This is a genomic window from Actinocorallia herbida, from assembly GCF_003751225.1.
GTDB classification, from domain to species: domain Bacteria; phylum Actinomycetota; class Actinomycetes; order Streptosporangiales; family Streptosporangiaceae; genus Actinocorallia; species Actinocorallia herbida.
This window is the reverse complement of record NZ_RJKE01000001.1, coordinates 5,044,365-5,102,035: the sequence shown is the minus strand read 5'-3', so window position 1 is coordinate 5,102,035 and position 57,671 is coordinate 5,044,365. Positions and strand designations below refer to the sequence as shown.

General features: G+C 72.2%; 41 protein-coding genes and 1 pseudogene (2 of these 42 cut by a window edge). 28 read left to right on the top strand and 14 right to left on the bottom strand.

Translation table 11 applies throughout. The features are described 5' to 3' along the window. Nucleotides 1–6,734, bottom strand: partial view of a Tc toxin subunit A-related protein gene (locus EDD29_RS23260; RefSeq protein ID WP_148086061.1) — the 5' portion only. 6,106 nt of this gene lie to the left of the window's left edge; 6,734 of the gene's 12,840 nt are visible here — the first part of the coding sequence; its start codon is at nt 6,732–6,734; the stop codon falls past the left edge of the window. 414 nt (nt 6,735–7,148) lie between these two features. Between EDD29_RS23260 and EDD29_RS23255 the strand changes: the two genes are divergently transcribed. After that, complete coding sequence (locus tag EDD29_RS23255; RefSeq protein ID WP_123666443.1) at nt 7,149–8,219, top strand: hypothetical protein; 1,071 nt, start codon at nt 7,149–7,151, stop codon at nt 8,217–8,219. 104 nt (nt 8,220–8,323) lie between these two features. On the opposite strand, the gene EDD29_RS23250 is transcribed toward EDD29_RS23255, so the two are convergent. Beyond that, on the bottom strand, nt 8,324–9,058 hold the full coding sequence (locus tag EDD29_RS23250; protein ID WP_123666442.1) for an alpha/beta fold hydrolase: 735 nt from the start codon (nt 9,056–9,058) through the stop codon (nt 8,324–8,326). Nucleotides 9,059–9,139: 81 nt separating this feature from the next. Here EDD29_RS23250 and EDD29_RS23245 point away from each other — a divergent pair, with 81 nt between their 5' ends. Then, nucleotides 9,140–10,114 carry a helix-turn-helix transcriptional regulator gene (locus EDD29_RS23245; RefSeq protein WP_123666441.1) on the top strand — a complete coding sequence of 325 codons (975 nt, stop codon included), beginning with the start codon at nt 9,140–9,142 and terminating at the stop codon, nt 10,112–10,114. Here the strand turns inward: EDD29_RS23245 and EDD29_RS48150 are convergent. After that, nucleotides 9,998–10,237 (bottom strand): DUF397 domain-containing protein, encoded by a 240-nt coding sequence (locus tag EDD29_RS48150; protein ID WP_123666440.1) that lies wholly within the window; start codon nt 10,235–10,237, stop codon nt 9,998–10,000. The genes EDD29_RS23245 and EDD29_RS48150 overlap by 117 nt on opposite strands. 241 nt (nt 10,238–10,478) lie before the next feature. Between EDD29_RS48150 and EDD29_RS23235 the strand changes: the two genes are divergently transcribed. Then, nucleotides 10,479–11,426 (top strand): NAD(P)-dependent alcohol dehydrogenase, encoded by a 948-nt coding sequence (locus tag EDD29_RS23235; protein WP_211359855.1) that lies wholly within the window; start codon nt 10,479–10,481, stop codon nt 11,424–11,426. A gap of 420 nt (nt 11,427–11,846) precedes the next feature. Here EDD29_RS23235 and EDD29_RS23230 read toward each other — a convergent pair whose 3' ends face one another. Further along, entirely contained in the window at nt 11,847–12,578 is a 732-nt protein-coding gene (locus EDD29_RS23230; RefSeq protein ID WP_123670637.1) for a DUF7873 family protein, read from the bottom strand. 103 nt (nt 12,579–12,681) lie between these two features. Between EDD29_RS23230 and EDD29_RS23225 the strand changes: the two genes are divergently transcribed. Beyond that, on the top strand, nt 12,682–13,461 hold the full coding sequence (locus EDD29_RS23225; protein WP_211359854.1) for a Mut7-C RNAse domain-containing protein: 780 nt from the start codon (nt 12,682–12,684) through the stop codon (nt 13,459–13,461). A gap of 265 nt (nt 13,462–13,726) precedes the next feature. Here EDD29_RS23225 and EDD29_RS23215 read toward each other — a convergent pair whose 3' ends face one another. Together EDD29_RS23215 and EDD29_RS23210 are read right to left on the bottom strand one after the other, a co-directional pair. Further along, entirely contained in the window at nt 13,727–14,143 is a 417-nt protein-coding gene (locus EDD29_RS23215; RefSeq protein ID WP_211359853.1) for a hypothetical protein, read from the bottom strand. 358 nt (nt 14,144–14,501) lie between these two features. Further along, nucleotides 14,502–15,341: a class I SAM-dependent methyltransferase gene (locus EDD29_RS23210; RefSeq protein ID WP_211359852.1), complete on the bottom strand. Its 840-nt coding sequence runs from the start codon at nt 15,339–15,341 to the stop codon at nt 14,502–14,504. Nucleotides 15,342–15,550: 209 nt separating this feature from the next. On the opposite strand from EDD29_RS23210, the gene EDD29_RS23205 reads away from it, so the two are divergent. The 16 genes from EDD29_RS23205 (at nt 15,551) to EDD29_RS23135 (ending at nt 33,686) form a co-directional block, all read left to right on the top strand. Further along, nucleotides 15,551–16,510, top strand: a complete 960-nt coding sequence (locus EDD29_RS23205) for a PDR/VanB family oxidoreductase (protein ID WP_246052949.1) — start codon at nt 15,551–15,553, stop codon at nt 16,508–16,510. Nucleotides 16,511–16,544: 34 nt separating this feature from the next. Then, complete coding sequence (locus EDD29_RS23200) at nt 16,545–17,798, top strand: Rieske 2Fe-2S domain-containing protein (protein ID WP_170201523.1); 1,254 nt, start codon at nt 16,545–16,547, stop codon at nt 17,796–17,798. After that, nucleotides 17,788–18,633 (top strand): alpha/beta fold hydrolase, encoded by an 846-nt coding sequence (locus tag EDD29_RS23195; RefSeq protein ID WP_211359851.1) that lies wholly within the window; start codon nt 17,788–17,790, stop codon nt 18,631–18,633. Before EDD29_RS23200 ends, EDD29_RS23195 begins: the two co-directional genes overlap by 11 nt. A gap of 32 nt (nt 18,634–18,665) precedes the next feature. Beyond that, the gene (locus tag EDD29_RS45595; RefSeq protein WP_170201522.1) at nt 18,666–18,821 is read left to right on the top strand and encodes a hypothetical protein; all 156 of its coding nucleotides are present in this window, start codon (nt 18,666–18,668) and stop codon (nt 18,819–18,821) included. Further along, nucleotides 18,814–20,136: a peptidase dimerization domain-containing protein gene (locus EDD29_RS23190; protein ID WP_123666438.1), complete on the top strand. Its 1,323-nt coding sequence runs from the start codon at nt 18,814–18,816 to the stop codon at nt 20,134–20,136. The genes EDD29_RS45595 and EDD29_RS23190 overlap by 8 nt, the downstream gene beginning before the upstream one ends. Next, on the top strand, nt 20,133–21,068 hold the full coding sequence (locus EDD29_RS23185) for a DODA-type extradiol aromatic ring-opening family dioxygenase (protein ID WP_123666437.1): 936 nt from the start codon (nt 20,133–20,135) through the stop codon (nt 21,066–21,068). The genes EDD29_RS23190 and EDD29_RS23185 overlap by 4 nt, the downstream gene beginning before the upstream one ends. A 14-nt stretch (nt 21,069–21,082) precedes the next feature. After that, nucleotides 21,083–21,937 carry an alpha/beta fold hydrolase gene (locus tag EDD29_RS23180; protein WP_123666436.1) on the top strand — a complete coding sequence of 285 codons (855 nt, stop codon included), beginning with the start codon at nt 21,083–21,085 and terminating at the stop codon, nt 21,935–21,937. Beyond that, entirely contained in the window at nt 21,934–22,950 is a 1,017-nt protein-coding gene (locus tag EDD29_RS23175) for an LLM class flavin-dependent oxidoreductase (RefSeq protein ID WP_123666435.1), read from the top strand. The genes EDD29_RS23180 and EDD29_RS23175 overlap by 4 nt, the downstream gene beginning before the upstream one ends. 49 nt (nt 22,951–22,999) lie before the next feature. Continuing rightward, nucleotides 23,000–24,331: an MmgE/PrpD family protein gene (locus tag EDD29_RS23170; protein WP_123666434.1), complete on the top strand. Its 1,332-nt coding sequence runs from the start codon at nt 23,000–23,002 to the stop codon at nt 24,329–24,331. A gap of 39 nt (nt 24,332–24,370) precedes the next feature. After that, the gene (locus tag EDD29_RS23165; RefSeq protein ID WP_123666433.1) at nt 24,371–25,042 is read left to right on the top strand and encodes a TetR/AcrR family transcriptional regulator; all 672 of its coding nucleotides are present in this window, start codon (nt 24,371–24,373) and stop codon (nt 25,040–25,042) included. A 484-nt stretch (nt 25,043–25,526) separates the two neighbouring features. Next, entirely contained in the window at nt 25,527–27,035 is a 1,509-nt protein-coding gene (locus EDD29_RS23160) for a sugar ABC transporter ATP-binding protein (RefSeq protein WP_123666432.1), read from the top strand. Then, nucleotides 27,032–28,036, top strand: coding sequence for an ABC transporter permease (locus EDD29_RS23155; protein ID WP_123666431.1), 1,005 nt, complete (start codon nt 27,032–27,034; stop codon nt 28,034–28,036). The genes EDD29_RS23160 and EDD29_RS23155 overlap by 4 nt, the downstream gene beginning before the upstream one ends. A 47-nt stretch (nt 28,037–28,083) precedes the next feature. After that, complete coding sequence (locus tag EDD29_RS23150; RefSeq protein WP_123666430.1) at nt 28,084–29,049, top strand: substrate-binding domain-containing protein; 966 nt, start codon at nt 28,084–28,086, stop codon at nt 29,047–29,049. 40 nt (nt 29,050–29,089) lie between these two features. Further along, complete coding sequence (locus EDD29_RS23145; RefSeq protein ID WP_123666429.1) at nt 29,090–29,569, top strand: (2Fe-2S)-binding protein; 480 nt, start codon at nt 29,090–29,092, stop codon at nt 29,567–29,569. Next, a complete protein-coding gene (locus EDD29_RS23140; RefSeq protein WP_123666428.1) occupies nt 29,566–32,922 on the top strand; it encodes a molybdopterin cofactor-binding domain-containing protein in 3,357 nt (1,118 codons plus the stop codon). Before EDD29_RS23145 ends, EDD29_RS23140 begins: the two co-directional genes overlap by 4 nt. Before the next feature lie 80 nt (nt 32,923–33,002). Then, entirely contained in the window at nt 33,003–33,686 is a 684-nt protein-coding gene (locus EDD29_RS23135) for a TetR/AcrR family transcriptional regulator (RefSeq protein WP_211359850.1), read from the top strand. Between the two features lie 131 nt (nt 33,687–33,817). Here the strand turns inward: EDD29_RS23135 and EDD29_RS23130 are convergent, their stop codons facing one another. Both EDD29_RS23130 and EDD29_RS23125 read right to left on the bottom strand, forming a co-directional pair. Further along, complete coding sequence (locus EDD29_RS23130) at nt 33,818–34,228, bottom strand: nitroreductase/quinone reductase family protein (protein WP_123666427.1); 411 nt, start codon at nt 34,226–34,228, stop codon at nt 33,818–33,820. Between the two features lie 21 nt (nt 34,229–34,249). Beyond that, entirely contained in the window at nt 34,250–35,026 is a 777-nt protein-coding gene (locus EDD29_RS23125; RefSeq protein ID WP_123666426.1) for an SDR family NAD(P)-dependent oxidoreductase, read from the bottom strand. Between the two features lie 108 nt (nt 35,027–35,134). Here EDD29_RS23125 and EDD29_RS23120 point away from each other — a divergent pair, with 108 nt between their 5' ends. From EDD29_RS23120 to EDD29_RS23100, 5 genes and pseudogenes are all read left to right on the top strand, one after another. Further along, nucleotides 35,135–35,758: a TetR/AcrR family transcriptional regulator gene (locus EDD29_RS23120; RefSeq protein ID WP_123666425.1), complete on the top strand. Its 624-nt coding sequence runs from the start codon at nt 35,135–35,137 to the stop codon at nt 35,756–35,758. A gap of 284 nt (nt 35,759–36,042) precedes the next feature. After that, nucleotides 36,043–37,584 (top strand): serine hydrolase domain-containing protein, encoded by a 1,542-nt coding sequence (locus EDD29_RS23115; RefSeq protein WP_170201521.1) that lies wholly within the window; start codon nt 36,043–36,045, stop codon nt 37,582–37,584. Nucleotides 37,585–37,943: 359 nt separating this feature from the next. Beyond that, nucleotides 37,944–38,756: a phytanoyl-CoA dioxygenase family protein gene (locus tag EDD29_RS23110; protein ID WP_123666423.1), complete on the top strand. Its 813-nt coding sequence runs from the start codon at nt 37,944–37,946 to the stop codon at nt 38,754–38,756. 48 nt (nt 38,757–38,804) lie between these two features. Further along, nucleotides 38,805–38,969 (top strand): annotated as a pseudogene (locus EDD29_RS23105) (AraC family transcriptional regulator); the annotation flags it as partial. A 1,129-nt stretch (nt 38,970–40,098) separates the two neighbouring features. Then, on the top strand, nt 40,099–47,073 hold the full coding sequence (locus EDD29_RS23100; RefSeq protein ID WP_148086060.1) for a laminin G domain-containing protein: 6,975 nt from the start codon (nt 40,099–40,101) through the stop codon (nt 47,071–47,073). A gap of 592 nt (nt 47,074–47,665) precedes the next feature. On the opposite strand, the gene EDD29_RS23095 is transcribed toward EDD29_RS23100, so the two are convergent. Next, on the bottom strand, nt 47,666–48,319 hold the full coding sequence (locus EDD29_RS23095) for a hypothetical protein (protein ID WP_123666421.1): 654 nt from the start codon (nt 48,317–48,319) through the stop codon (nt 47,666–47,668). A gap of 167 nt (nt 48,320–48,486) precedes the next feature. On the opposite strand from EDD29_RS23095, the gene EDD29_RS23090 reads away from it, so the two are divergent. Further along, nucleotides 48,487–48,837, top strand: coding sequence for a hypothetical protein (locus EDD29_RS23090; protein WP_123666420.1), 351 nt, complete (start codon nt 48,487–48,489; stop codon nt 48,835–48,837). Further along, a complete protein-coding gene (locus tag EDD29_RS23085) occupies nt 48,830–52,873 on the top strand; it encodes an NB-ARC domain-containing protein (protein ID WP_123666419.1) in 4,044 nt (1,347 codons plus the stop codon). The genes EDD29_RS23090 and EDD29_RS23085 overlap by 8 nt, the downstream gene beginning before the upstream one ends. Before the next feature lie 59 nt (nt 52,874–52,932). On the opposite strand, the gene EDD29_RS23080 is transcribed toward EDD29_RS23085, so the two are convergent. Then, nucleotides 52,933–53,586, bottom strand: coding sequence for an NADPH-dependent F420 reductase (locus EDD29_RS23080; RefSeq protein WP_123666418.1), 654 nt, complete (start codon nt 53,584–53,586; stop codon nt 52,933–52,935). Between the two features lie 110 nt (nt 53,587–53,696). Further along, on the bottom strand, nt 53,697–54,449 hold the full coding sequence (locus tag EDD29_RS23075; protein ID WP_123666417.1) for an SDR family oxidoreductase: 753 nt from the start codon (nt 54,447–54,449) through the stop codon (nt 53,697–53,699). A gap of 94 nt (nt 54,450–54,543) precedes the next feature. On the opposite strand from EDD29_RS23075, the gene EDD29_RS23070 reads away from it, so the two are divergent. Next, nucleotides 54,544–55,152 carry a TetR/AcrR family transcriptional regulator gene (locus EDD29_RS23070; RefSeq protein ID WP_123666416.1) on the top strand — a complete coding sequence of 203 codons (609 nt, stop codon included), beginning with the start codon at nt 54,544–54,546 and terminating at the stop codon, nt 55,150–55,152. A 129-nt stretch (nt 55,153–55,281) separates the two neighbouring features. On the opposite strand, the gene EDD29_RS23065 is transcribed toward EDD29_RS23070, so the two are convergent. From EDD29_RS23065 to EDD29_RS23055, 3 genes are all read right to left on the bottom strand, one after another. Beyond that, on the bottom strand, nt 55,282–55,869 hold the full coding sequence (locus EDD29_RS23065; protein ID WP_123666415.1) for a hypothetical protein: 588 nt from the start codon (nt 55,867–55,869) through the stop codon (nt 55,282–55,284). 451 nt (nt 55,870–56,320) lie between these two features. After that, nucleotides 56,321–56,539 carry an EF-hand domain-containing protein gene (locus EDD29_RS23060; RefSeq protein WP_123666414.1) on the bottom strand — a complete coding sequence of 73 codons (219 nt, stop codon included), beginning with the start codon at nt 56,537–56,539 and terminating at the stop codon, nt 56,321–56,323. 114 nt (nt 56,540–56,653) lie between these two features. Beyond that, on the bottom strand, nt 56,654–57,671 hold the 3' portion of the coding sequence (locus EDD29_RS23055; RefSeq protein WP_123666413.1) for an MDR family MFS transporter. Its footprint extends 452 nt past the window's final position; 1,018 of the gene's 1,470 nt are visible here — the last part of the coding sequence; the start codon falls outside the window, past its right edge; the stop codon is at nt 56,654–56,656.

The window sequence follows — 57,671 nt, the reverse complement described above, 5'->3', positions numbered from 1 at the left end:
TCGTCGACCGTGCGCGGGAAGCCCGCGTCGGCGTATTCGAGCGTGCTGCCCGGCCCGTAGCGCACGTACTGGCCGCCGCTGAACGCGTGCAGCTCGCCGGCGGGGGAGACGAACGCGGCCTGGAGCGGGCCGTCGGCGAAGGCGTTGCCGACCGTGCCCCAGCGGCCGGCGATGGGCAGGACGCCCGAGCCGCCGACGAAGTCCTTGCCCTTGAACAGGTAGACGGTCCCGTCCTGGGCGCGGAACGCCGCGTCGACGCCGTCCCGGAACGCCTCGGGCAGGGCGGGGACGCCGAGTTCGGCGGACAGGTCGTCGAGGGAGCGTGGGTAGCCGTCGTCCACGTACGCCCGGTCGGCGGTCGAGTAGCGCACGTACTGGTCGCCGGACAGCAGGTAGACGCGGCGGCCGGAGACGATGGCGGCGTCCACGCGGCCGGTGTCGGCGATGGTGTTGCGGGCCTGCCCGAGCCCCTCGATGCCGTACGTCGCGGTGGCCGACGGCGAGACGGTGTGGCAGACGCCGCCGACGATCAGGTGGATCGTGCGGTCGTTGCCGATGACGGCCTGGATCGGCTGGTCCAGCGCGTCGACGAACGTCTCCGGCAGGTTCGTGAACGGCGGCTCCTGACGGAGGCCGACGGCCGTCTTCTTCGGATAGCCGGGATCGACCGCCGCGTAGCCGGGGCCGGTGTAGCGGACGTACCGGTCGCCGGAGAACAGGTAGGTGTAGGTGTCCTGCCAGACGAACGCGGCGTCGACCGTGCCGCCGGGGGCGAGGAACGGGTTCTTCGAGACGCCCCACCGGTCGCGGATGGGCTCCTGCGGGCCGAACACGCCGTCGGCCCATCTGGTGTACGTCTCGTCGTAGAAGAAGTACGTCGCGCCGTCGGGGACGGTGAACGCGGTGCGGAGCCCGTCGGGGGCGTCGAGATCGCGGGCGAATCCGGGCCAGAGCCGTTCGATGGGCCGCCGGATCGACCAGTGGCCGGTGTCGGGGCGGTAGGAGACGCAGTCCTCGCCGCTGAGCAGGATCATCGTCGCGCCCTCGAACAGGACGGCGTCGGGGAAGGGGAAGCCGTCGGGGGCGCCGAAGTGGGACGTGTCGGTGATCGCCGGGTAGCCGTCGTCGGGGACGGAGTAGTCGGCGCCCGAGTAGACCGAGTACAGGATCCGGCCGTCGTCGTCGGGGAACGAGAACACCGAGGTGACGCCGTCGTGGACGTAGGCGAGCGACACGTCGGGCAGGCCCGCCCAGTGCTCCGCGATCGTCCGGGGGTCGCCCTCGGCGGTGGCGCCCGCGTCGGCGGACACGATGAACTGATCGTCGCAGAACAGGTACGTCCTGCCGTCGCGGCCGGTGAAGGCCGCGTCGATCCGGCTCTCCTGGTGGACGGTGTTGCGCGGCCGCCCCCATTCGTCGGCGAGGGGGTAGGCGCGGTTCAGCTGCGTGTTGAAGCACTGGGCGCCCTGGAACAGGTAGGTGTTCCCGTCCGCGCCCATCAGGACCGCGTCGAGGCCCTGCCGGAACCGCTCGGGCACGGTCCGCAGCGTCCGGGGGCGGAACCGCCGGGACTCCACCCGCCCGCCCTCGAGCGCCGAGCGCCGCGTCCAGCCTTCGTAGTAGGCGCCGTTCATGACGACGCCGCCGTCCTCGACGAACGCGCACGTCACCTGGCCGAGGCCCAGGTCGTCGTACTTCCGGTACGTCGACGCGGACACGGCGTGGCAGAGCCCGCCGCGGAACAGGTACGCGGTGCGCCGGTCGGCGTAGGCCGCGTCGACGCCGTCGAGGACCACGTCCAGGGCGCCGAACCCCGGCTCCGAGGCGAGGTCGGAGACGAGCCGCGGATACCCGTCCTCGACGGTCGCGAGGTCGCCTCCGGCGTAGCGGAAGTACTGGTCGCCGGAGAACAGGTAGGTGTGAGCGCGCGGGACGTCGACGCCGTCGACCTTCTCGGTGACGTCGCGGACGAGCGCGGCGTCGACCCGGCCGGTCAGCCGGATGTTGTTGCGGACGTCGTCCCAGTGCCCGGCGATGGTGCGCGGGTAGCCGTCGTCGACCCGGGTGTAGTCGGCGGTCGAGTAGCGGACGAACCGGGTGCCGGAGAACACGTACGTGCGGCCGTCGTGATCGACGAACGCGGCGTCGACCCGGTCGAACGGGACGCTGTCCCAGTGCTCGCGCAGCGACTTCGGCGCCGACCACCAGCGGTGCCGGGCGTCGAACGTCACGAACCGGTCGCCGGCGAACAGGTAGGTGCGGTCGTCGAGGCCGGTGAACACCGCGTCGACGGGCCCGAGGTGCAGGCCCGCGGGCATGTTCCACCAGTTGTCGGACAGCGGCCGGGGGAATCCGGCGTCGGGTGTCCCGTAGTCCGGGGTGGAGTAACGGACGTGGAAGCGCGAGCCGTCGGCGCGGACCTTCATCCGCAGGCCCTCGGACCTGACGGTCAGCGTCACGCCCTCCGCCGTCGCGAGCGTCCACTCGGGCGCCGATCCGGCCAGCGTGGTGAGGGTCAGGCCGTGCGCGGCGAACCTGTCGCGCAGCGCCGGGACGAGCTCGCCGCGGACGATGTCGTCGTGAAGGGAGTCCTCCAGCTCGAACAGCAGGCCGCCGGAGCCGAACAGGTAGGTCTGGCCGTCCAGGACGAACGACGCGTCGACCCGGTCGAGCCCGGCCCAGTCGCGGGCGATGGAGCGCGGATACCCGGCGTCGACGACGGAAGGGCCGTCGGAGTACCGCAGGTACGTGCGGCCGGAGAACAGGTAGGTGCGGCCGTCGGCCCCGGCGAGCAGGGAACCGACCGTCCCGTCGGCGAGGACGTCCGGGAGGACGCCCCACCGGTCGGCGGTCGGCACGGGGGCCGCGTCGCCGGGGACGGACGTCGTGGCGCCGTCCTTGAACAGATGCAGGACCCCGTCGGGGCCGGTGAAGGCCGCCTCGACGCCGCTCTCGAACCCGGGTGGGAAGCCGGTGGTCTTCCTGGGGAAGCCCTCGTCCACGCGGACGCCCGGGTTCTCGATGCTGTCGGAGTAGCGGACGGTCTGGCCGCCCACGACCAGGTGCACGGCCGACGGCGAGGTGTACGCCGTGTCGAGGCGCTCGGCCGCGTCGAACGACGAGCGGATCCGGCCCCATCCGCCGGTGCCGTCGAGCACGTGGATCCGGCCGTCCGGGGTCTGGAACGCGTCCACCGGACCGGTGGGGAGCGTGCCGACGCCCTCGCGTTCCGCCCACTCGGCGACCGGACGCGGGTAGCCCTCGTCGACGTGCGTGTAGTCGGAGGTCGAGTAGCGGACGTATTGGTCGCCGGCGAACAGGTAGGTGTACCCGTCGGAGTCGGTGAAGGCGCCGTCGACGCGGGCCGGGTCGGTGAAGGCGTTCTTGATCCGGCCCCAGGTCTGCTCGCGGGGCGCCCAGCGGGTCCCGCCCCGTTCGCGGGTGAACGCGCTCGACAGGCCGTCCGCGGTGCGGCCGACGAGCCATTCCACGCCCGTGGGCAGGGTGAACGCGGCGTCGATCCCGGTCAGGCCCGCGAACCGGGCCGAGAGGTCGGTGAGGGGCTTCGGCGCGGGATCGGCCAGGGCGTAGGTGTCGGCGGCGTACGTCCAGTAGCCGGTGCCCGCGAACACCAGGATCCGGCCGTCCCAGCCTTCGAGGAGCGCGTCGAACCGGGACACCCCCGGCGGCAGCGCCAGTCCCTCGGGGAACTTCGCGACCAGGTCCTGGTCGCGGAAGACGGCGGTGATCTCGACGGGCGTCAGGCCCAGCTTCGCGGCGAGCAGCGCGAACCGGCGGATCCTGCGGAGCGCGAGCCGGAAGCGCGGGTCGAGGAGGGCGCCGGTGAGGGCGGGCGCGGCGAGCACGTCCATCGGCCTGCCCCCGGTCACGGCGCCGCAGATCGCGGCGGCGGCGTCCGCGGGTACCCCGGAGGCGTCGGAGAGCACCCCGTACAGGGCCTGGGACTGCCGTTCGGCCTGCTTGGCGAGGAGGCCGGTGATCTCGGCGACCGCCGCGGACGTCTCGACGGCGACGGCGTGCAGCAGGAAGAACAGGTCGTGGCTGTAGTCCTCAAGGCCGGTGAACGTGAAGTCGTACACGCTCCCGACGGCCGCGAAGTACTCGAGCCACTCCTCGGCGACGGCGAGGCCCTCGGTGAGGCGGCCGGAGTCGATGAGCACGCCGAGCACCGTGTCGCGTTCCTCGCGGGTGAGGCCGAGGTCGGAGAACGCCGCAGGGGAGACCCGGTAGGGCCGCTCGTCGGCCAGGATCCGCCCGATCCGGGCGAAGACCGTTTGGCGGTCGGCCTCGGTGAAGGCCGGACCCAGGTCGAGGGAGCCCGCAGGGTCGGCGAACAGATCCTCGTCCAGGACCCGGCCACCGGAGGTGTGGACGCCGTCGAGCGCCGCGATCACGCGAAGGCAGGCCACGGCGTCGGCGACCTCCGCGAGGTCGTCCGGCCGGACGGTGAGCAGTTCGGCCTGGAATCCAGCGATCTGGGACTGCATCGCGGCGAGGATCGCGCGGCGGTGCGGGTGGAACTCCAGCGCGAGCGGGAAATCACGCGGTGTCGCCGCGGCGAGGGCGGCCGGGTCGCGGTAGCGGCCCCCCGCGTCGAGGTGACCGGCCGCGACCAGGGCGTCGACGAGCGGGGCGAGCCGCTGGCCGGGCAGCTGCAGCCCGGCGAAGATCCCCTGGTCGAGGTGGAGTTCCGCGGCGGTGAACGCGGCGATCCGCGCGTCGATCAGGGCGGCGATCGCGTCGGCGGCGTCGGCGAGGCCGACGCTGACGGAGAACAGCGGCGCGTTGCGGGGATCCAGGAAGAAACCGGGATCGAGGAGTTCGCCGTCCTCGTCGAGGTGGCCGTGGAACACCAGGTCGCCGTACAGCTCGGCCTGGAGGTCCGCGGGCAGGCCGAGCGGGGCGAGGTCGGACGGGTGGACCGAGGCGGAGCCGTCCGCCGCGGCCCCGATCAGCTTGAAGAGGGTCTCCCGGTACGCGCCGAAGTCCGTCGCGAGCACCAGGCCGGCGCCGGGGGCGGCGGCGATGACGCCGTCGGGGGTCAGCACGCCCTGCCGCACGAGCCCGGCGTAGGCCCGCTCCCGGAGCCGGTCGCCGAGACCCAGCCCGGCGAAGTCCTCGGGGACCACGACGCCCAGGTCGGTGACGGCGTCGTAGGCCGCCGTGGCCGCGACCGTGGGATCCAGCCGGAGCAGGCGGTCGTCGGCGGGCGAGACGACGCCGTCGTCATAGGCGGTGAGGACCTCGTGCACCACCTGCGCGGCGCGCTCGCCGAACCGGCCGCCCGCGAACAGGGAAGGCGCGAGGCCGACCTGCTCGAACGCGTCCGTCATCGCCGCCGCGAACGCCGCGCGGCCTCCGTCGTCCGGTTCGGGCCGTCCGCCGAGGACGGCGCCCAGCTCGTCGGCGGCGAACCCGGTGGCCTGCGCCCAGTGCAGGAGCGCGAACAGCGTCTGCGCCAGCCACAGGCTCTCGGCGGGATCGCCTCCTTCGAGGATCCGGAAGCAGTCCGGGGCGGACTCGGGCGGCCGTCCGATCACGGGGAACGTGGTGAACCGGCGCTGCGACGGGTCGGTCTCCAGGACCGCCATGACGTCGAAGAGCTCGCTCGCGGTGACGCCCAAGGCCGCGGTGAGCACCCCGGCACGGCGCAGCAGGCCGATCGCGGCGGGCCCGACGTCCCCGCGATCGAACGGGCTCGCCTCGCGGTCGGCGTACCGCTCCCGATAGCGGCGGACGATCACCGCGATCTCGCTCTCGGCGACATCTATCTGCCCGGCCAGGCGGTACCGGTAGTCCTGGTTCCGGTCGGCGAGGATGTCGCCCGAGCAGCCCTGGACGTCGTCGTCCTCGACCGGCACGACGAGCCTGCGGACGTCGGTGATCGCGAGGCCGTGGACGCGGTGGAGGTGGAGCGCGGCGGCGAGGGCCTGGAGGTCGACGCGCCCGCCGCAGCACGCGTCGAGGAGGCCGCCGAGGTCGGTGAGGGTGAGGCCGGTCAGCCGGGCGAGCTTCACGGACCGGTGCGCCCGGTCCAGCCAGGCCGCCTTGTCCGCGCCGTGCCAGGCCAGTGCCGCGCCGCCGGGCTCGACCGCGACGGGCGGCGTGGCCGCGACGAGTTCGCGCAGTTCCGCACCGGTCAGGCCGAGGGCGGCGGCGAGGCGTTCGGCGCGGTCGAGGACCGCGAGGGTCTCGGTGGCGGGGTCGAGTCCGTAGGCCGTGGCCAGTTCGCCCGGGCCGATCGCGGTGGTGACGGCGGCGGCGTCCTCGGCGGACAGACGGAGGTACTCGCGGGCCAGGAGGTCGTGGTCCAGGTCCACGGCGAACAGCCGGTACAGCTCTTCCGGGGCGACCTGGAGGACGTCGAGGTGCTGCCGGAGGCGGGTGCCGTCCAGCGAGAACGGCAGCGCGGTCGGGTGCCTTCGCGTCCGCAGCCCGTCGTAGGGCCGGTCACCGAGCAGTCCTTCGAGCACCTCGTTGACGATGTCGAGGTACGGCGTCTCGGTGTAGGTGTTCTCTCCGTCGAGGAGCACCCGCTTCAGTCCCGGCCGCCGCTCCAGCAGCGAGGGCCGGTCGAAGGTCCCCTCGATCAGCGCCAGCAGTTCGACCAGGTAGGCCGCCGGGGACGTGACCGACCTGGCGTCGTCGTCCTCCCGGAGATCCGGTTCGCCGAAGAGCTGCACGTAGGCGGGGGACGACTCGTCTTGCAGCAAATGACCCTCCAACTCGCGAACCAGCCGCCCAATGCTCACCGAGCCCGCCGTGAAGCGAAACCGAGCAGGGACCGAAACCACCACCGCGCGACGATCAGGCCGCCGAAATGTCGGGGACTGCCGACTTTGGTCCGGTATTGCAGTGTCTTTCGGACGTGCGGAATCCCATGAAAGTGGCGCTGGGCACGGTGGGAGGCGGTCCGGAACCCGAAACCCGATGGCCGGATCAGGCCGATATCCGCCTTCTCTGGAAATGGCCAACTCCGCTGTGCGTTCGCGCGAACCGCGCCGGATCGGCCCTTTCCGGATACCGGGCGTCTTCGGACTTTCCGCAGGTGTTCGAGGAAGTGGGGACGAAGAGGGCCGGGGCGTCTACGATCATGGAATTCACCCCCATGTCCCGGAGTCGCCACCGTGAAACGGAAGCTCGTCTCTGCCCTGTCGCTGGTGATCATCGCTGCCACCCCGGCGTCCGTCGCCGCCGCCCCCGTGTGGCAGGTGCATCTGAAGACGGGCGAGGTCTGGCTGGGTGAGGTCGAGGTGATCGGGAAGGGGAACACCTGGTTCTTCGGCGAGGACAACGGCCCTTACCTGGAGAGCGAGGACGGGGAATGGGTTCCGGCGGCCTATCACTGGGACGGCCGCACGACCAGGAGGATCCCGCTGCCGGAAGGGCTCGGCAGCTCGTTCGTCGACGACGCGGACTTCGCGGGTCCGAACGACGGCTGGCTCGTCGGCACCGGGGAACATCTGAACCTTCTCGTTCTGCACTGGGACGGGAAGACCTGGAAGGTCGTGCGTGATCGTCCGACGGACGGCATCGGTGCCGAGGTCAAGGCGCTGGGCGGTGGAAGAGCGCTCGTGACGGGCTTCACCAAGGGCCGGACCGAGATGACGGCGACCTTCGACGGCGAAGTGTGGCGCGAGGCGAAGGACACGCTCTCCCTTCACGACTTCTCCGGGCGGCACGCCCTCAGCTGGGAGTCCGGCAAGCCCGGCGTCCGCCGCTGGACCGGGAAACGCTGGACCAAGGTCGCGGTCGGCGCGCTGCCGAAGTCCACCAAGGCCAGGCCCGTCACGCTGCACGGCCTCCAAGCCGTCTCGGCCGAGAACATCTGGGTCATCGCCGAGCGCGCCACCGGCCAGGAGTCCGCGATCACCTACCTGCTGCACTGGAACGGCCGCAGCTGGAAGCGCGAACGCGTCCCGCTTCCGTCCCCTCACGCCGGCCTCTACCTGATCGCGCCCGACGGCCGCGGCGGACTCTGGGCCAGCGGCGGTACCGGCTACCACTACGCCGGCGAGGACGACCCCAGTGACCCTCTCCTCTACCACCGGCTCCCCAACGGCAAGTGGACGAAGACCAAGACGGACACGGTCATCGACGACCTCGCCGCCGTCCCCGGAACCACCTCACTCTGGGCCGTCGCCCGCCACGGCTACTCGCGCGACCACACGATCCTCACGCACAACAAGCCCCGCTGACCCCACGACCACGTCCGCAGCGCACGATGTCGCGCCCTTGAGCGCGGGCTCGCGGTCTGCGGACGCTCTCGTGGTCGAGCATGGGCTGTGCGCGTCCGTCTCGGTCAGGAGGCGGCCGCGTGGAGGACGTCGGCGAGTTCGACGGACGCCGACAGCATGGGCCAGTGCCCGGTGGCCAGGTCGAAGCGCCGCCACGGCGGCTGGTTCAGGAAGGCGAGCATCGGCACCCCGCCGTCCAGCAGGCCCTGGAAGTCGCGGCAGGCGACCAGGACACGGTCCACGCCGGGGCCGGGTTCGGCCGGGCCGGCCAGCCGCTGGGTGTAACTGCCGAACGGCTGAGGGGTGGCACGCGCGCGGAGAGCGTCCCGCCGGCCCCGGTCGAGCCCGTCGAGGCTGCTGGACAGACCCAGGACCTCGAACGGCGGCATCGGCAGCCGCCAGCCGTCACCATGGGCCGCGACCTGCCGGCCCAGCTCGTCCACTGCCTCCGGTGGCATGAGATCGAGCATGCGCATGCCTGCGGCGAACGGGGCGCCGTCCACGTAGACCACGCGCTCCAGCCTGTCACCGAGGCGCCCGGCTGCGCCGGTGACGGGGGCGGCCGCGTAGCTGTGGGCGACCAGCGTGACCTCGCGCAGGTCGTTCTTCTCGACGAAGTCGGTGATGTCCGCGATGTGAGTGTCCAGGTCCGTCTGGGGCCCGCCTTCCTCCGCGCGCTCGGCCAGACCCGTCAGCGTCAGCGACAGCGCCGTGTGGCCGTGCCGCCGCAGCGCGTCGGCGGTGTCTTCCCAGGCCCACGCGCCGAGCCAGGCGCCGGGAACGAGTACGAAGGTGGTCATCTGATCTCCCTGAAATCGAGGTGCTGCGGGGAGCGTAAGATCGATACAGGACAGAATCAGCCCTGAAATGTCGAGTGATCCATGTCGCATCCCCTGACCCGTGTGCTGACCCTGCTGGAAGTGCTCCAGTCGAACGCCCGACTCACCGGGACAGAGCTGGCCGACCGGCTGGACACCGACGTCCGTACGGTCCGCCGGTACGTCGCCCACCTGCGCGAGCTGGGCATCCCCGTGGAGGCCGAGCGCGGCCGCCATGGCGGCTACCGGCTGGCCCGCGGCTACCGGATGCCGCCCCTGGTGCTCACCAATGACGAGGCCCTCGCCGTCGTCCTCGGACTCCTCGCGGCCGAACGCCTCGGGATGGGCACGACGGTGCTGGCCGGCGCGGGGGCCCGGGCCAAGATCGAGAGGGTGCTTCCGCAAGCCCTGCGGGAGCCGCTCGCCGCCATGCGGGAAACCCTGCGCTTCACCGCCAACGCCGTCAGCGGGCAGGCACCCGTGGGCGGCGTCCTGCTGGCTCTGGCCCAGGCTTCGCGCGCCAGGGCGACCGTCGGCATCACCTACCTGTCCGGGCGGCAGGACCAGACCGAGCGCGACATCGACCCCTACGGCGTGGTCTTCCACACCGGCCGCTGGTATCTGGTCGGCCACGACCACCTCCGCGACGACCTGCGGACGTTCCGCATCGACCGCATCGCCTCCGTCACCTCCCGCCCGCAGACCTTCGCCACCCCTGAGGGTTTCGACCCGGTCGCCCATCTGACCGCGACCCTCGCCCAGGGGCCTTACCGCTGGCAGGTCGAGGTGACGATCCACGGCCCTCTCGACGAGATCGCCCGAAGGCTGCCGAGCGCAGCCGTCACGCTCACCGCCCAACCCGTCGGCGTGCTGGTACGGGCACAGGCGGAACGCCTCGACGGCATGGCGCACCTGCTCGCCTCACTGGAGTGGCCCTTCACCATCCACACTCCCGACGAACTCCGCGGAGCCCTCAAGGACCTGGCGGGCCGGCTCGCCGCCGCCGCCGAACGACAGCCGGAAGCCTCGTCGCGCTAGATCACGGATCCACCGCGCCGACCCGCCCGAAGCATCACGCCCCGGCGATCCTCCCGCGCAGCTCCCCCACACCCGTCCGCTGAACGTCAGCACCGCCCCGTCCGGATCCTTGGAGTCCCGCACGGAGACGGGAGGAAGGGGGTGCGCTCGGAAGCCGGGTCACGGGGGCCGCGCGAGAGCGGGACACCGTCGACGAAGGCGGGCGCCTTGGCCCGCTCACGGTCGCGGACCCGGGGCAGGGGCCGAGAGCGGCCGCGCCCTGTGGCTACTCGACGCGCTGGCCAGGGAGCGGGACGCCGCGACACCCTCCGCTGGTTCGGGGAAGCCGATGGCCGGGGCTGCGTCCGCGGCGTAGGGTCGGGGCGTGAGGGCCGCTGTGTATGCGAGGTACGGGGCGCCGGATGTGGTGCGGATCGTCGAGGTCGACGAGCCGGTGGTCGGTGACGGTGAGGTGCTGGTCGGGGTGCATGCGACGACCGTCAACCGGACGGACTGCGCCTATCGGGCGGCCCGGCCGTTCTTCATGAGGGCGTTGACGGGGCTTCGGCGGCCGCGGAGGGCGGTGCTGGGGACCGAGTTCGCCGGGGTCGTGGAGGCGGTCGGAGAGGGCGTTGAGCGGTTCGGGGTGGGGGATCGGGTCTTCGGCTACAACGAGGGGCCCTTCGGGACGCACGCCGAGTACGTGGCGGTGGCGCAGGACGGGATGATCGCGAAGATTCCGGAGGGGTTCTCGTTCGAGGAGGTCGCCGCGGGGACCGAGGGGTCGCATTACGCGCTGGCGTTCCTGTACGCGGCCAAGGTGGCCGACGGTCAGCAAGTCCTCGTCTACGGGGCCACCGGGAGCATCGGCTCGGCGGCCGTGCAGCTGCTGAAGGCGAGGGGCGCGCGGGTGACGGCCGTCTGCGGGACCGAGCACGTCGAGCTCGTGCGGAGGCTGGGGGCCGATCGGGTCGTCGACCACCTGACGGACGACTTCACCTCGGAGGGGCCCGTTCACGATGCCGTGTTCGACGCGGTGGGCAAGAGCACGTTCGGCCGCTGCAAGGGGCTGCTCAAACCGGGCGGCGTCTATCTGTCGTCCGAGCTCGGGCGCGGCGGCCAGAACCTGCTGCTGGCGCTGCTCAGCCGACGGGTGCGGTTCCCGTTTCCGCGCGAGGGCGCGGAGACGATGCGGGAGATCCAGGAGCTGATCGCCTCCGGCGCCTTCAGACCGGTCATCGACCGGCGCTACCCGTTCGACGAGATCGTCGACGCCTACCGATACGTCGAGACGGGCCGGAAGGTCGGCAACGTGATCATCGGGCTCCGCTGAAGGAGCCGTCGACGTAGGTCTCCCACCCGTCGGAAGGGAGTGGTGGACCCCGGGGTTCTACCCGGCCCCGGGGCCCTGGGGTCCGCTCGTGTCCGCCGGTGGTCTCGTGGTCGGGGATCAGTCGTAAGTACGTCGTGCTCTGCCTTTGAGCTACCGCGCCAGGTGGAGGCGCAGACCGGACTCGAACCGGCATCCCGACGTGCTGGGTCCCCGGCCCGGTGGCCGGTGGTGAGCGGTGCGTGCTGAGACTGGAGCGAGAGCCTGAGTTTGACGGGGCTGCCTCTGCCACTGGGCTACCCCGGCTCGGGTGCCGGGGACGGGAGTCGAACCCGCGCTGTCACCGCCTTCAGACTGAGCATCATCCTCAGCTTTCCGGGCTTGTGCCCGGACCCCCGCGCTCCAAGCGGGGGAGTCTTGGGATCAGTCGAGCAGGTAGCGGAAGACGGCGTCGCCGACGCGGCGGTCGGTGACGTCGACGCCGTTGGCCTCCTCACGGGCGTACTTCACCGCGGCGGTCAGCCGCTCGGCGCGCTCCTTGAGCTCGTTGACGCGCCGGGCCGGCAGGGCGCCGGAGAAGCCGACCTTCGTCCAGGTGCCGACGATGACGTCCTCGGTGTAGGTCTCGACCTGGGCGGGGTGCTTGTCCGTCGCCTCGTACAGGACGTGCGCGCGCGGCACCTTCTTCGTCCGGGTGGTCCGGACGGGCTCGGTGCGCCACTGGTCGGCGGACTCGTCGAACGTCCAGGTCTCGGCGGCGTCGAGCACGGGCAGCCTGGCGATGAACGACTGCAGCTCGATGAGCTGCTTCTCCAGGAACAGCAGGTAGGTGACCGGGACGTCGGACAGCACGACGCTCCCGTCGACGACGACGTCGGCGCGGGCCTCGCAGTTCGCCCAGTCCTTGGTCGCGACGACGTCGAACAGCCGCACCAGCGAGGCGCCCGCCTCGCGCAGCACGTCCTCGGCCCGCACCTGCACCTTGGTCGACTCCGAGGGCAGCGTCTCGCCCTCGTCGTCGTTCGGCTGGTACGTCCGCGAGATCCCCGACAGGAGCACCGCCTTCTGCAGTCGGCCGTGCGCCTCGGTGAGATCACGCTGAGCCCGGGACTTCGTCCCCTTCTCCACTGCGATGATCTGATTCAGCTTGGTCACATCACGGACGATACGGAGCACTCCCCGCCCTTGTCGCCTCATTTAATTCGTGTGTGCGGGCCCGAGAAAAGCGTTGGTCCTGGAAGTGGGCGGATGGCATCCTATGGCGGTGATTCGACCGGAGATCTCGTTCAGTTTCGCTTCCGACCTGCATATTTTTGTGGGCGCCCGTCGCCGGGCCGGGTTCACCACCGTGGTCACCGACGGGGCCTCCACGCTCGGTCATGTCGTCGAATCCCTCGGCGTTCCCCTCACCGAAGTGGGCAGGCTCCTGGTGAACGGCCGGCCGGTGTCGACCGCGCACGTTCCGGCGGCCGGTGAGAGCGTGGAAGTCCTCCCGGTCTCCCGCCCGCAGCGGATCGAAGGCGCCCCGCTGCGCTTCCTGCTCGACGTCCATCTGGGCACCCTGGCCCGGCGGATGCGGCTGCTGGGCATCGACACCGCATACGAGAGCACGGACATCGGCGACCCCGCACTCGCCGCCCGCTCGGCCGCCGAGCGTCGCGTGCTGCTCTCCCGGGACCGCGGGCTCCTGCGCCGCCGCGAACCGTGGGCCGGCGCCTACGTCCACAGCACCCGCCCCGAACAGCAGCTGCGCGAGATCCTCGAACGCTTCGCGCCGGAACTCGCCCCCTGGGAACGCTGCGTCTCCTGCAACGGCGACCTCGTGAGAACGACCAAGGAATCGGTCCGCACCGAGCTCAAGGACGGCACGGAAGACGCCTACGACGCCTTCGCCAAGTGCGCCGCCTGCGGCCAGGTCTACTGGCAGGGAGCCCACCACGCCCGCCTGGAACTGATCGTCGCGCAGGCCAGGGAAACCGTCTCGGCAGCCCGCGCGTCCGCGGACGAGACAGGACCCGCCCCCCGCAAATCCGGCTGACGCCGCCCCGCGAAGCCTCCGGCCCTTTCGCCAGAGAGGCGGCATCATGATCGTTCGGCCGATCACAGACGAAGCTCCGCACCGACCCCGCTCGCGCCACCGCCCCCTTGCGCGCACTGGTCGTCCTGACCGACCTCGTAGTCAGCCGCTGACAGACGGCCGGCTGACGATCAAGACCGCAGACTCCCGCCCATGACCAGCACGAGCCCCCGGAGAGCCGTCCCGCCAGCCCCTCCGACCAGCACGTCGAAGAGGGCGAGGCTCTTCATTGAGCGAGACCGGTCTCCCGGTCCGCAGCAGCGATCTGGGCGTGGAAGCGCTTGTGGACCCAGTGACGCTCGCCAAGGATGCTCACCTGCCCCCAACGGCCGGAGACCGGACCGAGCCGGGTCTGCCGTGGCATCGTGCCTGCGAGACGCTGCGGGCTGGCGCCGCCGGATAGCTTGCCACTCTCCAGCACGTAGATGGCGTCTCGGGTGACCGCCACGCAACGGTACTTGTTCACGAAGATCGTCAATCCGGTGAGATAGGTGACGACGAAGTACAAGAAGTTCGGCGCGCTCTGGCAGATGAACACCTGCCGGATCTCGCTGCCGGCGGGCAGGAACGGTGCCGAGCGCCGCGCCAGGTCCGGTCGCGGTTCGGGGTCTCGTCGACCGCTCTCATCAGGTCCGTCGATCAAGGTGACCCTTTCCCCCTACTGCGCATCCCCATCGCGCGAAGTCACCGTATCGCCCTGGCACGACGCTTCGTGTGCGGGCCGGCGTGACGGGACCTCCAAGCCGCCCACTGACGGACGATCAAGACCGCAGACTCCCGCCCGCGAACAGCACGGGCTCCCCGGCCGAGTGGCGGTGCCGTCCGCGGTGTCCGGCGCGACAAGGGCCCGTCCTGCCCCTGCCACCGGTGGTGGTCCGCGCCTGCCGGTACACCCCCGAAGGCAACCGGCCGGCCCTGCGCGCCACCCTCGACAGCACCCACCTTACTGTGTAAGGGCCGCGGGTCGGGTTCGACTTGGAGGAGACCTGGGCGGGTTCGGGTCAGCGCTTTCGGGCGGTGATGAGGTGGCAGGCCGCGGTGAAGCGGACTTCGGTGCCGTGGAGGTAGGGGGTGAAGGCCGGGCGGACGGATTCGATGACGCGGGCGCGCGTGGTGGCGTCGTGGTCGCGGAGGAGGGTGCCGACGGGGCCGAATGTCGTGAAGTAGGTGATGAGGTCGGCTTCGGGGAAGGAGCAGGGCTCGTCGAAGGGCTGTAGGTCGATGTCGGTCCAGTCGGCGTCTTCCAGGATGCGGTGGACCAGGTCGGGGTTCGCGAGGCCGAACTGGCCGGGCTCGTCGGGGCGTCGGACGGGCAGGTCCGGGAGGAGAGGGGCGGCGGCCCGTTCGGCGGTGGTCATGAACGGGTTCTCCTCGACGGCGCGCCAGACGATCAGGCGGAGGCGGGCGCCGTCGGCCGCCGCGCGGCGCAGGTTCGTGAACGCGCGGGTGGGGTCCTCGAAGAACATGACGCCGAAGCGGGAGACGATCGTGTCGAAGGAGCCGGGTGCGAACGCGTGCTCCTGGGCGTCGGCGAGGACGAAAGACGCCCTTGAGCCTTCCCGGGCCGCGCGTTCCCTGGCCGCCGCGATCATGGGGGCCGAGATGTCGACGCCGACGCACTCGCTCTCCGGCCCGGCCCGCCGTGCCGCCGCGATCGTGGTGGCGCCGGTGCCGCACCCGACGTCGAGGACCCGGTCCCCGGACTCGACGCCCTCGGCCAGCAGGTCTGCCAACGGCCGGAACATCCCGTCCATCAGATCCCGGGCCTCGACCCAGGCGCTGCCGGACGGCCCGTTCCAGCGCGCTTCCTGCCCGCCGTCCGGTGCGCTGTTCTCGTTCACGGCAGGCTCCTAGACCTCGGCGGCGGGGCCGGGGTCACGGCCCCGAACGATGTGCCCGGCCAGCATAGGCGGCAGGGCCGCGCGTCCGGCGATCGACGCGGCCCCGGTCACTCCGGCACAGGTCAGCGGGCTTGGCGGTCTTGACAGCGTACTTTTAACCGTACATAGTACCGATCAACGAACGGCTCGCTGGAAGACCGGAGGGTGATGTGAACGAGGACCTCGACGGCGTGCTCGAACTCAGGGTCGAGCAGCTGCGCAGGGAGTCGGACGGCGTCCTGTCGGTGACCCTCGCCGACCCCGAGGGAGGGGCGCTGCCCGCCTGGGCGCCCGGTGCGCACATCGACCTGGAGTTCCCCGGCATGGTCCGGCAGTACTCGCTGTGCGGCGACCCGGCCGACCGCTTCACCTACAAGGTGGCCGTCCTGCGCGAGGAGGCGTCGCGCGGCGGATCCGCGCACATCCACGAGGTGCTGCGCCCCGGCGACCTCGTCGAGGTAGGCGGTCCGCGCAACCACTTCGCGCTCGTCCCCGCGCCGCGCTACCTGTTCGTCGGCGGCGGCATCGGGATCACCCCGCTGCTGCCGATGCTCGCGGGGGCCGAGGCCGAAGGGGTCGCGTGGACCCTGGTCTACGGCGGCCGGAGCCGTGCCACCATGGGCTTCCTCGACGACCTCGCGCGGCACGGTACCAAGGTGCGCGTCGTCCCGGAGGACGAGAGCGGCAGGCTCGACCTCGACGCGCTGCTCGCCGAGACCCCCGCGGGCACCGCCATCTACACCTGCGGCCCCGGCGGCCTGCTCGACGCGCTCGCCGAGCGCTGCGCGGCCCTCGGGCGGTCCGACGACCTGCACCTGGAGCGCTTTCAGGCCAAGACCTTCGACATCGACCCGTCCGACGAGCACGCCTTCGACGTCGTCTGCGGGCGGTCCGGCCTGACCGTCGAGGTCCCGGCCGACCGGTCGATCCTCAGCAGCCTGGAGGAGGCCGGGATCGGCGTCCCGTGGGCCTGCCAGGACGGCATCTGCGGCAGTTGCGAAGTGAAGATCCTCGACGGCGCCGCCGACCACCGCGACTCGCTGCTGACCCCCGCCCAGCAGGAGAGCGGCCAGACCCTCATGGTCTGCGTGTCCCGCGCGCTCGGCGACCGTCTCGTCCTCGACCTCTGATCCTTCTTCCCGACGACCCCCTGGAGACCCGGCCATGACCGAGATCGCCGATCAGCCCGCACAGCCGGAGCCCGCCCCCGCCGCCCGCCGCCGTCCGCGGCGCGCCGCGGCCCCGGCCCCCGCCGCCCGGCCCGCCGACCCGGCCGCCGCGCCCGGGGAGGGCGAGCCCGCGGGCCAGGACTGGTCGTCGTGGCCGACCTACAACGCCGCCACGCTCGGCTTCCGGAACTACTGGTATCCCGTGGAGTGGGCGCGCCGGGTCGGCCGGAAGCCGATGCCGATCACCCTGCTGGGCGAGCAGATCGTGCTGGTCCGCGAAGGCGACAAGGTGCGCGCGCTGCACGACCGCTGCCCGCACCGCGGGGTGCCGCTGTCGCTGGGCCGCCGCGAGTTCGACGGCACCATCAGCTGCCCGTACCACGGCTGGACGTTCGACACCGAGAGCGGCAAGCTCTGCGCGGTCATCACCGACGGACCGGAGTCGCCGATCTGCGGCAAGGTCTCCGTGCGCACCTACCCGATCGAGGAGCGCCTGGGCCTGGTGTGGGTGTACGTCGGCGACGGCGCACCGCCTCCCGTCGAGCGCGACATCCCGAGCGAGCTGCTGGAGAACCCGTTCGTGATGGGCGGGCGCACCGACATCCGCGACGGCAACTGGCGCTTCGCCGCCGAGAACGGCTTCGACGAGGGCCACGCCAAGTACCTGCACAACACGGCGCTGTGGCGGCTGTTCAAGGTGATGCCCGCCTGGAACAAGACCCGCGTCGTGGAGTCCGAGAAGGACGGCTGGCTGATCCGCGTCCAGGACGAGGTGCATTGGGAGGCCGACTTCCCGGGCCTCGGCACGTGGACGAACAAGCGCTGGTGGAAGCGGATGCCGCTGCCCGACGCGCCGGGCAAGGCCGCCGACATCAACCCGGTCATCAAGGAGATGGACCTGCCCGGTTTCGTGTCGATCCGCCTGCCCGGCCTGCTGCGCGTCGCCTACCCGCACTTCATTCACTACGAGTGGTATGTCCCGGTTGATGCGGACCACGTGCGTTATGTCCAGATCATGGTCCGGTTCGAGCAGGGTCTGAAGGCGTCGGTGTTCAAGGCCAAGTACGTCTCGTTCATCCGCTGGCTGTTCCACGGCCAGTTCACCGGCCAGGACGCCTGGATGGTCGACGTCATGGACGCTCCGCCGGAGAAGCTGTACCGCCCCGACCTGTCGGTGACGGCCTGGCGGCGGCTCATCGAGCGCAGCGGCCTGAAGGTCCAGCGGGAGAAGACCGGCCTTGAGCGCTGACGCCCCCGCCGGCGGGCTCGTCGACGTCGGCGGCTTCGGCCTGCACGTCGCCGAGACCGGCACGGGCCGCCCCACGGTCCTGCTGCACGGCGGCGGCCCCGGCTGCACCGCCTGGTCGGACTTCGCACCGGTGGTGCCGCGCTTGGCCGCCGGACGGCGGCTGATCCTCGTGGACTTCGCCCAGTACGGCGCCTCCGACGATCCGGACATCACCGGAGTTCCGGCGGACTTCCACGCCGCCGCGCTGCTCGCCCTGCTCGACGCGCTCGGCGTGGCCGAGTCCGACCTGGTCTGCCAGTCGCTGGGCGGCCTCGCGGCGTTCGCGCTGGCCGCGCGGGCTCCCGAGCGGGTGCGCCGCCTCGTCGTCACCGGGAGCCAGCCCGCCCCCGCCCCGCCCGGCGTCGGCTCGAACACCTGGCTCGGCCTGGAGGCCCGTGACCGCTACTACGGCGGAGACGGTCCCTCCCCGGCCAAGATGCGGGACCTGCTCGCTGCCCTGGAATGGCACGATCCGTCCCGGCTCCCGGTCGAGACCGTCGCGCGTCGGCACGCCGCGGCGACCACGCCCATGGCGCTCGGCCTCCTCGCCGAGCCCGCGCGGCGCGGCACCCCCGGCGATCTCGCGGCGGTCCTGCCCGAGGTCACGGCGCCGGTGCTGCTGCTGTGGGGCGAGCACGACCCCTTCGCCGGGCCGGACTACGCGCTGTCCCTCGCCGCCCGCCTGCCCCGCGCGGACCTCGCCGTCCTCGGCCGGACCGCGCACCACCCGGCCGAGGAGCGGCCCGCCGCGTACGCGCTCGCGGTGTCGGCCTTCCTCGACGGCGACCCGACCTGACCCCCGACTCCGCCGACCCCTGGAGGTATCCCATGTCCCGTAAGACCGTCGCCCTCACCGCCGCCGCCGCGGTCGCGGCGGGCCTGGTCGCGGCCGGGCCGCTGCGCCGTGCCGCCGGCCTGGCCTTCCTGTACGCGACCGGCACCGTCGTCCGCGACGAGCGTCCCGCCGGGAGCCGGGATGCCTGACGCCGCGGCCCCGCTCGATCCCGAGCGCGCGGCCTGGGCCGAGGCGGCCCGCGCCCGGGTCGACGACGCCCGGCTCACCGAGCTGGTCGTCGGCATGGTGTCCATCCCGAGCCCGACCGGCGAGGAGGGCCCGCTGGCGCGCTGGCTCGCCGACCGGATCACCGAGGCCGGGCTGGAGGGCCGCTACCAGCCGATCGACGCCCGCCAGGGCAACGCCGTCGGCCGGCTGCGCGGCGACGGCACCGGCGCGGACCTCCTGCTGTACGCGCCGATCGACACCCTCAGCGTCGGCACCGAGGAGGAGGACGTCCCGCAGGTCGGGCCCGTGCTGCGCCCGGACATGCGGCCCGAGGCGGTCGTGGACGGCCCGTTCGTCATCGGGCTCGGCGCGAGCAACCCCAAGGGGCACGGCGCGGCGGTCATCGCCGCGGCCGAGGCGGTCGCGGCGGCCGGGATCCCGCTGCGCGGCGACCTGCTCGTCGGGCTCGGCGCGGGCGGGATGCCGACCAACGCCCGCCCGGGCGCCCGGTTCAACGCCGGGCAGGGCAACGGCTGCTCGTTCATGCTGGAGCAGGGCGTGTGGGCCGACCACGCGGTCATCGCCAAACCCGGCTGGACCGCCGCGTGGGAGGAGGTCGGCCTCTGCTGGTTCGAGGTGACCGTGCGCGGCACCTACGGCTACGTCGGCAGCCGCCACCGGATGCCCTACCGCAACCCGATCGTGGACGCCGGGACCGTCATCGCCGGTCTCGAGGCGTGGCTTCCGCGCTACGCCGCGCGGCATACGTCCGGGCTGGTCGCCCCGCAGGGGAACGTGGGCTGGATCGAGGGCGGCTGGCGAAGGACCGCGTCGCTGTCGCCCGCGGCCTGCCGGTTCCACGTCGACCTGCGGATCAGCCCGCGCACCACGCCCGCCGAGGCGCGCCGCGAGTTCGCCGCGGCGATCGACGGGATCCGCGCCGCCCACCCGGAGATCGACCTCGACTGGGAGATGACCGTCTCGATCCCCGGCACCGCCACCCCGGAGTCCGACTGGATCATCCGGGCGGGCAAGGCCGCCTGGGAGGAGGCCGAGGGCCGGCCCCACGAGCCCATCCTGAACAACTCCGGCGCGACCGACGCGAACATCCTGCGCGCCCGCGGCCTGTCCACGCTGCGCACCGGCATGGACCGGATCGGCCCGGACGCGCCCCTGGCGCTGGACTTCCCGGCCGGCATGAACGTCGTGGACGTGCGCGAGGCCCGTCGCCTGGTGCGCGCCCTCATCCGGATCATCGTCGACACCTGCACCCGTCCCCGGGAGGAGACCCTGTGAGCAAGATCGTCCTTGGCGTGGGCGCCTCGCACAGCACCCTCATGAACACGCACTGGGCCGAGGTGGATCACCTGCCCGGCGCGCACGCCTTCCGCGACGGGCTGGACGAGGCCCGCCGGCTGATCGCAGAGGCGCGACCGGACGCCGTCGTCATCCTCGGTTCCAACCACTTCCGCGGCTTCTTCCTCGACCTGATGCCCGCCTTCACCCTGGGCGTCGGCGAGGTCAACGGAGCGGGCGAGGCCGGGACGCCCGGCGGGCCCCTGCCCGTCGACACCGCGCTCGGCCGGCACCTCGTGGACTCCCTCGTCGGCGCGGGCTTCGATCCGGCCTTCTCGCTGCGGCTGACCGTGGACCACGGGATCACCCACGGCCTGCAGTACCTGACGCCCGGCCTTGACGTGCCGATCGTGCCGGTCGTGCTCAACATGTTCGCGCCGCCCCTGCCGTCGCTGCGCCGCTGCCACGACCTGGGCGCGGCACTCGGCGACGCGATCGGGAACGACGGCCGGGACAAGCGGATCGTCGTGATCGCCTCCGGTGGGCTGTCGCACCGGCTGCCGTGGCCCAAGTGGTTCGACGCGCTCACCGACGACGACAGGTTCCTGGTCGAGGCGTGGTTGAACGGGCGCGACTCCTGGAGCGAGTACGAGATCCGCCGCCGCCAGATCATCCTGGCCGCCAAGCCCGACATCAACCCCGGCTTCGACGCCCGGCTGCTCGGCCTCCTGGAGGGCGGCGACCTGTCGGAGCTGCTGCCCCTGACCGACGACGAGGTCGCCGAGACCGCCGGCAACGGCGCCCAGGAGATCCGCTCCTGGGTCGCGATGGCCGCCGCCGTCGGCCCCGGCGAGGGCCGCACCCTCGCCTACGCGGCGATCGACGAGTGGCTGACCGGCATGGGCGTCGCCGTCCTGGACCCGAAGAACTAGAGGAAGAGCGAGAAATGAGCATCTGGACCGACCTGACCGGCATCGACTTCGCCGTCCGCCACGTGGACGTGAACGGGCTGCGCACCCGCTCCCTCGTGGCCGGCGAGGGCGAGCCCGTCATCTTCCTGCACGGCACCAGCGGGCACCTCGAGGCGTTCGTCCGGAACCTTCCGGCACACGCCGCCCACTACGCCTGCCACGCCATCGACATGATCGGCCACGGCTACACCGACGGCCCCGACGCCCCCTACCGGATCCCCGGCTACGTCGAGCACGTCCTCGGCTACATGGACGCGGTCGGGATCGAGCGCGCCCACTTCGTCGGCGAGTCCCTCGGCGGCTGGGTCGCCGGACGCCTCGCCGCCGACCACCCGGAACGGGTCGGCCGCATCACCCTCGTCGCGCCCGGCGGCACCGTCGCCAACCCCGAGGTGATGGAGCGCATCCGCACCAGCACCCGGCTCGCCGTCGAGACCGACGACATCGACCTCACCCGCAAGCGCCTGCACCTGCTCATGCACGACCCGGCCGCGAACGTCTCCGAGGAACTCGTCGAGGTCCGGCACGCGATCTACCACCGGCCCGAGTTCGTCAAGGCCATCGACAACCTCCTGTGCCTCCAGCAGATGGAGAACCGCAAGGAGGACCTGCTCAGCCCAGAGCAGATGGCCCGCATCACCGCGCCGACCCTCATCGTGTGGGGCGCGCAGAACCCGTTCGGCGACGTGCCCGAGGCACACCGCATGAACGCCTCCATCCCCGGCTCTCGGCTGGAGATCTTCGCCGAGTGCGGGCACTGGCCGCAGCACGAGCACGCCGCGAAGTTCAACGCGCTCAACCTCGCGTTCCTCGCCGAGGGCAAGGCGTGACCGCGCCCCGGATCGGCGTCCGCATCCCGCCCTGCGCCCGCGCCGACACCGTCGCGGCGGCCGTGGCGCGGGCCGAGGAACTGGGCTTCGACGAGGCCTGGCTGCCGGACTCGCAGCTGCTGTGGCGCGACGTCTACACCACGCTGACGGCGGCCGCGCTCGCCACGTCGCGGATCGGGATCGGCACCGCCGTCACCAACGTCGAGACCCGGCACGTCGCGGTCGTCGCGTCGGCGGCCCGCAGTGTCGCCGAACTGGCGCCGGACCGGTTCACGCTGGGGATCGGCGTCGGCAACAGCTCCGTCGGCCCGGTCGGGATGCCGTCGAGCACCGGCGCGCGGATGCGCGAAGGCTTCACGACCCTGCGCACGCTGCTCGCGGGGGAGGACGTCGACTTCAACGGGACCGTCTCACGGCTGCGCGACGCGGCGCCGGTGCCGCTGGTCATGGCCGCCAGCGGACCGCGCAACCTGCGGCTGGCCGGGGAGATCGCCGACGGCGTGCTGCTGCTCAGCGGCGTCTCCGACGCGACCCTCGCCGACGCCACCCGGCGGGTCGCCGAAGGCGCCGAGGCGGCCGGGCGCGGTCCGGTCGGGCTGATCGCCTCGGCGTTCTGCGCCGTCACCGACGACGTCGAGAAGTCGGCGCGGCAGCTCAAGCCCATCGTCGCCGGGATCGCCGGGACGGGCGGGGCCAAGGCCCTGGCCCTCGCCGGGATCGAGCTCGGTGACGTGCCCGCCCGCGTCGAGGGCGTCTACCCCGACCTCGTGCACGCCGAGGACTGGGACGGCGCCGTCGAGATCTGCTCGCGGTGGGTGAGCGACGAGGCCGCCGCGGCGTTCGCGCGGTCGTTCTGCCTCTTCGGCACCCCGAAGGAGATCACGGCCCGGCTGACGGAGCTGGGCGAGGCCGGGATCGCAGGCGTCTACCTCCAGCACGTCGGGTCCTACGACCTGCCGTACGAGCTGATCGAGGCCGTCGGGACGACCGTCCTGCCGGGGCTCGGCCGCTGAACCGCGTACGAGCGGGCGGCGGCGCCCGGGGGAGAGAGGAGGGGGCACGGTGAGCGTGCTCGGAGAACTCGCAGAACGAGGGCGGCGGGCCGCCGCGACGGCGGACGCCGCCGCGCGCGGGCTCGCGGGCCTGCACGTGCTCGACACGCTCGGGTGCGTCGCCGCGGGCGCCTCCCACCCGGTCGCCCGCGACCTGGCGGCGCTCGCCGGGCTCGACGGCGCCGAAGATGTCCGGGTGCTGGGACTCGGCGGGCGGCGTGCGCTGCGCACCGCCGTCCTGATCGAGGCGTCGCTCGCGCACGTCGACGAATACGACGCCGTCCACCCTGGGGGCGCGGTGGTCCCCGCCGCGGTGACCGTCCCGGCCGCGCTGGCCGTCGCCGACCGGGAGGGTCTGCCGGGAAGGGCCGTCGCGGACGCCGTCCTGGCGGGCTACGAGGTCGTGGCCGAGGCGGGCCTGCGGTTCGGCGGGCCCGCCCTCTACCCGCGCGCATGGTGGCCGACCGCGGTCTTCGGCGCGCTGGGCGCCGCGGCGGCCACCGCGGTGCTGCTGGACCTCGGACCGGAGCGGACCGAGGCCGCCCTGGCGCTGGCCGCGGCCGGTCTCGGCGGCCTGCTCAGCGCGGACGTGCTCGGGACCGGCCATTACCTCCTCGCGGGCCGCGCCGCCGCCGACGGGGTGGAGGCCGCCTACCTGGCGCGGGCGGGCGCGGACGCCTCGCGCACGCTCCTGGACGGTCCCGCGGCGGCGGCCCTGGGCCGGTCCGCCGGACCTCCGACCGGTGCGGGCCCTCCGCATCTGTCCTGCTGTCCGATCAAGCGGTATCCCTGCGCCCGGCCGCTGCACGCGGCGCTGGACGCGCTCACCGGCCTGCGCGAGGAGGGGGTGGCGTGGGAGCAGGCCGAGACCGTCGAGATCGCGCTTCCGTCGACGCTCCTGCGCTTCGTCACCGCGGAGCGGGAGCCGGCCGGGCCGACCGAGGCGGCGGCGAGCGCCGCCTTCGCGGTGGCGGCCCTGCTGCACGGCCGCGCGGGCGACGCACGCTTCTACCGGGAGCCGCTTCCGGCCGGCTCACCCCGGGTCGTCCTGGTGCCGGATCCGGGGCTGGACGCCCTGCTGCCCGGCCGCTGGGCCGCCCGGGTGACCCTCGGGTTCCCCGACGGCGGCCGCGCCGAAGGGCGCTCGGACGGGGCGCGGGAGGTCGGCGAGGCCGAGGTCGTCGGAAAGTGGCGGCGGCAGCTCGGCGGGCCCGGCGGGTCGGCCGAGGCGGACGCCTGGCGTGCGCGGTGCCTGGCGCTGGACGCGGTCGCCGACGTGGCCGAGCTGCGCCGCGACTTCGCCCGCCTGCTGCGCCCGGAGAATGAAAACACGATACCGTAACCTGTACGGGACGAATGGGAGCGGGAGAGCCGGAAGAGCATGGCGCGCAAGAGCAGCGTAAGCCTCGAACGCATCGTCGAGGCCGCCCTGAAGATCGCCGACGAGGTCGGCCTGGACGACCTGACGATCCGCAACATCGCCTCCGAGCTGGGCGTAGGTCCGATGACCCTGTACGGCTACGTGCGGAGCAAGGACGAGATCCTCGACGCGATGGCCGACCACGTCCTCGGCGGGATCACCATGCCCGAGGCCGACCCGGCCGACCCCGGGGCCGTCCTGCGGGCCGCCGCCACCGGCTTCCTGGCGATGATGCGCAGGCACCCCAGCATCGTCCAGCTGATGACCAGCCGGGTCACGATGAGCATGCACTCGATGGAGGGCGGTCTGGAGGGCGTGCTGGCGCGCTTCCTGGAGGCCGGGATCCCGCCCCGGACCGCGGTCGGCTGCTACTCGTTCCTCATCACCTACTCCCTCGGCTTCGCCGGCTACCAGCACCCCCGCCCGTGGGGCCACACCGGTGGCGACGGGGAGGTCGAGGAGCTCCGGCGCCAGCGCAGGCACTTCTACGCCTCGCTGCCCGCCGCCAAGTTCCCCAGCGTCGTCTCCATCGCCGACGAGCTCGTCGACCTCCCGGCGGACGCCCAGTTCCACTTCGGCGTCGAGTGCTTCATCGCCTCGGTGCTGCCCACCCTGCCCGCCCGCGAGGTCTGACTCCGCGGGAGTCCCGGCCCCGCGTCGGCCGGTGAGGTGCCGGCGGCGCCGGCGTTCGCCCTCTCCCGGATCCGGCGCCGGTCTCGGCACCCGAATTCCGGGTCGGAGTTTCGGCTCTGATAGGCATGCTCGATAACGGCCTGCCCCTTATCCGGTGTACCGGCTTTTCTCCGATGGCGCCGGCCCCGCGTGGGCTCTCGATGTCCCCTGCCTGCGGAGACTCTCGGTCGTGCGCGAGTTCTCGGCTGGGACGCGCAAGACCTTGCCGGGAGATTTGTCGGTTAAAAACACGTTTCGGGCATTGACCTTTATCTAAGTAGCGTACATAGTACACACCACTGGCGGGCGACCTTCGTCCCTCTCGCGGGGGCCCAAGTGCCCGTCGTTCGCCCTACTGCCGTGCGTGCGCTCCCGGTGATGCGCCCGCGCTCGACCCCCTGGAGGTTCCGATGGGAAGCCCGTTCACGCCGGGGACGGCGGCCGCGTGAGCGCCCCGGCCGTCGTGGCGCACGGCGTCAGCAAGAGGTTCGGCGCGTTCACCGCGCTCGACGGGGTGGATCTCGCCCTCGAGGCCGGGGAGGTGCACGGCCTCATCGGTTCCAACGGAGCGGGCAAGTCGACCCTGATCAAGGTGTTGTGCGGCGCGCACGTCCCCGACACGGGACGGCTGGAGGTCGAAGGGCACAAGGTCGACTGCGCGACGCCCGCGCAGGCCGAGAAGGCCGGGATCACCGTCGTCCACCAGGAGACGCACCTGTTCCCCGAGCTGACCGTCGCCGACAACATCGTCGTCGCCGCCCCGCACCGGCGCGCCGGACTGCTGCGCGACCGCCGCGCGGACCGTGCCGAGGCCGCCGAACTGCTCGCCGTCCTGGGCGTCGAACTCGACCCGGATCGGCGCGCGGGCACCCTCGACCTCGCCGAGAAGAAGCTCCTCCAGGTGGCCCGCGCGCTGCGCGCCAAGCCGAAGCTGCTCATCCTCGACGAGCCGACCGCGGCCCTGGAGCCGCGCCAGTCCCGCCGGATCACCGAGCTGGTGCGCCGCCTGGCCTCCGACGGCCTCGCCGTCATGTTCGTCAGCCACGACCTCGACGAGGTCCGCGGCCTGTGCGATCGGATCACCGCGATGCGCGACGGCAGGATCGTCGCCCGGCTGGAGCGGGCCGAGGCCACGCCGCGCGGGCTCGCCGAACTCGTCGCGGGCCGCGCCCTGGCCGGCGCGCCGGACCGCGGCGTGCACGAGGCGGGCGACGTGCTCGTGCGCGCCGACCTGCCCGACGCCCCCGGCCTCGCGCTGCGCCACCGCGAGGTGGTGACGCTGACCGGCATCCTCGGCTCCGGTGCGGGCCGCTACGCGCGCACCCTCGCCGGGGCGCGCAGGCCCGCCAAGCCGGAGCGGGGCGAGCGGCCGGGCGGCGTGACGGTCGGCGAGCGTCGGCTCGCCCCGCACAACCGGGTCGGCGCGGTCGCCGCGGGCGTCGGGTTCGTGCCCGAGGAGCGCAAGCGCGACGGTGTCCAGCCGTTGCTGAGCATCGAGCGCAACATCGTGCTCGGCGACGTCTCGGCATTCACCCGGTTCGGCATGCTCGACCGGCGGAAGACGCGGACCGAGGCGCTCCGGCTGATCGAGGAACTCGACATCCGCCCCGCCGACCCGACCTACCTGGCCGGGCTGCTGTCGGGAGGAAACCAGCAGAAGGTGCTCATCGCCCGCTGGCTCGCCGCGGGCGCCCGCGTCCTGGTGGTCGAGGAGCCCACCCACGGCATCGACATCGGCGCCAAGGAACACGTGCTCCGCCAGCTGCGCGCGTTCGCCGACGAGCGCGGCTGCGTCGTCGTCGTGGCGCTGGAGAGCGAGGAGTTCCGCTCGATCACCGACCGCTACCTGGCGTTCCGGCGCGGACGCCTGGTCGCCGAGCTCACCGCAGACGTCACGCACGCCGACCTGATGACGGCGTGCCTGGGCGAGAACCCGGAAGGTCCTGCCTCATGAAAAGAAAACTGCCCGCCCTTGAGGACGTGTTCATCCCGCTTCTGCTGGTGGTGCTCGTCGTCGTCCTGAGCACGTCGACGGGCTCCTTCCTCAGCAGCGGCAACCTCCTCAACATCCTCAGCTCGATGGCGATCCTCGCGATCGTCGCGTTCGGGCAGACGTTCGTCATCGCCGGCGGCGGCTTCGACCTGTCGGTCGGCGCGCAGGTCGCGCTGCACGGCGCGGTCGGCGCGATCGTCATGCGCGACACCGGGAGCATCCTGCTCGGCCTCGCCGCGGGGGTGCTGTCCGGGGCGGTGTTCGGCCTGGTCAACGGGCTGCTCGTGATCGCGCTGAAAGTCCACCCGTTCATGATCACGCTGGGCACGTCGGTCATCGGCGTCGGCACCACACTGATCATCACGCACGCGGTGTCGATCGGCGGGCTGCCCGCGGAGATCGCCGGATTCGGCGTGGGCCGTCCGCTGGGCGTGCCGTGGATCGTCTGGGTGATGGTCGTCTGCTTCGCCGTCGCCACGTTCCTGCTGAGCGTGAGCCCGTTCGGCCTGCGCGTCCTGGCCGCCGGAGGCAACCGGGAGGCCGCGCGCCTGTCGGGCCTGCGCACCGAGCGCACGGTCGTCGCGACGTTCGTCCTGGCGGGGATGTTCGCCGCCGTCGCGGGCCTGGCGACGACCGCGCGCCTCCAGTCCGCGCAGCCGACCGTCGGCGAGGGCCTGGAGCTGTTCTCGGTCGCCGCGGCGGTCCTGGGCGGCAGCGCCCTGCACGGCGGCCGCGCCGCGATGTGGCGGACGCTGCTGGGCGTCCTGGTGATCTCGGTGATCCAGAACGGCCTGAACCTCAATGGCGTCGGCGACGCCTGGCAGGAGGTCACGGTCGGGATCGTCTTCATCCTCGCCATGTCCGCCGAGCTGCTGCGCCGCTTCTCCCGCCTGCGCGCGGGCCGCGCCACGCCGCCCCGCAAGACGATCGCCGACGCGCCCGCACCCGTGCCGGCCTCCTGACCCTCCCACCCTTCATCCCCGTCCCCCCGAAACAGGAGATCCACCCAATGCGCATCACCGGCATCCGCGGCGTCGCCGCCACCGCCCTGATCATCGGCCTCGCGGCCACCGGCTGCGGCTCCGACGACTCGTCCGGCGCCGCCGAAGGCAAGCCCACCATCGGCGTCAGCTTCGCCGCCCCCCGTATCGCCCTGTACGCGGGCATGCAGAAGGGCATCGAGGCCAAGGCCAAGGAGCTCGGCGTCGAGGTGGTCTTCACCGACGCGGGCGGCGACCCGCTCAAGCAGGCCAATGACATCAACGACCTCATCGCCAAGAACGTCGACGGGATCCTGGTCTCCGCGATCGACGCGAACGCGATCGTGGCGCCGCTGAGCGCCGCCAAGGCCGCCGATATCCCGGTCATGACGGTCGCCCGCGACGTCGCCGACAAGAACAGCCGCGCCTCCTACATCGGCAACGACTGGGGCAAGTCCGGCCGGCAGATCGCCGAGTGGACGTGCGAGAACGTCAAGAGCGGCAAGATCATCATGGTCAAGGGACCCTCCGCCGCGCCGTATGTTCAGGAGATGACCGCGGCGTACAAGGAGGTCGTGGGCTCGGCCTCCTGCCCTGACCTGTCGGTCGCGCACGAGGTCAACGTGACCGCGCTGACCGCCGAGGAGGGACTGAAGGCCACCAAGGCGTCGCTGCTCGCCGTCCCCGACGCCAAGGTCGTCTACGCCAACCTCGACGACTTCCTCGGCGGTGTCGTCCAGGCGATCAACGAGGCGGGCAAGACCGGCGACGTCACCGTGACCGGCTTCGACGGCATCCCCGAGACCCTCGCGATGGTCAAGGACGGCCGGGTCGGCTTCGAGATCGCCCTCCAGCCGAAGAAGTGGGGCGGCACGGCCCTTCAGACGATGCTCGACAAGCTCGCCGGCAAGGAGGTTCCGGCCCAGGTCGACATCGAGACGAGGCCGTTCGACAAGACCAACGCGGGCGACCTCACCGAGGCCGAACTGGAGTAGCACCGTCCGTCCGCCCTTCGTTTCCGTCTAGGGATCCCTCATGAACATCACCGTCAACGGGCAGACCCGCGACCTGTCGCCGGCGCCCGGCACCGTCCTGGCCGCGGTCCTGCGCGAACGCTTCGGCGCGACGTCCGTGAAGCTCGCCTGCGAGCGCGGCGAGTGCGGCGCCTGCACCGTGCTCGTCGCGGGCCGCCCGCGACTGGCCTGCGTGACGCCCGTCGAACTCGTCGACGGCGAGGTCACCACGGCCGAGGGACTCGCGGAGGAATCGGCGGACCTGCGAGCGGCCTTCGCCGACCTGGGGGCGTTCCAGTGCGGCTTCTGCACGCCCGGCCAGGTCGTCAACGCCACGGCCCTGCTCCGCGCCGGCCTCCCGGCCGACGCGGAGCGGGCGCGGGCGAAGGCGCGCGCCCACATGTCGGGCAACATCTGCCGCTGCACGGGCTACGCGGCGATCATCGAGGCCGTCTGCGCGACGGGGCGGGCCCGCGCCGAGGCGGGAGAGGAGACGCGGTGACATCGCAGATCGGGCGGAACGTCAGGCCGCTGGACTGGGAGGCGCGCTCCCTCGGCCGGGTCGACTACGTGAACGACCTGGCCGGGCCGGAGCACCTGCACGCGGCGGTGCTGCGCTCGCCCATCCCCTACGGGAAGATCCTCCGGCTCGACGTCCGGGCCGCGCTGGCGATGCCGGGGGTCCGCGGGATCATCACCGCCGAGGACTTCCCGCCGGGCATCACCTACCTGCACCGGGGCGGGCACATGTCCGACCGGCCGCCGCTGGCCTCCGGCGTCGTCCGGTACGTCGGGCAGGAGATCGCCGCGGTCGCCGCCGACACCCCCGAGCAGGCGCGGGCCGCCGTCGCGGCGATCCGGCTCCGGCTCAGGGCGCTGCGCGCGCCGCTGACCATCGGCGAGGCGCTCGCGCCCCGCGCCCGGGCCCTGCACGGCGACCGGCCGGGCGAGCGCAACGTCGCGATGCACTGGAAGAGCGGGTGGGGCGACCCGGACGCGGGCGTGGCCGCGGCCGACGTGGTGGTCGAGGGGGACTTCGTCTACCCGAGCGTCGCGCACGCCTGCATGGAGCCGAACGTCACCCTCGCCCGGTGGGACGCCGAGCGGGGGAGCGTCGAGCTGTGGACGTCCACCCACGCGCCCTACTTCGTGGCCAAGGAGGTCTCCCACCTTCTCGGGATCGACCACGACAAGGTGGTGTGCCGGGAGGTCGCTACGGGCGGCAGCTTCGGCTCGAAGTCGAAGGCGTCCGAGCACGAGATCCTGGCGGCGGCCCTGGCCCGCGAGACCGGATCGCCCGTGCTGATCTCCCTGACGCGCGAGGAGGAGTTCGCCTCCAACAAGCCCCGGCACCGGTTCGAGACCCGTCTGCGCACCCACGCCGACGCCGCAGGCAATCTGCGCGCCTTCGAGACCGAGGTGAACGTCGACAACGGCGCCTACTCGCACATGGGCTCGTCCGTCATGCGGGTCGGCGTCATCACCCTCGGCTCGGTCTACCGGGCCGACGGGGTGCGCTTCGACGCCAGGCTCGTCGACACCGCCACCCAGCCGGGCGGCCAGTACCGCGGCTACGGCACGCCCCAGGTCGCGCTGGCCATGGAGAGCCAGCTCGACGAGATCGCCGAGAAGATCGGCATGGACCCGATCGACCTGCGCGTCCGCAACGCCGTCGCGCCCGGCACCGAGACGCTGTGCGGCTACAAGGTCACCACGACCCGGCTCGTGGACTGCCTGGAGACCGTCCGCAGGGAGCTCGACTGGGACGTCAAGAAGGCCGCCCCGGCATACGGGCGGGGCCTGGGCGTCTCCAGCGCCGCGCACGGCTCCGGCGCCTTCGCCTACCCCCTGGCCAACCTGAGCGAGGCGGGCGTCGACGTCGATCCGGACGGCACCGTCCGGGTCAGGTTCGGCGGATCGGACGCCGGCACCGGGCAGAAGACCATCCTCGCCCAGATCGCCGCCGAGGAACTCGGCGTCGCGCCCGAGGACGTCGAGGTCCTGTCGATGGACTCCGAGCGCACCCCGCTCGACCTGGGCGCCTGGTCGTCGCGCGCGACCCACATGTCCGGCATGGCCACCGGCATGGCCGCCCGCGAGATGGCCGCCGAACTGCGCGCGCTGGCCGCCGACAAGCTCGGCTGCGCCCCCGCGGACGTGGACCTGCGCGACGGCGCAGCCCACCACGAGGGGTCCGCGATCCCCTTCGCCGACCTCGCCGCCGCCAAGGGCGGCCTCAGCCTGGAGAGCCACTACGAGCTCAAGGGCACCGAGACGATCACCCCCGGCGAGGACAAGGCCAACCTCTCGCCCACCTACTCCTTCGCCGCGCACGGCGCCGAGGTCGAGGTGGACGTCCGGACGGGCGAGGTCACCGTCGTCGACTACGTGGCCGCGCACGACGTCGGCCGGGCGATCAACCCGGTGATGGTCGAGGGCCAGATCATCGGCGGCGCCGTGCACGGGCTCGGCGCGGCCCTGGGGGAGGAGCTGATCCGGACCGACGGCCGGGTCGTCAATCCCGCCTACCTCAACTACGCGATGCCGCGCGCCGCCGACGTGCCGGAGGTCCGGCCGTTCATCATCGAGTCCCACGACGACGCCGGGCCCTACGGGGCCAAGAGCATCGGCGAGATCCCGATCGTGCCGCCGGGCGCGGCCGTCGCCAACGCCGTCTACGACGCGGTCGGCGTGCGGATTCGGGAGCTGCCGATCACCCCCGACAAGGTGCTGCGCGCCCTCGCCGAGAAGGAGGGGCGCGTCCGAGACCACCGGCTGCCGCGGCGTCCCGGCCGGTGGTGGATCGCGAGTATGCGGGCCGCCTACCCGTTCGGCCTGCACGCGGCCCTCGACCGCTGGGGCACCCCGTTCGGTCGCCAGGGGCGCCACCCGGCGCGGCGGAAGCCCGCCGCCGCCGTCGCCGAGATCCTCCGGCCCGCGACCGTCGCCGCGGCGTGCGAGGCGCTGGCCGGCAAGGACACGGCCGCGATCGGCGGTGGCACCGACCTGCTGCTCCAGCGCCGCCAGGGCCTCGCCGAGCCCGCCCGGATGGTCTCGACGGCCCGGCTGCCCGGCCTCCGCGACATCATCGAGGAGGCCGACGGGTCCGTCGTCATCGGCGCGGCCGTCACGCTGACCGAGGTGATCGAGCGGTTCGCCGACGCGGTCCCGGCGCTGGCCGAGGCCGCCGCGTCGATCGCCTCGCCGCAGATCCGCAACGCCGCGACGGTCGCGGGCAACCTGCTCCAGGCCAAGCGCTGCTGGTTCTTCCGTAACGACTTCCCGTGCTACAAGCGCAACGGCGTCCTGAGCCCGTGCTACGCGATCCTCGGCGACCACCGCTTCTACCACGCGGCCGTCGACGGGCACCGCTGCCAGGCCGTCACCCCGTCGGACCTCGCGACGGTCCTCGCCGCGCTCGACGCCGTCGTGGAGCTCGCCGACGGGCGGCGGATCCCGATCGGCGAGCTGTACAGCGGGCCGGGGGAGACCGTGCTGAAGGCCGCCGACCTCGTCGTCGCCGTCCGGCTGCCCGAGCCGGGTCGGGCCTGCGTGTTCGAGAAGCTCGCCCTCTACGCGGGGGACTTCGCGGCGGTCGCCGTCGCGGCGTCGAGCAGGTCGGGCGAGCGCTGGGACGACCCGCGGATCGTCTTCGGCGCGCTCGCGCCCACTCCGTGGCGGGTCACGGGAGCCGAAGCGGCCCTGGCCGGGACGCCCTTCGCGGCCTCGGCGCTGCGCGCGGCCGTGGACGTCGAGCTGACCGCGCACGGCCATCCGCTGCCGGGCAACGCCTGGAAACTGGACGCCGCCGCGGGCCTCGCCGAGCGGGCGGGCGAGCGGCTCGCCGGTGCCTGAGCCACCGAGTGGACACCGGGAGTGTCCGGGGACAGGATGTATCGGAAGGGATGGACGATCTTGTTTGAGGCGGGGGAGAAGTGACGACGGCAGAGTCCGCGGCCAAGGGGCGCCGCTCGGACAAGAGCCTCACGGCCGAGGACATCCTCGCCGCCGCGATCGAGATCGGCGACCGGGAGAGCCTGGACGCGCTGACGATGCGGCGGCTCGCGGGTGAGCTGGGCTTCAGCACGATGGCCCTGTACCGGCACTTCAAGAACAAAGAGGGCATTCTCGACGGGATGGCCGACCAGGTGCTCGGCAACCTGCGCCTGCCCGAGGAGGTAGGGCCCGATCCCGTCAGCGAGGCCCGCCGGGTCGCGGTGGCCATGCTGGACATGATGCACGAGCACCCGTGCGTGGTCCGCCTGCTGTCGACCCGCACCACGACGAGCCACGGCTCGCTGCGCGGCTCCTTCGAGCAGATCCTCACCCGCCTGCGCATGACCGGCCTGTCCCCGGCCGAGGCCGTCCGCGTCTACGGCCTCCTCATGACCTACACGCTCGGCTTCTCCGCCTACCAGATGCCCCGCCCCTGGGGCGGCGACGACGCGGCCGCCCACGAGCTGCGCCGCCAGCGCAAGCACTTCTATTCGGCCCTGCCCGCCGACGAGTTCCCCCAGATGATCGAGCTCTCCCCGGAACTGTCCTGGCTCCCCACCAACCGCCAGTTCCACGAGGGCCTGGAGATCCTCCTCAAGGGCCTGAAGGCCGACCTGGCCTGACCGTCCCCTCGGCTCGCGGGAAGGCGTTCGTCGCGCAAGGCCGAAGCCCCGCGGCGGCCGTTCGGCTGCGCCACGGGGCCTCGGCGTCCGCTGCCCGTGGCGATCGGGAGGGGACGTGTGGAACGTTCCGTTCAGTGGAAGGTGATCCGCACGAGTCTGCTGTCGAGCCAGTCCTCCAAGCGGGTGGGCTGGGCGATGGTGCCCGGATTGTGGGGTTGGTTGAGGTCGGCGATGATCTCGGTGAGGATCCTGCGGCGTTCGCCCGGGTCGGTGACCGGTGCGGCGCGGGCCCGCAGGTCGGCTTTCACGCCGTGTTCGAGGTGGAAGGTGAACTCGGGGTCGGCCAGGAGGTTGGCGTACCAGCCGGTCGGGCGTCCCTGCGTGCCGCTGCACAGGTAGCTCTCGCCGAGAGCGCGGTAGAAGAAGATCTCGATCCGGCGGGGGCGGCCTGTGCGGCGGCCCGTCGTGGTGATGTCGATGATGCGGTCGCGGGTGGTGGCGGCCGGGGTGAACTCGACCGCCCGGCGGACTGCGGGGTCCATGGGCGCTTCCCTTCTCGGGTGTCAGGCGGCGTCGTGCTTGAGCGCCGGGCCGAGCAGGAGCCCGCCGTCGACGACGTACTCCGAGCCGGTGGCGAAGGACGCCTCGTCGGAGGTGAGGAACAGCAGCAGGCGGGTGACGTCGGAGGGCTCGCCGAGTCGCGGGATCGCGAAGGGCTCGGGCGAGTAGAAGTCCGAGATGGGCGCGTCGCTGCCCGCGGCGGGCTCGGTGATGAACGGGGTGGCGATGACGCCGGGGTGAACGGCGTTGACCCGGATGCCGTCACGGCCCAGTTCCAGGGCCGCGGTCTTGGTCAGCCCGCGGATCGCCCACTTGCCGGCCACATAGGGGGCGTAGAAGGCTGTCCCGCCGATGCCGGAGGTGGAGGCGATGTTGACGATCACGCCTCCGCCGGCCCGGCGCAGCGACGGGGCGGCCGCCTTGATGCCCAGGAAGGCGCCGGTCAGGTTGATGTCGAGGATCCGCTGCCAGACGCGCAGGTCGGTCGCCTCGATCGGGGCCGCGGGGTTCTGCACCCCCGCGTTGTTGACCAGAACGGATAGGGGGCCGAAGCGCTCCTCGGTCGCCTTGATCGCCGCGGCCCAGGACACCTCGTCGGTGACGTCCAGCCGGACGGACAGGGCGCGGTCTCCGAGTTCGGCGGCGAGCGCGCGGCCGCGCTCTTCGGCGATGTCGGCTATGACGACGTTGGCGCCCTCGGCGTGGTAAGCGCGGATGTGGCTGACGCCCTGCCCGCCGGTGGCTCCGGTGACCAGCACGGTGCGGTCGTGGAAACGCATGGTTCTCTCCTCTAGGGCGAATAGTGAGTCGAGTGACTCGCCTCGCTGGGAAGGTTAGGCAATGCGCCAGTGGTGAGTCAAGTCGCTCACCTCGCCTAGGATGGGCGTATGACGACCGAACCCTCCGCGTACCACCAGCGCGTCGCGCGGCAGAAGAGGAAAGCGATCTTGGAAGCGGCGACCAGGCTGTTCCTCGACTCCGGGTACGCGCGGACCTCGCTGGCCAAGGTCGCGGAGGCGGCGGAGGTGTCGAAGGCGACGCTGTTCAAACAGTTCCCGACCAAGGCCGCGCTGTTCGACGCGATCGTCACGGCCTCGTGGCGCACCGGCGAGGAGGACGTCGTCCGGCCGTCCGCGGGGGATCCGGGCACGGGCCTCGCCCTGATCGGCCGCCGGTACGTCGCGCTGCTCACGAGCCCGGGAATGGCGGACCTGTTCCGCATCGTCATCGCCGAGATGCCGCGCTTCCCCGAACTCGCCGAGGCCCAGTTCAATCAGGGAAAGATGCCCTATTTCGACTCCGTTCGCCGCTATCTGGAGGCCGAGTGCGCGGCGGGCACGATCGCCGTGGACGATCTCGACCTCGCCGCCACCCAGTTCCTCGGCATGATCTCCAACTACGTGTTCTGGCCGCGCATGCTGCTCCCGCACTGGGCGCCCGACGAGGCGTCCATGGAGCGCGTGGTCGATGAGGCGGTCCGCATGATGCGGGCCGGCTACGGCACCGGCTAGCGACCCGGTGCCGCGGCCGGACCGGCGAGGACCGCGGAGGCCGGGCCGAGGCAGAATCGGGCCGGGAACCGATAGGCCGTCACTACGCCCTGCGGACGCCCGGAGAACAGCGCGCCGAACGGATCCTGAACGACGACGAGTAGGGATCTGAGAGTTGTGGGATCACACGAGGTCCCGGGTCAGATTGGTGGGGAAGGACGATGTCCTGAGCCGTGGGGGCCGCGATTCTTGCCTGACCCCCCTCAGAAAGGTGCGATGCGATGCGCACTTTCAGTAAAGGATTGATGGCGGTCGTTCTCGCGGCCGTCACCATTCCGCTGGGCAGTCCCCCCGCGTCGGCGGAAGGGAATGCGACGGATATCGCGACCGCGATGCAGCAATGGCAGGCGAGCAACCCGGAGACGGCCGGGAATCGCGGCAAGACGCCGGGCCTGATCGCGCGCTGGGACGCAGGCGGAACGCAGGTGACGGTCGACGTCGGCGTGAAGAAGCCGAACGGCAACCCCGTCACCGAGAAGCGCGACGTCAACGACCGCTTCCGCGCCGGCAGCAACACGAAGATGCTGATGAGCGTCGTCATGCTGCAGCTCATCGACGCGGGCACGTACACGATCGACGGCGGGCCGCTGACGCTCGACTCGCCGATCCCGCTCTCCATCCAGAGCCAGATCACGGGCTGCAATGTCATGTACCAGGCGTGGTACGGCGGGAACACCTCGCAGCTGTGCTTCGACGCCTCGAAGATCACGATCCGGAGCCTGCTCCAGCACACCAGCGGGCTGGAGTCCTACGACAAGATCTACGACTGGCAGGCCAGCGTCGGCGCCGACTTCCTGCTCGGCCCGAACGGCCCGCTGCGCGACGGGCAGTACTACCTGGCGCAGCTCCTGGCCGACGGCGTGAGCCAGGGCCCGCTGTTCCCCGCCGACTGCGGCCGGAGCGCCACGGACACGATCCTGTGCCCGAGCAAGATCGACAAGGGCTTCTACTACTCCAACACCAACTACGTCGTGCTGGCCATGATCATGCGCCAGCTGACGAACAAGAGCTACGGCCAGCTCATCACCGAGAAGATCCTCCAGCCCGTCGGCATGACGCAGAGCAAGATGCCCGCGAGCTGGAACGCCGACGAGAAGACGGGCGTCGTCCGCGACCTGGACACTCCGCACTCCGACCACTGGACGGGCCTGCGCCTGGTCGGCACCGACCCGAAGGACCCGACCCCGCTCGGCCCGTACGACGCCACTCGCTTCAACCCCACCCTGACCGCGGGCGCCGGCGACCTCATGTCCACCACCGCGGACCTGATCAAATTCGACAAGGCGCTGCTGGGCGGCCAGCTCCTGTCCACGACCCGTCTCGCCGAGATGATGGACTGGTACACGCAGTTCGACGAGTCCGACGAGTCCCTCGCCTACAACGAGGCGGGCGATGGCGTCGACAACGACCTCGACGGGCTGGTCGACGAGACCGCGGCCGGCACCGCCCCCGGTGACCTCGCCGAGACGAACCACCCGTCGGTCGCCGGCGACGCCCACATGACCTACGGCCTCGGCCTGGCCAAGCGCACCTTCGACTGCCCGTCGGTGCCCGGCAAGACGGTGACGGTCTACGGCCACAACGGCTTCGTCCCCGGCTCGCTCACCTACAACTACATCACCGCGGACGGCACCAAGGCGATGGCGTTCAACCTCAACGCCGACTGGCCCGCCAAGCTCCGCCCCTACAAGGGCAAGAACTCCAGCACCGGTGCCTTCGACGTCGACCTCTACTGGAACTACGAACTCGTCATGATGTACGACATCCTGCGCGCCGGCTTCTGCTGACGCCCGCCCGTCAAGGCCGCCCCGCCCCGCCGCGGGGCGGCCCGCCCATCGGGGACCGCCCCCAGCGCCGATGCGCATCGGCGATCGGTGTCAGGCGAGACCCTGCGCCTCGGCTCGCTCGCCAACGACTGGTGGGCCTCCACCGAGGCCGACAACGGCGAGCTCGGCCGGGTTCCGGAGATCTACCTCGCGGGCGGCGCGACGTCGAAACTTCGAACCGGACGCGGGCCTCCGCCGACGAAGCCGCTGAGACGATCGGCCCGTCCGAACGCCGGGCGGGGACGGGCTCGGCGAGCACCCGGCAAAGGTGGTGCGGATGATGTCGGGTAATGGGGAGGGTTTCGCCGCAGGATGGGGGCATGGATGACATGACCTTGGTATCCCGCTTTCTTCGCGACGGCTTCGTGAAGGTGGAAGGCGCCGTCGCGCCGCGGGTGGCGGCGGACTGCGCGCGGCTGCTGTGGCGGGAGACGGGCTGCGACCCGGACGATCCGGCGACGTGGACGCAGCCCGTGCACTGGGTGCCCGGCATGGCGCAGGGGCCGTTCGCCGCCGCGCCCAACTCCCCGTCCCTGCATCGCGCCTACGACCTTCTCGTCGGCGCGGGACGGTGGGAGCCGCGCTACTCACTGGGCACGTTCCCGTTGCGCTTCCCGCACGCGGAGGAACCGGACGACGCGGGCTGGCACATCGAGGGGAGCTATCTGCCGGAGGGCGAGAGCTGGTACTTCACGAATCTGCGCTCCCAGGGCCGGGCGCTGCTGATGCTGTTCCTGTTCAGCGAGGTCGGTGAACGGGACGCCCCGACCCGGATCCGGGTCGGCTCGCACCTCGACGTGCCGAAGGTGCTGGAGAAGTACGGAGAGGACGGGGCGAGCGGACTGGCCCTCGCGCCCGACCTGGTGGCGGCGTCCGACCACCGGCCGGTCGCCCTCGCCACCGGATCCCCGGGCGACGTCTTCCTGTGCCATCCGTTCCTCGTGCACGCCGCGCAGCCGCACCACGGGACGCGGCCGCGCTTCATGGCCCAGCCGCCGCTGATGCCGGCCGCACCGTACGAACTGGAGCGGGCCGACGGCGCGTACTCTCCCGTGGAGATCGCGATCCGCCGGGGACTGGGACGGGAAACGCCCGGCCCGGACGGGGACGGCGCCGACCGCAGCGCCGGGTAGCCGTGGACGCCGCCCGGCACGGCGGTCGTCAGGCGGAAGGAGACCGGCGTGCTGGAGCGGCTGAACCAGGCCATGGAGCACATCGAGGGCCATCTCGACCAGGCCGTCGAGACGGAGGAGCCGGCACGCATCGCGGCCACCTCGGAACACCACCTGCGCCGGATGTTCTCCGCGCTCGCGGGCATGCCACTGTCGGAGTACATCCGGCGCCGAGGGCACCGAACTCGACTATCACCCAGCCGTGATCACCAACGCGGCCGCTCCGGAAGGCACGACCACGTTGGGGCCTGGGCCGGTCGCCGTTGGCGGGGACGAAGTCGACGATGAGCAGCGCCGATATCGATCTTGAGACTGAGCGGCAACGCCCTCATCTGGCAGCGCCACCGCCGCAGTTCCCCTTCGCCTTCCCCCCAGCCGGACCACACGCCCGTGCGACCGCCCTCCACGTCTCCCTGCAGAACAGCTCACGCGGCTCCGCCGGACGAAAAGGGCAATCTCCAACACCATGACCAAGGCCGCCGACGACACGACCGAATCCCCCGCCCCAGACCGCAACTGACATGACAGTGCGCACCCCCCGCTTAAATCCGTCGCCGGCGCTACGGCCACCAGGCCCGGGAGCGGCCGGACGACGGGCGAGATGCACCTATCGCCGATCGAGTTCATCGCGACGAGCCAAAACACGCCAACCAGACAAATAGGATCAATAGAAATATTGTTATCGAATGCTGCAATGCAGGCCGCAGTGGACATTCATTCTGCGCTTTTGCCACAAATCGCCCGATCGCGAGGCTCCGCAAGTGAATCGGCCTCGAGGTCTTCAACTACCCGTCGCGGCAAGGCCTCCCATACCTTGGAGCTAGCCGCATGTATCCGTGACGGCAACTCGGGCAAAGGCTGCATGAACTGGCGATTTCATCAGCTAGGAAGGACGCTCCTTGCATTTGGAGGACAACCCGACTCCTCTATTCAATGACTTTCGGCTTCCCTTGCCGCCGACCAGCCATCGGACCAGATGCAGCAGGACTGCTTGGCCTGCCAAATATCGGGCTCCATTCATCGACGAGACATGCGCTTGACCCGGGCCATCGGCGTCAGGGCCGCTGAATCGGCGCAGCGGGCTGCGTCGGCTTCTCACCGAAAGTGATCTTCGGAAGATCACGTGCGAGATTGGTCGTCGCCCGCTCGGTGATTTCGGTTGGACGGTGTCCAATCCTTTTCTTGCCCGGGTGGATCTTCGCGTGTGTGAATCTGCGGAACGGCACGATGAAGAGAAAGGGAGCCGTTGTCCGAGAAAGAGCTTGTCCGGTCCTACCGGGGCAAAAAGTACATTTCCACCACGATGGTGCGGCATGACGGGACGGCGGTGGCGTTCGCGATGGACGCCGACCGCAGGATCTACTACAGCGTCCTGAACCTGGACCTGGGGAGCGAGGAGCGGGGGGCGCTGGACGTCGCCTACTGGAACGACGACCCGGTGCCGCTGCCGTTCCCCGCGGAGATCGCGGACTGCGACCCGCGGGTCACCGAGGTGCGGACGATGCCGGTGGTCCGCAAGCGCAGCCGGGCGGAGACGCGGCCGGAGCTGCTGCTGCCGGGCGACGCGGACCCGTTCCTGTCGACGACGGCCCGCCTGACCGCGGACGTGCCGATCCAGGTCGTGTCCGACGGCCGGTACCTCCTGGTGTTCCGGCAGTCGATCGCCGACGGCCACGCCGACGCCGTGTACCGCGTGCGGGGCGGCGGCCTGTCGGGGGACGCGGGGCGGGCGGACCTGGAACTGCCGGGCGGCGCGAAGTCTCCGGCGGTCGACGCGTCGCTGCTGGTCGACCGGTACGTGCTGGTCGGGTCGGAGCTGAAGCCCGTCGTCGAGGTGCGGTACCAGCGCAGCCGCGACAAGACCGTCCCCGCGTCCGGCGGCGACACGCTCGGTACCCGGGACATGCACGGCGAGCAGTTCTTCGAGCCGACGCTGCGCCTGTCGTTCGCGCCGAAGCTGGCCAAGGGCGCGTTCTGCGCCCTCATCCTGCCCACGATCGTGTCCGGCGCGTCGCGCTGGCAGCTCTTCGCGCACAACGCGGCGACCGGGCGGATCGAGTCGTTCAACCTGGACCGGACCTCCGACGGCCTGTTCGATCTGGTCGGCACCCAGCTCTACACCAGCCCGGACCCGCGGTTCGCCGGATCGGTGCTGGAGCGGGAGCAGGGCATCGACCCCAACACCCAGCGGCCCATGGTCCCGGTCGTCGCAGCCACCGACCGGGCGAGCACCGCACTGCGGTTCGCCGGCTCCTCCCGCGTGCTGATCGGCGCGCCGGCCAAGGCGCTCGCGGACACCGGGCGGTACACCGTCGAGGCGTGGGTGCGGCCGGCCGCGTACGGCGGCGTGATCCTCGCAAGTGAAAAGGAGCGGGACACAGACGGCTTCCAGCTGTCCCTGGATGCCCAGGGCAAGCTGAAGGCGGCCCAGGACGGGCAGACCTGGTCGCTGACCGGCACGGCGGTCGTGGCCAAGGACGTCTTCAGCCATGTGGCGGCGGTCTTCGACGGCACGAAGCTGGAGCTGTTCCTCAACGGCGCCTCCCAGGGCTCCCTCGCGCGGGCCGCGGTGCCCAAGCCGGGCGGGAGGCTGGTGCTGGCCGCCCGCCTGGACACCGCCGGCGCCCAGGCCCAGGGATTCAGCGGAGACATCGACGAGGTGCGGATCTGGAGCACGGCCCGCACCCCGACCGACCTCGCCGACCGGGGCCGCCGCCTGACCGGCATCGAGAGCGGCCTGGTCGCCTACTACCGGTTCGACGAGGGCGCCGGAACCTCCCTGGCCGACCAGACGGCCAACCTGCGGACCGCGTCGCACCTGGGCTCCGACCCGGTGTGGGTGACCTCGGACGCCCCGGTCGGTGACGGCCCCGGCCTGGCGCGCGACACGTTCGCGATCAAGGGCAGGACCGTCGTGACCGGCCTGTCCGCGCTCCTGTACCACCAGCAGGAGCCCATGGTCACCGGCTACGGCGGCGCGCCCACCCAGGAGAAGAGGCAGGCGCGGGTGCTGCTGGCCTTCGCCACCTCCGGGCCGGCCCCCGCGGGCGGGGACGCGGCCCGCTCGTACGTGTCGACCGTCGACTTCGCCGTGGGCACCGACGGGCGGCTGTCTGCCGTGCCGGACACGATCGACCTCGCCCCGATCGGCCTGCCGGACCCGACGTCGGGGCTGGAGCGGATCAGCGCCGCGCAGGACGCGGTGGCCTCCGCCCAGATCGCGCTGGACGCCGACCGGGCCCTGGCCGACCAGGAGCCGGCGATGGCCCAACGCCTCGCCGAGATCTACTTCGGACTCTACGACGTCAGGGCCATGTACGGACTCCCCCACCAGGGCTATCTGTACCTGGTCGCGTACAACCAGTTCTGCATCTATGCCGACTGGTGGACCCGTGAGCGCGAGCGCCTGCTCCGGGCGGAGCTGGCCGTCGTCGAGCCGAGCGTGGCGAACATGCGGGCCGCCCAGCAGCGGGCCACCACGAACCAGGCGGCGTTGACCGCCGCGCAGAACAACCTGTCGACGCTGTCGGGCGGCATGCTCGGCGACACCGAGCCGGTCCTGCCCATGCCCGTCGTCTCCAGCGACCGCAGCGGGCTGAGCACCTTCGGCGCGCTGCTGACGTTCGCCTGGACCGCGGAGACCCCGTCGCTGCTCGACAGCGCCAACGGCGACGTCGCCCTGTACTTCCGCGGCGGAGACGGCCAGTTCTTCTCCGCCTACTACGCCACCTCGGTCTCCCGCGCGGGCAAGCGCATCACCCTGACCGACGGCACCCTGGAACTGGCGGGCCGGGATCCCGCGGTGAACACCGCCGACATCAAGGTCACGGTGTCGGCCGGAGCCACCTCCGACACCTGCAAGATCGTCGTGGCGCGCGGCACCGTCTCCGAGACCTTCCCCGGCGTGCCGCGACGCGCCGACCTGGCGGCCGCCGTCCTCAGCGGGGACCTGCCCGCGGGGACGGTGATCGGCGCGGTGAAGTCGGTCGCGGACCGCACGGTCACGCTGGCCGCGCCGCTGGCCGGGCCGCTGGCCGCCGGGACCGCGGTGCGGATCGGCGACCGCGCCCGCACCGTGTCCGCCGCCGCGGCCTCGGGCGCCACCACGTTCACGGTGTCCGTCGGCTCCCTCGACGTCGCGGCCGGCAGCGAGATCCGCACGCTCGCCTACGACTTCGCCCTCGCCACCTGCACCGTCCCCGGGGTGTCGCTGTCGAGCGGCTCGAAGATCGTCGGCGCGTCCGCAGGCAAGGCGGTGGCCGCCGTGCCCGACGGCGTCGCCGCCGACGCCGCGCCCGCGCTCACCCCGCGGTGGCGCGGCGCCTCCCCGGGCCGGTCGCTGGCCTTCACCGGCGGCCAGTCCCTCGCGCTGCCCGCCGCCTCCCTGCCCAAGGCCGCCGCCGACGGCGACCTGACGATCGAGGCGTGGGCCAGGCCGACCGCCACGACCGGCCGGTCCAGGATCCTGCACGCCAACGGCCCCTCCTCCGGCTACGGGCTGGGGCTGGAGGGCACCCCGGTCAGCAGCGCGCTGTCGTTCAACGGAACGACCGGGGACGCGGTGAAGTGCGCGACCGCCTTCGCCCTGGGCACCGGATTCACCATCGAGTTCTGGATGAGGCCGACCGCGGTCTCCCGCACCAACCACGCGTTCGGCCACGGCACCGAGAACTCCACGTCCTCCTTCGTCGTCGGCCTCACCTCCGCCAACCGGTTCACCGTCGGCGACTCCACGAGCGGATACCTCCTCACCTCCGCCGCCTACACCGACCAGGACTGGCACCACTGGGCGGTCGTCCAGGAGGCCGGCACCAACAAGCGCTTCATCTACCGCGACGGCGTCAAGGTCGCCGAGGACACCCCGGCCACGGGATACTCCGGCACCGGCGTGATCTACCTGGGAGCGAACGCCTTCGGCTCGGCGATGCAGGGCGAACTGGACGAGGTCCGCGTCTGGAACCGGGCGAGGACCCAGACGGAGATCGACGCCTACCGCCGCCGCCGGGCGAGCGGCCGGGAGCCCGGCCTCACCGCCTACTGGAACTTCGCGAACCTGTCGGCGGCCGACCGTACCGGGAACGGCAACGACGGGAGGCTCGCCGCCGGCCGGGTCCTGGCCACGTCCGGGCTGACCGGCTACCGGCTCATCGGGTCCGTGGGCGACCAGTACGTGCGCAGCGTGGACGCCTTCACCGCCGGCGACTGGTCCCACCTCGCGCTGACCTTCCAGCAGGCGTGGGCGATGAGGCTGGACGGCGCCTCCTACATCGACTGCGGCGGCGCCGACGGCCTCGACCTGGTCGACGACCTGACCATCGAGGCGAACATCCGCGTCGACGACATCGGCCCCGTCCAGGGCCTGGTCGGCAAGGGGACCTTCGGCTCCGGCAAGCCCGGGAGCGTGCCGTACTCCCTCTACGTCAACAACGACGGCCAGATCGGCTTCGCCTTCGAGACCGGATCGGGAAGCAAGGCCGAGACCAGGACGTTCCTGTCCGGCACCAAGATCACCGCCGGCGCGTTCACCAAGGTCGCCGTCACCCGCCGCACCAACGAGAACCGGCCCAACGACGGGCGTTCGGGCATCACCGAGATCCGCTTCTACATCAACGGCGTGGCCGCGAACGCCCACGACTACACCGGGACCAAGCCCGTCGGCAATGACGCGAACGCAGAGCTGGGCCGCCGGCTCGTCGGGGCCGCCGAGTTCGGGCTCAGGGGAGTGCTGTCGGAGGCGCGGATCTGGAACACCGCCCGGGAGGCCAAGCAGATCGGCGCCGCCATCACCGCCAAGGCCGACGGCCTCCTCGCGTGGTGGACGTTCCCGGAGACCGAGGGCGGCACCACCGCGGACGCCTGCGACACCTACCCCGGACGGCTGTGGGGCGCGACCCGCACCCGCACCCCCGACCCGGCGGCCAGCACCTTCACCTTCTACCAGAACGGCACCCCGTCGGCCGCCGTCCTCACCGCCCCCGGGGACCCGTTCGCCGCCGCCGGGCGCGGCGCCGACCAGTTCACGGTCGGCGCGTTCAAGAAGACCGACGGCACAGCTGCCGAGCCCTTCACCGGAGAGATGGACGAACTCAGGGTGTGGCGCACGGCGCGGACCCAGGAGCAGGTGCTCGACAACCTCTTCGGCCGGCTCCGCGGCAGGCGCGAGGACCTCATCGCCTACTACCCCTTCGACGGCGCCTCGACCACGGCCGGCGCGCTGGTCCGCGACGACGGGCTGATCGGCAACGACCTCACCCCGTCGACGCCCCCGCCCACGCCGGTGCTGTGCACCGCGCCGATCTCCCAGGACATCGCGGAGGTCCGCTCGGCGCTCACCGGGATCGCGACCCGGTTCAACTCCCTGGTCTCCGCGGTCCCGGCCGCGACCGAGTACGCCGACGTCCAGCGGCTCCCGCACGGCGGCGTGACCGGGGTGATGAAGCGTTCCTACACCTACGTGCGCGGTGGCGCCTGGCACCTGCACACCGGCTACAAGGTCGGCGACCTGACCACCACCTGGGTCGGGCAGGCCCAGTTCGACCCGCAGCTCGTCGGCTACATCGAGGGCGCGCCTCCGGTCCCGTCGGAGAACCTCATCCACGACGGGTCCGACGACCCCACCCAGTACGGTGAGAGCACCTCGGTCGAGTTCGTGCAGGCCGACAGCGTCTCCAACACCCTGTCCTCCGACCACGAGACCAGCGTGGACATGTCCGCCAAGGCCAAGTTCACCACCTCCGTCGCCGGCGACGAGTACATGATCAAGATGGTGCCGCCGATCCCGATCGTCGGCGTCGCCACACCGGTCGTCTCCTGGCAGATCGACCACGAGGTCACCGCGGAGCTCGGCTTCTCCAACGGCTGGAGCAACGGCGTCTCGGTGACGCAGGGCACCGACACCACCCGCAGCAGCAAGGTGTCCCTCGCCGGGAACTACGAGCCCGCCGAGACGGCCAAGCAGGTCAACGCCGCCGCCGGACGCCGGTGGGTGCCCGCCAACACCGGGTTCGCCGTCGTCCAGTCCGACACCGCCGACGTGTACGCGCTGCGGCTGGAGCACAACCAGGCCCTCGTCGCCTACCGGATGCTCCCCAGCCCCGACATCCCCCGCGACTGGAACCTCATCCCCTTCCCCATCAACCCCCGCTACACCAAGCAGGGAACCCTCGACGGCCTCATCGGCTTCGGCGCGCCCAAGGCCGACGGGACCGCCGACGCCTTCCGCGACCCGAGCTTCCCCACCGCCGGCGACGGAGGCGAGTACAGCTACCTGCGCGTCCGCGAGGCCTACCAGCTCAAGCGGCGGATCGAGCGGGAGCAGCAGCAGCTCCAGGGCTACTACGACTCCGTCTCCACCGAGACCGGCGTCCCCGACCCCGTCCAGGCCCAGGCCGACCGGGTGCGCGCCTCGATGACGGGCGGCCCCGGCGGCGCGCCGGACGCCGGCGACCGCAACCGGGAGGCCGGGCGCCGCGCCAACAGCGCGGCCGCACGCCGCAACCTCGCCAACACCTACGTGTGGACCGCCGCCGGAGGGTTCTTCGCCGAGACCACCGGGACCGTCGACCAGGTCACCGAGACCACCGGCGGCTCCTACAGCGTCAACGGCAGCCTCACCGCCGGCGGCATGTACGGCAGCAGCGCCTGGGCGTTCGGCTTCAAGGCCGGCTGGGAGGTCAGCCTGGGCGGCGGATACAGCGTCACCCGCAGCAAGTCCAAGGACGCCACCCGCTCCTTCAGCCTCGACGTCTCCTGCGCCCCCGAGAGCGACCTGCAGAAGACCGTCAACGGCGTCCCGCAGTTCGACGCGAACAACAAGCCGGTCCTCACCCCGGGACGCGTCGACGCCTACCGGTTCATGACCTTCTACCTCGACACCAGCAAGGACAACTTCGAGGACTTCTACGGCAAGGTCGTCGACCCCGACTGGCTGCGCACCGACACCTCCGCCAACGCCCGCGCCCTCCAGGCCACCCGCCAGACCGCCCAGAAACCCCCCTGCTGGCGCATCCTGCACCGCGTCACCTTCGTCAGCCGCGTCCTGCCGCCCGTCTCCTCCAACGCCCCGGCCAGCCTCACCAAGGCCATGCTCGCCCTCGGCATGAACAGCCACAACGACCTCGCCGAACGCCTCAAGCCCTACCTCGGCGCCGACACCGGCACCCGCACCGCACTCACCGCCGCCCTCGATACCGCCGTCCGCGCCAACTTCCCCACCCTCACCCCCTACCTCGAAGAACTCAAGACCTTCTTCACCCGCTACTACGACATCACCACCTGACCAACCGCTCCCAGCCTGAACCCCGGGCCAGGAGCCGACCGAACCAAGCAGAACAGCACCACCAACGAGCGCGCCGCCCTCGCCAGGGCTGGCGCGCTCACCGCTTCAGAAACCCGCGCACCACCACCGCGGACACGACCCACATCGACAACAACGCCGAACGGCAAATCCCGCCAACTGAAGCGCTAAATCCGCCAACTGGAGTGCTCAGTCACACTGGCGCAGGTGGTGGTGGTCGACCGGCTGCTGGGGGCGCTGCGGGCCAAGGCGTTGCAACTGGTGATCGGATACGATCCCCGGCCGCCGTTCGACAGCGGGTCGCCCGCCACCGCCTCGGCCTCCACGCTGCGCCTGGCCGGCCGGATGCTCCTGGGCGATGCCCCCTGCACCGTTCGCCGCGCCCCGGCGCACCTCCTGAACCGGAGCCTGCGCGGCCCCTTGCGCATCCCCCGCGTCGACCCGGACCGACCGGTCCGGCCTCGGCCGAGACCGGGCGACCGCCGGCACGTGCCGATCGGCGAAGACCGACCGTGGTGCGGTCCCGCCCGCTTCCGCATGGCGGACGTCCCGGCTCCCGGCCCGCCCGTCCGGATCACGGGCCCCAATCCTCGCGGTACCGGATGTGGATCTCGCGTGCGTCGCCGAGGACGCCGTCGTTGGGGTGGAGCGCGGTGCAGAAGTGCGGATGGTCCGGGTGGACGGGGACGTGGCCGGGTCCCTCGTGGGCGACGTCGAGGAAGTGCCGGGCCGTCTCCCTGAACACCTTGGCGCTGCCGGTCATGAACAGGGTCTCGGCGTGGAGGTGCTGGTGGAAGAGGTCCCGGTTCTCCCGGTGGTGCCGTGCCGCGTGGTCGACCACGGCGTCGCTTTCGAGTGCCGAGCCGGGCAGCGTCACGGTCCGCGGGCGGCCCGGGCCGAGGCGGCCGCGGACCTCCTTCCAACGGGCCGGCGCGAACTGCAGCGAGTGATGGACGAGCACGAGATCGAGCCTGTGTGCGGCGTCCTCCGGCAGCGGACGGGAAGGCGGCCGGTTGCCGCGCATCGGCAGGTGGATCAGCGCGCGCGGTGACGTGGCGGCGAGGGCCCAGAGGCCGCCGAGCCGGAGTGCGGCGTCCCGGTCGAGGTGAACGTCGAGGTACCGGTCGCGATCGATGAGCACCGCGTGGGACGGCGGCCGGGCAGGACGGATGACCTTGAACTCCGTCGCTCCGAGGCGCGCGCGGTGGACGGTGATGGGCAGTCTCATCGGTTCTCCGAGACACGTGGGCTGACGTCAGGGGCGGAGGCGGCCCCGTCCTCAGGTGCGGATCGTCTCGTTTCGGATCTCTGTGGCGCGGGGTGGGCCGGGCCCCGCATACTTGATACCGGCTCGGGGGAGTCGGCTCTTGAGGTTCGGGGGCGTTAGTGGGTCCTGTGGCGCAGCGCGTGGTGGGGGCGGTCGGGACGGTCGCGGTGGCGGCGGTGGTGAACGTCGGGACGACGTTCCTCACGGACGGCGCCCTGGTGTGGTGGGTCTCCGGCGGCGCGCTCCTGCTCGTCGGCGTCCTCGTCCAGTGGTTCCTGCCCGTCGGCGAGGGGCGCGATCCCGGGGGCTCGCGGCGGGCGGGGGGCTCCCAGTACGTTCGCGGGAACAAGGCGGGCGGCTCGATCCGCGTCACGATGACCGGTACCGGTGAGCAGCGGGTCTCGGGCAACGAGGCACAGGGCGAGGTGACCGTGCGCCAGGGCGCGGATCCGCCGCCGGAGCGCGACCGCGATGGCTGACCGCTGGAGGCGGCGCCGCGGCGGGCGGGTCTTCCAGATCGTGCTCTGGTCCCGGGTCCGGGGCGACCTCACGCTCAACGCGGCGACCGATCCGGCCGGACGGCCGATCGAGTCCGACCCGGTGGTCTCCAGGGACCGCTTCCACGGCAGGTCCGCCGAGTTGAAGGCCGTCGCGCGTGTCCTGCGGCCGAGCAGGCGGACACCGGAGGCGATCAGGGTCGTCGTCCTGGACGGCCTCGGCGGCGCCGGCAAGTCGACGCTCATGAACGAGGCGGACGCCAGGTTCCGCGGCTCGTTCGAGGCGGTCGTCCGGTTCGACCTGAAAGGCTCGACGGCCGAGCCGGTCGCCCCCGGGGAACTGCTCGCGGAACTGTGCGGCCGCCTCCACGTCCCGGCCGCCGAGGGCGGCGACGAGGCGCGCTACCGGCGGGCGATCGCGGGCCGCCGCCTGCTCGTCCTGCTGGACGACGCCGCGGACGCCGCCCAGATCCGGCCCCTCACCGGCGTCTCCAGCGACAGCGTCCTCCTCGTCACGAGCCGGACCGAACTGCCCGGTCTGCGCGCCGCCACGCACGTGGCGGTCCGCTCCTTCCCCGAACGCGAGGCGCTCGGCCTGCTCGCCCGGGCCCTCGACCCGCCGGACGGAGCGGACGGCGCCCCGACCGGCGCCGCGCGGGTCGCCGCGGAACGGCAGGCGGCGACGGCGATCGTCCGCCGCTGCGGCTGCTTCCCGCTCGCGGTCCACCTGGTCGTCGCGACGGCCTTCGGCCGCTCCCGGGCCGATGTCTCCCTGGCCGAACTGGACGCCGACCTGGCCGAGCACGGACTCGACCTCATGGCCTCCCGGGAGGATCCGGGCAGGTCGATCCGCGCGATCTTCACCGCCGGGTACGGCCGCCTGACGCCGGGACTCCAGCGCATGTTCCGGCTCCTCGCGTCCGACCTGCGCGACGTCAGGCCCGCGGACGCCGCCGCGCTGGCCGGCGTGCCGGAGCGCGAGGCCGCCGAGATGCTGCGCGATCTGCACGCCCGCCACCTCGTGGAGCAGCCGGCCGACGCGTCCTACCGGCTGCACGATCTGCTGTGGGAGTTCGCGAACGAACTGCGCGTCCCCGAGGAGGCCGCCGAGTCCGCGGCGCGGCTGCGCGCCCTGCGCCTGCGGGAACTCGACGCCGTGCTCGACGCCGACACGCTCGCCGGCGTCGGCGACGTCACGCGAGCCGCGTCGGCCGAGGCCGCCCGTCCCGAGGCCGACGACACCTGGCGCTTCATTACGAGACTCGCCGAACTGTACGAGATGACCGAGTTTCCCGAGGACTTCCCGCGGCTGCTCGAGCAGGCCGTCGCTTCGGCCGAGGCCGCGGGCCCCGAGGCCGTCGCGGAACTCCGCATCGCCGAAGCCCGCTGCCACGCCCACCGTGGGGACTGGCCCGAAGCCCTGGCCGTCCTCCCCGAATCCCCGCGCTCCCTGGCCCTGCGCGCGCGTGCCCACCTGGCCTTGGGCGACCCGGCCGAAGCGCTGCGGACCGCCCGCCTTTCCCCGGTCCCTGCCGGTCTCCTGGTGGAGGCCGAAGCCCTCGCGGCGCTGGGCGACCTCGCGGCGGCCGAGACGCTCCTCCGCCCGCTGTCCGCCCCCCGCGCCGGGCCCGCGCGGGCCCGCCCGCCGGTGGACGTCCTCGCCGCACCGTCCGACGGCCACGCCGTCACGGCCGATGCCCGCCCGCCGGTGGACCGCCGCACCGCACCGGTCGACGGCCGGGCGCGGGAGGCCGACTCGCCGCCGCGCTCGGACGGTGGCCCACCGGGCGTCGGGCTCGCGGCGGCGGCTCGGCCGGTGGAGCGGGTGCGGGCGTTGATCGCGCTGGCCGGGGTGCTGCGCGCCGGCGCGCGGGCGGACGAGGCCCGGCGGACATTCGAGGAGGCCGCGGCACGGGCCGAGGCGATCGGCGATCGGCGCGGACGGTTCGTCGCGCTCGTCGGGCTCGCCCGCTCGGATGGGCTGTCGCGCGGGGCGGCGCTCGCCGTGCTGCGGCGGGCCGGCGACGTGTACGGGCGGCCTTGGCGGGCGCCCACCCGGGACGTCGTCGCGGTCGACGCGGTGCTGACCGCGGCGGACCTCCTGCTGGCGCACGGGCAGATCGGCGACGCCGAACGGATGGCCGGACTGGTCCGGGGAGCGGAGACCGCCGGGTTCACGGCGCGGTGGGAGGAAGGGGTCGCGGCGCGGGCGCTCGCGGTCGGCCTCCCCGGGTACGCGCTCGACCGCCTGGAGACCGTGGTGGCGGAGACGCCGGTCGCGCCGCGGACGGCGTCGCTGCTCGTTCGTGCCCACACCGGCGCGGAGGAGTACGAGAGCGCCGCCGCGTGGGCCGAGTACGCCGTCCGGGAAGGCGGGCCGGAGCACGCCCCGGACCGGTGGACGAAGGCGGCCTGGGCCGGGTCGGTCCGGGCGCGCGCAACGGTCCGGCGGCGGCTGGGCCCGCGGTGGCCCGACTGGGTCTCGCTCTGGCTCGGGCTGCTCATCTGCGCGGTCGTCACGGTGAGCCTCACCGCCCGTGACACGCCGGATGTGAAGGCGTCCCCGCTGTCCGGGGTGACCGTCCTGCTGGCGTGCGCCTTCGGCGCTCTGGTCGCCGCCAAGTCGCGGCCGGAACGGGCCGGGACGCTCCTGGGCTACCTGGCGCCGGTGCTCGGCGCGACCGGCACCGTGCTCCTGACCTCGGACGCCGTCAGGGCGCGCGGCGACGTAGGGACGCTGGCGGGCTACGGGATCGCCGGAGCCGCCCTGCTCGTCGCCCTCTGGCGGGGCCCGCGCGGCGTCCCCTGGCCGTCGGCGTCGCTCGTCGTCCTGATCCCCGCCTACACCGAAGGGCCGGCGCCGCTCCTCGAACCGGTGGGCCCCGGCACGTGGGACGCGGTCGGCGGCGTGCTGCTGTGCCTCGGCGCGGCCTTCCCGTTCCTGGCGGCGGTCCGGCATCCGTCCGCCTACCGGCTGAATCTCCGGCTCGCCCTGGCACTCGCGGCACCGGTGGGCGGGATCACGGCCGCGATGCTCTGGGCGGGGCTGGGGCGGCAGATGAACATGCTGTCACCCGGCCACCCCGGCGCGGACTGGAGGTACGCGTCCGCCGCGGCGGGCGTCGCGGCGGTCTGCCTGGCCGCCGGGACGATCGGGCCGCCCGCGCTCGCGAGCGGGATGCTCAGGGGCGTCGCCTGGTTCCTGGGGATCAACGCCGGCCTGCTGGGTCTGGTCCTGCCACCGGCCGACGCGCCGAACGCCTTCCTGCACCCGATCGCGAACCTCCAGTTCTGGTGGGGAAGGGAGCCCTGGCCGTGGCTCCTGCCGCTGCTCGCGATGCTCCTCGCCGTCGCGCTGTACCTCTGCGGGGACTTCTCCGCGAATCCCGCCCACCTGCAGAACCCCGCGTTCGGCGGCGACTCCTCCGACCGTTCGCGCAGGGCGCGCCGGTCGCGGCTGCGGGTGGCGGCGTCGCGCGGGCTCGTCCTCCTCGCCGCGGCCGGCGTCGGCGCCTATCTCCTCGACCCCGCCGCGGAGGACGCGCTGAGCGGGCTGGTCTTCGCACCGATCTTCTTTTCGCTCCTGGCCGCGCTGGTCCATCCCGATGTCAGGGTCGCCGCGCTCGTGCCCCGCCGTCCGCGCGGTTCCTCCGGCACCGCCTCGCACCTGCTCCAGCGGCTGGCCGCGGTGCGCTGGCATACCTTCGGAGGCATCGCCGCGGTGGGCTACGCCCTGTTCAGCGCCGTGAGGGTCGCGCTGCGCCTCCCCGCGGACGACTGGGCGGTGCCCGCCGCAGAGACGGTGGCCGCACTCGGCGCCGCGGGCGTCCTGCTCCTGTGGTCCCGCACCGGACACCGGACCCTGGGTCACCTGTCCAACGCCTTCGCCGCCCTGTTCATCGGCGGCGTCCTGGGCGGCCTCCTGCTCGAAGGCGAGGTGGCCAGGGCGGCCTTCGTCGTCGTGGTGGCCATCGGCGCCGTCGTGGCAGAACGCCTGTACCGGCGCCATCGCCCCTGACCCGCGCGAGGGCCGGTCACCCGCACGAGGCAGGCCGGGTCGCGGCTCGGGGGAAGGGCTCACCCGGAGATGATCCGGCGTGCCTTGGCGAGGTTGGCGATCAGGTCGGCGCGGGTCTGGTGCTCGTGCGCGATCCACGCGGGTTGACCGGGACCGCTGCGCCACGACTCGCTGAGCGGGCTGTTGTCGGCGGTGTCGAATCCGAACCGGTCGTACAGGCGTGTGACGAGTTCCACGGCTTCGGGGAAATCGCTCGAGGCCGACAGGGCGAGGCGGCCGGGGGCGCCCGCCGGCTTGCCCGCGGTGGTGATGCGGGGGGCTTGGATGTGGGTGAAGGCCTTGACGACCTTGGATCGTGGGAGGTGCTCTTGGCGCAGCTCGTGAACCGTCTTCGCACCGGAGTCGATGACCGGGAAATGGCCATCGCGCCAGGCCATGTAGTTGTTCGTGTCGAGCACGATCTTGCCCGCCAGTTCGTTCGCGGGCATGTCGTTGACCATCTTCAGCGGGACCGCCACGACGACGAACTCACCGGCTGCGGCGGCTCCGGCGGCGGTCGCGGCGCGCGCTGACGGGCCGAGCCCGGCGATGAGGTCCCGCAAGGTCTCGGGTCCGCGTGAATTGGCGATGACGACGTCGTAGCCGACCGCGATCGCCGCACGCGCGATCTGGCTGCCGACCTCACCTGCGCCGATGATGCCGATCACCGTCATGGGTCTTTACCTCGATCTCTCAGTGGACTTGCCGGTCGGCCGGGCTCGCCCGTCCGGGCGAGCCCGGCCGACCGGGGGCCGCCATCCTCGCCGGATGCGCGGCCATGGACTCAGATCTGGTTCAGGCCGCCGTCGACGTAAAGGCTCGAACCGGTGATGAAGCTGCTCTGGTCGGAGGCGAGGAAGGCCACGGCGGCGGCGATCTCCTCCGGGCGCCCGAGCCGGCCCAGCGGCACCTGTGCGGCCAGATGCCGTCTGAGGCCGGCGGCCTGCTCCGGGTCGGGCGCGAGTCCCGACAGGCCAGGGGTGTCGGTCGGGCCGGGCGTGATGGTGTTGACCCGGATGCCGCGCCCCTTGAGCTCGTTGGCCCAGGTCCGGGCGAACGAGCGGGTGGCGGCCTTGGTCGCCGCGTACACGCCGAACGCCTCCGCCCCGACGTCCACGTTGGTGGAGCCGTTCAGGATGACCGAGGCGCCGTCGTTGAGCAGCGGCAGCGCCTTCTGGACGGTGAACAGCGTGCCCCGGACGTTGATCCCGAACAGGGCGTCGAAGTGCTCCTCGGTGGCCTGTTCGAGCGGCACGAACGCGGCGACGGAGGCATTGGCGAACAGTACGTCCAAGCCAGATCCCCGGCTGCGGATCGTCTCGTAGAGGCGGTCCAGGTCGGCCGGGTCGGAGATATCGCCGGTCACCGCGGTGGCCGCCCCCGCACCGATCACTTCGACGGCCGCGTCGAGTTCGGTCTTGCGCCTGCCGGTGATGAACACCTGCGCGCCCTCGGCCGCCAGCCTCACGGCACTGGCCAGGCCGATCCCGGAGCCGCCTCCGGTGACGAGAGCGGTCTTGCCCTCAAGTAGTCCCACGTGAACGACCTCCGTCAACTTCCGCATCGATCGATGCGGAACTCGGACGGTAGCACTTCTGCATCGATCGATGCGAAAGAGGTAGGCTGCGGGGGTGGCGACCAAACAGAGCGGCATCATCGGCCGACCCCGGGGATTCGACGCCGACGAGGCTCTTGAGCGCGCCATGCTGGTCTTCTGGGAGCACGGCTACGAGGGCGCCAGCCTGGCCGGCCTGACCGGCGCGATGGGCATCTCCACCACCAGCATGTACGCGGCCTTCGGCAACAAGGAGGAGCTGTTCCGCAAGGTCCTGGAGCGGTACACCGAAGGCCCGAGCGCTTACCTGGCCCGGGCCCTGGAGGAGCCGACCGCCCTCGGCGTCGCCACCGGCATCCTGGCCGGCACCGTCCGGACCACCACCCGACCGGCCCATCCCCACGGGTGCCTGGGCGTCCAGAGCGCCCTGGCCACCGGGGACTCCGGGGATGCAGTCCGCGACCTTCTCGCGGCCTGGCGCAACGACGGCTGCTCCCGCGTCCGGGAGCGGTTCCAGCGAGCCGTCGACGAAGGCGAACTGCCTCCGGGCACCGATCCGGGACTCCTCGCCCGCTACGTCACCACCTTGGCCTTCGGTATCGCCGTCCAAGCCGCGAGCGGGGTCGGCCGCGACGAACTCCAGGAGATGGCCGACGCCGCTCTGCGGACCTGGCCGCTCTCCTGAGAGTCGCCGGTCGCCGTCAGTTCGGCCTCCTCGGTGAGGGAGCCCATGCCTTGGACACCGATCTGGACATGCATTTCAAGTGAGAATTCGGCTCCGCTCTTGCGGCGGAACGCCACCGGGGGAGACGGGTCAGAGCCAGCGGTTGGTGGTGATGTGGTCGGACCCGTTCCACTGGTTCTCGCCGGAGGCGTACAGGCGGTCGGAGCCCGGGAGGTGGACGACCCGGTAGTGGGCCTCGGCGACGCCGCCCACCGTCTCCCAGACGCCGTCCTCGAAGCGGACGATCGTGCCCTTGTTCTGCAGGTAGCCTCCGGTCGGCAGGACGGGGACCATGCGGCTGATCCGGTTGACGCCCCAGATCCGGCCGGCCTCGTCGACGACCACCTGGCCTGCCGCGTCGGGCATCGCCGGGTAGGCGGTCCACGCCGAGCCGTCCCAGTGGAGTATGCCCCCCTCCCCGTCGCGGATCTTGAGGCTGATCCAGCGTCCGTCGGAGTCGGGAACCCCGACGGCCCAGGAGAGGGACGCACCGTCGAACGGCGCCGGGTACGGGGTGAGCCGCCAGGCCGAGCCGTCCCAGATCTGCAGGCCGGCCGGGGTCGCCGCCCATGGGCCGTCCGCGGCGAAGTGGACCGTATGCCCGTTGGCGCCGGCCGGTCGCGGGATCTGCCGCCAGGAGGCGCCGTCCCAGTGCCAGATGTCGTCGGAGGAGTGCACCCAGGCGTCGTCGGGGGCGTAGGACTCCAGGCGGGTGACCGTCGACGGGAACCGCGTCGAGGACGTCCAGGACGTGCCGTCCCAGCGGGAGAGACGACGGCACCGCCATGACCAGCGCCAGCGCCCCGGACACCACTGCTTTCCTCTTCCACATGCGCCCGACTATGGCGGAACCCCTCAGCCCCTTTCATGATCCGGCCGCACGAAATTCCGCGGGGCCGTCAGAGAATCCGCTCGACGGCCGGCGCCTTCCTGTACAGCCCCCGCCCGGAGCCCCGAGAGGATTCCGAAATTGCGCCTCCCCCGGGATCGGGGAATGGTCCGACTTCTCAAGAAGAGATCCACGAACGGCGCCGAAGCAGGCCCGCTCCCGCGAAATGAGAATCGTCATGGAGAACCACAAGACCGAGGCGGTGGGCCTGGCCGAAGCCGGCCCCGGCACGACCGGGGATCAGGCCTTGAGCGAGGCCCAGAACTCCTCGAAGGAGACCACGCCGTCGCCGTCGGTGTCCTTCTTGTCGAAGATGGCCCGGACGGTGTCCTCGGGGAACTCGCCCAGTTTGGCCATCACCTCGCGGTATTCGGCGAGGCTGATCTGGCCGTCGCCGTCCTTGTCGAGCCGGTCGAACTGAAGGCGCGCCCTCGCCTTACGGTCCTCAATGTCGGACATGCATGCCTCGCCTCGTCGTCCGGTCGCCGACCGGCAGGCGCCGGCCGCCGACCACATTCTGCCGGTGGGGGCGGGCTCTGGATAGGGGCGGGAGACGGAACGTGGCGAGGGCGCTCACAGGGCCTCGGCCTCCATCTTGGTGTCGTCCTGCGGCGGTTCGGGGGGCGGTGTCCTGCGCTCGGTCGCGATCAGGAGGAGGGCCGGGAGGGTGGCGCCGACGGCGATGCCGACCACCCACCAGAACGCGATGCCGAAGGCGTCGGCCTGGGCGGCGGGGGTGGCGGCGGAGCTGAGGTGGGATTGCAGGACCACGGCGAACGCCGCGGTGGCGGCGGAGCCGCCGAGGCGCTGGCCCACGTTGAGCTGGACGGTCGCGTCGCCGATCTTCGGCGGGGAGACGGCCCGGTAGGCGGCGGTGACCGCGGGGATCGCGCAGAGCCCGACGCCGAAGCCGCGGACCACCATCATGACGCCGATGAGCGGGTAGGAGGTGTCGTCGCCGAGGAAGGTGAACGGCACCGAGCCCGCGATGCCGAGGACCCCGCCGATCAGCGCGGCCCTGCCGCTGCCGATCCGGTCGGTGAGCTTGGCCCCCGCGAGCATCGCGACGGCCACGCCCACGCCCTGCGGGATGAGCAGCAGGCCCGTGGTGACGGCGTCCTCGTGCCGGACGATCTGGAAGTACAGCGGCATCAGGATGACGGCGCCGAAGACCGCCGCGCCGAGACAGAAGTTGGTGAGCGACGCGGCCGCGTACATCGGGTCCTTGAACAGCCGGACGTCCATGAGCGGCTTGGTCGCCCGCAGCTGGTGGAAGACGAATCCGGCGAGCAGGACGGCGCCGGTCGAGACCGCCCAGAGCGTGGTGCCGGTGAGCTCGCCCTCGGCGCCGATCTCGGCGAGGCCGTACGTCACCGCGACGCTGCCGCCGGTGAGGAGGGCCACGCCGGGGAAGTCGAGGCCGCCGGTCTGCCCGCGGGCGTCCCAGCCGAGCAGCCTGACCGCCAGCAGGATGGTGAGCAGGGCGAACGGCACGTTGAGGTAGAACACCCACTGCCAGCCCGCGTGATCGAGGATCAGGCCGCCGGCGGTCGGGCCGATCACCGGCGCCATGATCGTGGGCACGCCCGTC

Coding starts and splice junctions, on each gene's coding strand:
- EDD29_RS23245 (WP_123666441.1), top strand. CDS start 9,140: ATGTCGCATCCCCTGACCCGTGTGCTGACCCTGCTGGAAGTGCTCCAG.
- EDD29_RS23080 (WP_123666418.1), bottom strand. CDS start 53,586: ATGACGGTGATCGGCATCATCGGCGCAGGTGAGGTCGGCAGCCAGATC.
- EDD29_RS23225 (WP_211359854.1), top strand. CDS start 12,682: ATGGCGGTGATTCGACCGGAGATCTCGTTCAGTTTCGCTTCCGACCTG.
- EDD29_RS23130 (WP_123666427.1), bottom strand. CDS start 34,228: ATGGACCCCGCAGTCCGCCGGGCGGTCGAGTTCACCCCGGCCGCCACC.
- EDD29_RS23115 (WP_170201521.1), top strand. CDS start 36,043: ATGGCGGTCGTTCTCGCGGCCGTCACCATTCCGCTGGGCAGTCCCCCC.
- EDD29_RS23060 (WP_123666414.1), bottom strand. CDS start 56,539: ATGTCCGACATTGAGGACCGTAAGGCGAGGGCGCGCCTTCAGTTCGAC.
- EDD29_RS23150 (WP_123666430.1), top strand. CDS start 28,084: ATGCGCATCACCGGCATCCGCGGCGTCGCCGCCACCGCCCTGATCATC.
- EDD29_RS23200 (WP_170201523.1), top strand. CDS start 16,545: ATGACCGAGATCGCCGATCAGCCCGCACAGCCGGAGCCCGCCCCCGCC.
- EDD29_RS23085 (WP_123666419.1), top strand. CDS start 48,830: ATGGCTGACCGCTGGAGGCGGCGCCGCGGCGGGCGGGTCTTCCAGATC.
- EDD29_RS23155 (WP_123666431.1), top strand. CDS start 27,032: ATGAAAAGAAAACTGCCCGCCCTTGAGGACGTGTTCATCCCGCTTCTG.
- EDD29_RS23165 (WP_123666433.1), top strand. CDS start 24,371: ATGGCGCGCAAGAGCAGCGTAAGCCTCGAACGCATCGTCGAGGCCGCC.
- EDD29_RS23180 (WP_123666436.1), top strand. CDS start 21,083: ATGAGCATCTGGACCGACCTGACCGGCATCGACTTCGCCGTCCGCCAC.
- EDD29_RS23125 (WP_123666426.1), bottom strand. CDS start 35,026: ATGCGTTTCCACGACCGCACCGTGCTGGTCACCGGAGCCACCGGCGGG.
- EDD29_RS23100 (WP_148086060.1), top strand. CDS start 40,099: ATGGTGCGGCATGACGGGACGGCGGTGGCGTTCGCGATGGACGCCGAC.
- EDD29_RS23110 (WP_123666423.1), top strand. CDS start 37,944: ATGGATGACATGACCTTGGTATCCCGCTTTCTTCGCGACGGCTTCGTG.
- EDD29_RS45595 (WP_170201522.1), top strand. CDS start 18,666: ATGTCCCGTAAGACCGTCGCCCTCACCGCCGCCGCCGCGGTCGCGGCG.
- EDD29_RS23190 (WP_123666438.1), top strand. CDS start 18,814: ATGCCTGACGCCGCGGCCCCGCTCGATCCCGAGCGCGCGGCCTGGGCC.
- EDD29_RS23145 (WP_123666429.1), top strand. CDS start 29,090: ATGAACATCACCGTCAACGGGCAGACCCGCGACCTGTCGCCGGCGCCC.
- EDD29_RS23095 (WP_123666421.1), bottom strand. CDS start 48,319: ATGAGACTGCCCATCACCGTCCACCGCGCGCGCCTCGGAGCGACGGAG.
- EDD29_RS23250 (WP_123666442.1), bottom strand. CDS start 9,058: ATGACCACCTTCGTACTCGTTCCCGGCGCCTGGCTCGGCGCGTGGGCC.
- EDD29_RS23120 (WP_123666425.1), top strand. CDS start 35,135: ATGACGACCGAACCCTCCGCGTACCACCAGCGCGTCGCGCGGCAGAAG.